56 protein-coding genes and 1 other RNA gene (2 of these 57 cut by a window edge) are annotated in these 56,032 nt (G+C 60.3%); 38 read left to right on the top strand and 19 right to left on the bottom strand.

Going from position 1 to position 56,032, the window contains the following annotated elements; all coding sequences use genetic code 11:
- Positions 1-248, bottom strand: the 5' end (the start) of a protein-coding gene (argH, locus tag LVW35_RS27745; protein WP_233892897.1) for an argininosuccinate lyase. It extends 1,147 nt beyond the left edge of the window; only the first 248 of its 1,395 coding nucleotides appear in the window; its start codon is at positions 246-248; the stop codon falls past the left edge of the window.
- 505 nt (positions 249-753) lie between these two features.
- Between argH and LVW35_RS27740 the strand changes: the two genes are divergently transcribed.
- The 7 genes from LVW35_RS27740 to rsd all read left to right on the top strand — a co-directional run bounded on the left by LVW35_RS27740 (position 754) and on the right by rsd (position 7,150).
- Positions 754-1,500, top strand: coding sequence for a LytR/AlgR family response regulator transcription factor (locus LVW35_RS27740; RefSeq protein WP_233892896.1), 747 nt, complete (start codon positions 754-756; stop codon positions 1,498-1,500).
- A 138-nt stretch (positions 1,501-1,638) separates the two neighbouring features.
- Positions 1,639-2,580, top strand: a complete 942-nt coding sequence (hemC, locus tag LVW35_RS27735; RefSeq protein WP_233892895.1) for a hydroxymethylbilane synthase — start codon at positions 1,639-1,641, stop codon at positions 2,578-2,580.
- Entirely contained in the window at positions 2,577-3,335 is a 759-nt protein-coding gene (locus LVW35_RS27730) for a uroporphyrinogen-III synthase (protein WP_233892894.1), read from the top strand. Before hemC ends, LVW35_RS27730 begins: the two co-directional genes overlap by 4 nt.
- An 18-nt stretch (positions 3,336-3,353) precedes the next feature.
- Entirely contained in the window at positions 3,354-4,478 is a 1,125-nt protein-coding gene (locus LVW35_RS27725; RefSeq protein WP_233892893.1) for a uroporphyrinogen-III C-methyltransferase, read from the top strand.
- Positions 4,479-4,483: 5 nt separating this feature from the next.
- Positions 4,484-5,725, top strand: coding sequence for a heme biosynthesis protein HemY (locus tag LVW35_RS27720; protein WP_233892892.1), 1,242 nt, complete (start codon positions 4,484-4,486; stop codon positions 5,723-5,725).
- A 234-nt stretch (positions 5,726-5,959) separates the two neighbouring features.
- Positions 5,960-6,481, top strand: coding sequence for a disulfide bond formation protein B (locus LVW35_RS27715; protein WP_233892891.1), 522 nt, complete (start codon positions 5,960-5,962; stop codon positions 6,479-6,481).
- Positions 6,482-6,691: 210 nt separating this feature from the next.
- On the top strand, positions 6,692-7,150 hold the full coding sequence (rsd, locus tag LVW35_RS27710; RefSeq protein ID WP_233892889.1) for a sigma D regulator: 459 nt from the start codon (positions 6,692-6,694) through the stop codon (positions 7,148-7,150).
- Between the two features lie 53 nt (positions 7,151-7,203).
- On the opposite strand, the gene LVW35_RS27705 is transcribed toward rsd, so the two are convergent.
- On the bottom strand, positions 7,204-7,881 hold the full coding sequence (locus tag LVW35_RS27705) for an FKBP-type peptidyl-prolyl cis-trans isomerase (RefSeq protein WP_233892888.1): 678 nt from the start codon (positions 7,879-7,881) through the stop codon (positions 7,204-7,206).
- Positions 7,882-8,073: 192 nt separating this feature from the next.
- Here LVW35_RS27705 and LVW35_RS27700 point away from each other — a divergent pair, with 192 nt between their 5' ends.
- Entirely contained in the window at positions 8,074-9,261 is a 1,188-nt protein-coding gene (locus LVW35_RS27700; RefSeq protein ID WP_233892887.1) for an AlgP family protein, read from the top strand.
- Here the strand turns inward: LVW35_RS27700 and LVW35_RS27695 are convergent.
- Positions 9,258-9,725, bottom strand: a complete 468-nt coding sequence (locus LVW35_RS27695; protein ID WP_233892886.1) for a TIGR02444 family protein — start codon at positions 9,723-9,725, stop codon at positions 9,258-9,260. The genes LVW35_RS27700 and LVW35_RS27695 overlap by 4 nt on opposite strands.
- Positions 9,726-9,775: 50 nt before the next feature.
- Between LVW35_RS27695 and LVW35_RS27690 the strand changes: the two genes are divergently transcribed.
- The 5 genes from LVW35_RS27690 to LVW35_RS27670 all read left to right on the top strand — a co-directional run bounded on the left by LVW35_RS27690 (position 9,776) and on the right by LVW35_RS27670 (position 15,472).
- Positions 9,776-11,686, top strand: coding sequence for an ATP-binding cassette domain-containing protein (locus LVW35_RS27690; protein WP_233892885.1), 1,911 nt, complete (start codon positions 9,776-9,778; stop codon positions 11,684-11,686).
- A complete protein-coding gene (locus tag LVW35_RS27685) occupies positions 11,686-12,258 on the top strand; it encodes a mechanosensitive ion channel family protein (protein WP_028618427.1) in 573 nt (190 codons plus the stop codon). Before LVW35_RS27690 ends, LVW35_RS27685 begins: the two co-directional genes overlap by 1 nt.
- A gap of 87 nt (positions 12,259-12,345) precedes the next feature.
- A complete protein-coding gene (locus LVW35_RS27680) occupies positions 12,346-12,978 on the top strand; it encodes a LysE family transporter (protein WP_233892884.1) in 633 nt (210 codons plus the stop codon).
- Between the two features lie 141 nt (positions 12,979-13,119).
- Positions 13,120-15,015 (top strand): FTR1 family protein, encoded by a 1,896-nt coding sequence (locus LVW35_RS27675; protein ID WP_233892883.1) that lies wholly within the window; start codon positions 13,120-13,122, stop codon positions 15,013-15,015.
- Position 15,016: 1 nt separating this feature from the next.
- Positions 15,017-15,472 (top strand): YaiI/YqxD family protein, encoded by a 456-nt coding sequence (locus LVW35_RS27670; protein ID WP_233892882.1) that lies wholly within the window; start codon positions 15,017-15,019, stop codon positions 15,470-15,472.
- Here the strand turns inward: LVW35_RS27670 and elbB are convergent.
- Entirely contained in the window at positions 15,469-16,134 is a 666-nt protein-coding gene (gene elbB / locus LVW35_RS27665) for an isoprenoid biosynthesis glyoxalase ElbB (protein ID WP_233892880.1), read from the bottom strand. The genes LVW35_RS27670 and elbB overlap by 4 nt on opposite strands.
- 116 nt (positions 16,135-16,250) lie before the next feature.
- Here elbB and LVW35_RS27660 point away from each other — a divergent pair, with 116 nt between their 5' ends.
- Complete coding sequence (locus LVW35_RS27660) at positions 16,251-17,486, top strand: sterol desaturase family protein (RefSeq protein ID WP_233892879.1); 1,236 nt, start codon at positions 16,251-16,253, stop codon at positions 17,484-17,486.
- Here the strand turns inward: LVW35_RS27660 and LVW35_RS27655 are convergent.
- Positions 17,467-18,102 carry a DedA family protein gene (locus LVW35_RS27655; protein WP_233896559.1) on the bottom strand — a complete coding sequence of 212 codons (636 nt, stop codon included), beginning with the start codon at positions 18,100-18,102 and terminating at the stop codon, positions 17,467-17,469. The genes LVW35_RS27660 and LVW35_RS27655 overlap by 20 nt on opposite strands.
- A 208-nt stretch (positions 18,103-18,310) precedes the next feature.
- Between LVW35_RS27655 and hemB the strand changes: the two genes are divergently transcribed.
- Positions 18,311-19,324, top strand: a complete 1,014-nt coding sequence (gene hemB, locus LVW35_RS27650) for a porphobilinogen synthase (RefSeq protein WP_233892878.1) — start codon at positions 18,311-18,313, stop codon at positions 19,322-19,324.
- A gap of 18 nt (positions 19,325-19,342) precedes the next feature.
- Positions 19,343-21,565: a polyphosphate kinase 1 gene (ppk1, locus tag LVW35_RS27645; protein ID WP_233892877.1), complete on the top strand. Its 2,223-nt coding sequence runs from the start codon at positions 19,343-19,345 to the stop codon at positions 21,563-21,565.
- Between the two features lie 138 nt (positions 21,566-21,703).
- Here ppk1 and ppx read toward each other — a convergent pair whose 3' ends face one another.
- Entirely contained in the window at positions 21,704-23,206 is a 1,503-nt protein-coding gene (gene ppx, locus LVW35_RS27640; RefSeq protein ID WP_233892876.1) for an exopolyphosphatase, read from the bottom strand.
- Between the two features lie 482 nt (positions 23,207-23,688).
- Here ppx and LVW35_RS27635 point away from each other — a divergent pair, with 482 nt between their 5' ends.
- The 4 genes from LVW35_RS27635 (at position 23,689) to LVW35_RS27620 (ending at position 28,194) form a co-directional block, all read left to right on the top strand.
- Positions 23,689-24,351: a DUF1120 domain-containing protein gene (locus LVW35_RS27635; RefSeq protein ID WP_233892875.1), complete on the top strand. Its 663-nt coding sequence runs from the start codon at positions 23,689-23,691 to the stop codon at positions 24,349-24,351.
- A gap of 100 nt (positions 24,352-24,451) precedes the next feature.
- Entirely contained in the window at positions 24,452-25,165 is a 714-nt protein-coding gene (locus LVW35_RS27630; protein ID WP_442799569.1) for a fimbria/pilus chaperone family protein, read from the top strand.
- 7 nt (positions 25,166-25,172) lie between these two features.
- Positions 25,173-27,656 carry a fimbria/pilus outer membrane usher protein gene (locus tag LVW35_RS27625; RefSeq protein ID WP_233892874.1) on the top strand — a complete coding sequence of 828 codons (2,484 nt, stop codon included), beginning with the start codon at positions 25,173-25,175 and terminating at the stop codon, positions 27,654-27,656.
- On the top strand, positions 27,646-28,194 hold the full coding sequence (locus LVW35_RS27620) for a hypothetical protein (protein WP_233892873.1): 549 nt from the start codon (positions 27,646-27,648) through the stop codon (positions 28,192-28,194). Before LVW35_RS27625 ends, LVW35_RS27620 begins: the two co-directional genes overlap by 11 nt.
- Here LVW35_RS27620 and LVW35_RS27615 read toward each other — a convergent pair.
- From LVW35_RS27615 to LVW35_RS27600, 4 genes are read right to left on the bottom strand one after another with little or no spacing between them, the layout of a single operon-like run.
- On the bottom strand, positions 28,166-28,903 hold the full coding sequence (locus LVW35_RS27615) for an amino acid ABC transporter ATP-binding protein (RefSeq protein WP_233892872.1): 738 nt from the start codon (positions 28,901-28,903) through the stop codon (positions 28,166-28,168). The genes LVW35_RS27620 and LVW35_RS27615 overlap by 29 nt on opposite strands.
- On the bottom strand, positions 28,890-29,540 hold the full coding sequence (locus LVW35_RS27610; protein WP_198729532.1) for an amino acid ABC transporter permease: 651 nt from the start codon (positions 29,538-29,540) through the stop codon (positions 28,890-28,892). The genes LVW35_RS27615 and LVW35_RS27610 overlap by 14 nt, the downstream gene beginning before the upstream one ends.
- Entirely contained in the window at positions 29,537-30,205 is a 669-nt protein-coding gene (locus LVW35_RS27605) for an amino acid ABC transporter permease (RefSeq protein ID WP_233892871.1), read from the bottom strand. The genes LVW35_RS27610 and LVW35_RS27605 overlap by 4 nt, the downstream gene beginning before the upstream one ends.
- A gap of 17 nt (positions 30,206-30,222) precedes the next feature.
- A complete protein-coding gene (locus LVW35_RS27600) occupies positions 30,223-31,008 on the bottom strand; it encodes a transporter substrate-binding domain-containing protein (protein ID WP_233892870.1) in 786 nt (261 codons plus the stop codon).
- Between the two features lie 255 nt (positions 31,009-31,263).
- Here LVW35_RS27600 and LVW35_RS27595 point away from each other — a divergent pair, with 255 nt between their 5' ends.
- The 5 genes from LVW35_RS27595 (at position 31,264) to LVW35_RS27575 (ending at position 36,494) form a co-directional block, all read left to right on the top strand.
- Complete coding sequence (locus LVW35_RS27595; RefSeq protein ID WP_233892869.1) at positions 31,264-31,959, top strand: FadR/GntR family transcriptional regulator; 696 nt, start codon at positions 31,264-31,266, stop codon at positions 31,957-31,959.
- Positions 31,960-32,080: 121 nt separating this feature from the next.
- On the top strand, positions 32,081-32,410 hold the full coding sequence (trxA, locus tag LVW35_RS27590; RefSeq protein WP_003213989.1) for a thioredoxin TrxA: 330 nt from the start codon (positions 32,081-32,083) through the stop codon (positions 32,408-32,410).
- A 233-nt stretch (positions 32,411-32,643) separates the two neighbouring features.
- A complete protein-coding gene (gene rho, locus LVW35_RS27585; RefSeq protein WP_016973082.1) occupies positions 32,644-33,903 on the top strand; it encodes a transcription termination factor Rho in 1,260 nt (419 codons plus the stop codon).
- Between the two features lie 156 nt (positions 33,904-34,059).
- The gene (gene ubiD / locus LVW35_RS27580; RefSeq protein ID WP_003176824.1) at positions 34,060-35,526 is read left to right on the top strand and encodes a 4-hydroxy-3-polyprenylbenzoate decarboxylase; all 1,467 of its coding nucleotides are present in this window, start codon (positions 34,060-34,062) and stop codon (positions 35,524-35,526) included.
- Positions 35,526-36,494 (top strand): CDP-6-deoxy-delta-3,4-glucoseen reductase, encoded by a 969-nt coding sequence (locus LVW35_RS27575; protein ID WP_233892868.1) that lies wholly within the window; start codon positions 35,526-35,528, stop codon positions 36,492-36,494. The genes ubiD and LVW35_RS27575 overlap by 1 nt, the downstream gene beginning before the upstream one ends.
- Before the next feature lie 46 nt (positions 36,495-36,540).
- Here the strand turns inward: LVW35_RS27575 and LVW35_RS27570 are convergent, their stop codons facing one another.
- Complete coding sequence (locus tag LVW35_RS27570; RefSeq protein ID WP_233892867.1) at positions 36,541-37,023, bottom strand: sn-glycerol-3-phosphate transporter; 483 nt, start codon at positions 37,021-37,023, stop codon at positions 36,541-36,543.
- Positions 37,024-37,349: 326 nt separating this feature from the next.
- Between LVW35_RS27570 and LVW35_RS27565 the strand changes: the two genes are divergently transcribed.
- Both LVW35_RS27565 and LVW35_RS27560 read left to right on the top strand, forming a co-directional pair.
- A complete protein-coding gene (locus LVW35_RS27565) occupies positions 37,350-39,737 on the top strand; it encodes a TonB-dependent receptor plug domain-containing protein (protein WP_233892865.1) in 2,388 nt (795 codons plus the stop codon).
- Between the two features lie 26 nt (positions 39,738-39,763).
- Positions 39,764-40,417, top strand: coding sequence for a gamma-glutamylcyclotransferase (locus LVW35_RS27560; RefSeq protein WP_233892864.1), 654 nt, complete (start codon positions 39,764-39,766; stop codon positions 40,415-40,417).
- Here the strand turns inward: LVW35_RS27560 and glpT are convergent.
- Positions 40,414-41,751, bottom strand: coding sequence for a glycerol-3-phosphate transporter (gene glpT, locus LVW35_RS27555; RefSeq protein ID WP_233892863.1), 1,338 nt, complete (start codon positions 41,749-41,751; stop codon positions 40,414-40,416). The genes LVW35_RS27560 and glpT overlap by 4 nt on opposite strands.
- A 208-nt stretch (positions 41,752-41,959) precedes the next feature.
- A complete protein-coding gene (locus LVW35_RS27550; RefSeq protein ID WP_233892862.1) occupies positions 41,960-42,937 on the bottom strand; it encodes an NADPH:quinone oxidoreductase family protein in 978 nt (325 codons plus the stop codon).
- A 150-nt stretch (positions 42,938-43,087) separates the two neighbouring features.
- On the opposite strand from LVW35_RS27550, the gene LVW35_RS27545 reads away from it, so the two are divergent.
- A complete protein-coding gene (locus tag LVW35_RS27545) occupies positions 43,088-43,495 on the top strand; it encodes a flagellar basal body-associated protein FliL (RefSeq protein WP_093120488.1) in 408 nt (135 codons plus the stop codon).
- A 4-nt stretch (positions 43,496-43,499) separates the two neighbouring features.
- Here the strand turns inward: LVW35_RS27545 and LVW35_RS27540 are convergent, their stop codons facing one another.
- Positions 43,500-43,949 carry an EVE domain-containing protein gene (locus LVW35_RS27540; protein WP_233892861.1) on the bottom strand — a complete coding sequence of 150 codons (450 nt, stop codon included), beginning with the start codon at positions 43,947-43,949 and terminating at the stop codon, positions 43,500-43,502.
- Positions 43,950-44,144: 195 nt separating this feature from the next.
- Here LVW35_RS27540 and LVW35_RS27535 point away from each other — a divergent pair, with 195 nt between their 5' ends.
- On the top strand, positions 44,145-44,294 hold the full coding sequence (locus LVW35_RS27535) for a hypothetical protein (RefSeq protein ID WP_010207387.1): 150 nt from the start codon (positions 44,145-44,147) through the stop codon (positions 44,292-44,294).
- Between the two features lie 7 nt (positions 44,295-44,301).
- Here the strand turns inward: LVW35_RS27535 and LVW35_RS27530 are convergent, their stop codons facing one another.
- The 4 genes from LVW35_RS27530 to LVW35_RS27515 form a co-directional block, all read right to left on the bottom strand.
- Positions 44,302-44,931 carry a 5-formyltetrahydrofolate cyclo-ligase gene (locus LVW35_RS27530; RefSeq protein ID WP_233892860.1) on the bottom strand — a complete coding sequence of 210 codons (630 nt, stop codon included), beginning with the start codon at positions 44,929-44,931 and terminating at the stop codon, positions 44,302-44,304.
- Between the two features lie 56 nt (positions 44,932-44,987).
- A non-coding RNA gene (gene ssrS / locus LVW35_RS27525) (6S RNA) lies at positions 44,988-45,166 on the bottom strand.
- A 30-nt stretch (positions 45,167-45,196) separates the two neighbouring features.
- Positions 45,197-45,514 (bottom strand): cell division protein ZapA, encoded by a 318-nt coding sequence (locus tag LVW35_RS27520; RefSeq protein ID WP_003176812.1) that lies wholly within the window; start codon positions 45,512-45,514, stop codon positions 45,197-45,199.
- Entirely contained in the window at positions 45,511-45,720 is a 210-nt protein-coding gene (locus LVW35_RS27515; protein ID WP_007982902.1) for a TIGR02449 family protein, read from the bottom strand. The genes LVW35_RS27520 and LVW35_RS27515 overlap by 4 nt, the downstream gene beginning before the upstream one ends.
- 138 nt (positions 45,721-45,858) lie before the next feature.
- Here LVW35_RS27515 and LVW35_RS27510 point away from each other — a divergent pair, with 138 nt between their 5' ends.
- From LVW35_RS27510 to gcvH, 9 genes are all read left to right on the top strand, one after another.
- Positions 45,859-46,416 (top strand): YecA/YgfB family protein, encoded by a 558-nt coding sequence (locus LVW35_RS27510; protein ID WP_233892859.1) that lies wholly within the window; start codon positions 45,859-45,861, stop codon positions 46,414-46,416.
- 20 nt (positions 46,417-46,436) lie between these two features.
- Positions 46,437-47,759: a Xaa-Pro aminopeptidase gene (gene pepP / locus LVW35_RS27505; protein WP_233892858.1), complete on the top strand. Its 1,323-nt coding sequence runs from the start codon at positions 46,437-46,439 to the stop codon at positions 47,757-47,759.
- Positions 47,756-48,943 (top strand): 2-octaprenyl-6-methoxyphenyl hydroxylase, encoded by a 1,188-nt coding sequence (ubiH, locus tag LVW35_RS27500; protein ID WP_233892857.1) that lies wholly within the window; start codon positions 47,756-47,758, stop codon positions 48,941-48,943. Before pepP ends, ubiH begins: the two co-directional genes overlap by 4 nt.
- A complete protein-coding gene (locus tag LVW35_RS27495) occupies positions 48,936-49,421 on the top strand; it encodes a DUF4442 domain-containing protein (protein WP_233892856.1) in 486 nt (161 codons plus the stop codon). The genes ubiH and LVW35_RS27495 overlap by 8 nt, the downstream gene beginning before the upstream one ends.
- A gap of 9 nt (positions 49,422-49,430) precedes the next feature.
- Positions 49,431-50,648: a 2-octaprenyl-3-methyl-6-methoxy-1,4-benzoquinol hydroxylase gene (locus LVW35_RS27490; RefSeq protein WP_233896557.1), complete on the top strand. Its 1,218-nt coding sequence runs from the start codon at positions 49,431-49,433 to the stop codon at positions 50,646-50,648.
- Between the two features lie 95 nt (positions 50,649-50,743).
- Positions 50,744-51,748, top strand: coding sequence for an extracellular solute-binding protein (locus LVW35_RS27485; RefSeq protein ID WP_233892855.1), 1,005 nt, complete (start codon positions 50,744-50,746; stop codon positions 51,746-51,748).
- A gap of 159 nt (positions 51,749-51,907) precedes the next feature.
- The gene (locus LVW35_RS27480) at positions 51,908-53,524 is read left to right on the top strand and encodes an ABC transporter permease (protein WP_233892854.1); all 1,617 of its coding nucleotides are present in this window, start codon (positions 51,908-51,910) and stop codon (positions 53,522-53,524) included.
- Between the two features lie 156 nt (positions 53,525-53,680).
- A complete protein-coding gene (gene gcvT / locus LVW35_RS27475) occupies positions 53,681-54,763 on the top strand; it encodes a glycine cleavage system aminomethyltransferase GcvT (RefSeq protein WP_233892853.1) in 1,083 nt (360 codons plus the stop codon).
- A gap of 53 nt (positions 54,764-54,816) precedes the next feature.
- Complete coding sequence (gene gcvH, locus LVW35_RS27470; RefSeq protein ID WP_233892852.1) at positions 54,817-55,200, top strand: glycine cleavage system protein GcvH; 384 nt, start codon at positions 54,817-54,819, stop codon at positions 55,198-55,200.
- A gap of 58 nt (positions 55,201-55,258) precedes the next feature.
- Here the strand turns inward: gcvH and LVW35_RS27465 are convergent, their stop codons facing one another.
- Positions 55,259-56,032 carry the 3' portion of a DegT/DnrJ/EryC1/StrS family aminotransferase gene (locus tag LVW35_RS27465; protein ID WP_233892850.1) on the bottom strand. It continues 366 nt past the right edge of the window, so only the last 774 of its 1,140 coding nucleotides appear in the window; its start codon lies off the right edge, out of view; it ends in the stop codon at positions 55,259-55,261.

Raw genomic sequence — 56,032 nt, 5'->3', positions numbered from 1 at the left:
CGCCAGTCGAACGTGCCGGCTTCGATCTCGCCACGGATGGTGGTCAGGCCGTCGATGATGCTGTCGCGCTCGGCGTCGGTCAGCACACCGACCTTGGCCAGCATCGTCGCGTGGGCGATGGAGCCCATGATGTCGTGGCGGTACAGGCGCTGGTCGAAGGTGACGGAGGCGGTGAAGCGGGCGACGAAGGCGTCGACGGGTTCACTGAAGCGGCCGCCCCAGGACTGGTTGGTCTTGTCGGTGCTCATGGATTCGCTCGTGATCTGCTTAATAAAGAGGCATGGGAGTATGCCGGCGATAATAACAGGGTTGCCCGTGGGCGCGGTGCTGCGGGTCGTCGGCATTTTTATTTGCGCCAAGGATGGCTAAGTGCCTTGCCGCCGAACGCGTCCAGGACGAGACTGGGGGCAGATGCTTATTGAAACGATATTTGACGATTGAGCAATGTCCTCTCAGTGAGCGTCTACAGTTGGACTGATAGTGTATGAATGCACCAAAGTCGGGTGATGCGGTCAGAGCCCAGACTATCCATTTTAAAAGGGGGGTATCCGGATTGTGTATCAGCAAACCCTACGACGATGCCCGAAGGCAGCAGGTCTTGGGCGCTATTGAACAAGTCCGGGTAAATATGGGTGCCACTCTCAGGGCACTTTTTGCCGCTCGCGCTAGTCTTAGCGTGGATCGCTGTGACGCAAGTCACCGCACCTGTCTACGCTATCCTTGTGCGAGACTCACGCAGGAATCCAGCGCAATATGAATGTCCTGATCGTTGATGACGAACCCCAAGCCCGCGAGCGACTGAGCCGTTTGATCAGTGAACTCGAGGGTTATGCAGTACTAGAGCCGAGCGCCACCACGGGCGAAGAGGCGTTGACGCTGATCGACAGCCTCAAGCCGGATGTGGTGTTGCTTGATATTCGTATGCCGGGCCTCGATGGCCTGCAAGTTGCCGCCCGACTGAGTGAGCGAGAGTCGCCACCCGCCGTGGTGTTTTGCGCGGCAGGTGAAGAGTTTTCCGCCGAGACGCGGGAAGCCAGCGGTGTCAGCTTCCTCACCAAGCCAGTGGCTGGCGAGGCACTGCTCAAGGCCCTGAAAAAGGCCGAGCGCCCAACCCGCGTCCAGCTCGCAGCCCTGACTCAGCCTGCCGCCCAGAGTGGTAACGGGCCGCGAAGCCATATCAGCGCCCGCACCCGCAAAGGCATCGAACTGATCCCTCTGGGCGAGGTGGTCTATTTTATTGCCGATCACAAATATGTGACCCTGCGCCACCAAGGTGGCGAGGTGTTGCTTGATGAGCCGCTCAAGGCACTTGAGGATGAATTCGGCGACCGCTTCGTGCGCATCCACCGCAACGCGCTGGTGGCTCGCGAGCGAATTGAACGCCTGCAACGCACGCCTCTTGGGCACTTTCAGTTATTCCTGAAAGGTCTTAACGGCGATGCGTTGATCGTTAGCCGAAGGCATGTCGCCGGTGTGCGCAAGATGATGCAGCAGCTTTAGTCCAAGCGCCGCGTCGCGGCTTGTACTCCTTATCCCGGTGCGTCGCGGCCAGGGAGGCCCCGCACTTGCTGATTCAAATCAAAGCGTATTTGCCTGAGCTGTTATTATCTGCCGTATCTATTCAGTACGGATTGATCCATGTCCCCTCGCGAAATCCGCATCGCCACCCGTAAAAGCGCCCTGGCCTTGTGGCAGGCCGAATACGTCAAAGCTCGTCTTGAGCAAGCCCATCCTGGTCTCAAAGTGTCCCTGGTGCCCATGGTCAGTCGCGGCGACAAGCTGCTTGACTCGCCACTGTCGAAGATCGGTGGCAAGGGTTTGTTCGTAAAGGAACTTGAAACCGCGCTGCTGGAGAACGAAGCCGACATTGCCGTGCACTCCATGAAAGACGTGCCCATGGACTTCCCCGAAGGCCTGGGCCTGTTTTGCATCTGCGAGCGCGAAGATCCGCGTGATGCTTTTGTTTCCAACACCTACACCTCTTTGGACACGTTGCCTTTGGGCAGCGTCGTCGGTACTTCCAGCCTGCGTCGTCAGGCGCAGCTGCTGACTCGGCGGCCGGACCTGCAGATCCGCTTTCTGCGCGGCAACGTCAACACTCGGCTGGCCAAGCTGGACGCCGGTGAATATGACGCGATCATCCTTGCAGCGGCTGGCCTGATTCGCCTGGGCTTCGAAGACCGCATCACCTCGGCCATCAGCGTAGAAGACAGCTTGCCAGCCGGCGGCCAGGGCGCGGTCGGCATTGAGTGCCGCACTGCCGACAGTGAAATCCACGCCCTGCTCAAACCCCTTGATCACCACGACACCGAAGTGCGCGTCACAGCGGAGCGTGCCCTGAACAAGCACCTCAACGGTGGTTGCCAGGTACCGATCGCCTGTTACGCGGTGCTCGAAGGTGAAAACCTGTGGCTACGTGGCTTGGTAGGCGACCCGGATGGCGGCACGCTGCTGACTGCCGAGGTGCGCGGCCCGCAACATGAAGCTACGGCCTTGGGGATTCGGGTGGCCGAGGAACTGCTGGGCAAGGGCGCTGGTGCGATCCTGCAAAAAGTCTACGGCGAGGCCGGTCCGCAGTGACCGAATGGCGCGTGCTGCTGACGCGGCCTGCCGAGGATTCGATGGCCCTGGCGGCCACGTTGTCCGAAGCAGGCATTTTCAGCAGCAGCCTGCCTTTGCTGGATATTGAGCCGCTCCCCGTAACACCTGAACAGCAAGCCGTCTTCCATGACCTGGGGCGCTACTGCGCGGTGATCGTCGTCAGCAAGCCTGCGGCGCGCCTTGCCGTGGCGCAGCTTGAGCGCGCGTGGCCGCAGTTGGCATGGTTCAGTGTCGGCGCTGCCACCGCGCAGGTGCTGGCCGAGCAGGGTCTGAATGTTCAGTATCCGCCTACTGGCGACGACAGCGAGGCCTTGCTTCAATTGCCTGCGTTGCGCGAGGCTATCGCACGCCCCGATGCCCATGTGTTGATCCTGCGCGGCGAGGGCGGTCGCGAACTGCTGGCGGAGCGTTTACGCGAGCAAGGTGCTAGTGTCGACTATCTGGAGTTGTATCGCCGTTTTCTGCCGGCCTACGACGCTGGGGCGCTGATGCACCGCATCCAGTTGGAACGCTTGAACGGCCTGGTGGTCAGCAGTGGGCAGGGTTTTTTACACCTGCAAGCCCTGGCCGGAGCCGATTGGCCACAGGTGGCACAGCTGCCGTTGTTCGTGCCAAGCCCGCGAGTCCAGGAAATGGCGCGGGCCGCTGGCGCAGAAAAAGTTGTGGATTGTCGCGGTGCGAGTGCCGCGGCTTTGTTAGTGGCGATACGGAGCTATACCGTTCCCACTCTCTGAAACGCAAAGGACGGATACGTGAGCGAAACAGCCTTGCCTAAAGATGAAACCCAACCCGCACTTGATGCGCCGGTTGAGTCACCGGTCACCGCGCCGCGCCGTGGCAATGGCCTGGCAATCGCCGCCCTGCTGCTCGGCGCTGCCGGTGTTGCCGCCGGCGGTTGGGGAATCTGGCAGGTCCGCGCCCTGCAAGCCAGCAGCCAGCAGCAGTTGGGCCAGGTGCAGAGCCTTGATGACCAATCCCAGTCTCTCAAGCAAAGCCAGCAACAACTGGCGGCGCGACTGGCGCAGTTGCCGGGTGCGGAGGAGCTCGAGGAGCGTCGGCGTTTGGTGGCCCAGTTGCAGGGTGATCAGCAGCGTCTGAGCCAGCGCCTGGAAACCGTGCTGGGGTCCAGCCGCAAGGACTGGCGCCTGGCCGAGGCGGAGCACTTGATTCGCCTGGCCAGCCTGCGCCTCTCTGCCCTGCAAGATATCAACAGCGCCCAGGCATTGGTCCAGGGTGCCGACGAAATTCTTCGCGAGCAAAGCGATCCAGGCTCCTATGCTGCCCGCGAGCAATTGGCCAAGAGCCTTGCCGCGCTGCGCAGCACTGAGCAGCCGGACCGCACCGGTTTATACCTGCAATTGGCGGCCTTGCGTGACCAGGTCGTGCAACTGGCGGCCATTGCCCCTGAGTATCAACTGACCGAACCTGCTTCCGGCGGGCGTCCGACTTCTGATACGGAAAGCCGCTGGAGTCAGTGGTGGGAGCAGATTTCCCGTTACTTCCGCATCGACTTCAACCCCGACGACAACATCCGTCCGCTGCTGGCCGGCCAAGGTCTGAACCAGGTGCGCCTGGCCCTGAGCCTGGCCCTGGAGCAAGCACAATGGGCGGCGCTCAATGGCGAGGCGGCGGTCTACAGCCGTTCCCTGGGCGAGGCACGCAGCGTGTTGCAAGACAACTTCAACCAGGACAACCCGCAGAGTAAAGCGATGCTGGCGCGTATCGCCGAGCTTGAGCCCAAGGCGGTGTCGGTGGTGACGCCGGACCTGGCCGCGAGCCTGGCTGCAGTGCAGGCATACCTTGAGCGACGTCATCTATCTGCCGACGAAGCCAAGGCGGCGGCGACGCCGGCGGCCACGTCGACGAAGCAGGAGTAGAGCCGATGAAGCGTTTCTATGTGATCCTGGTGCTGGCGATTGCAATCGCGCTGGCGCTGGCTGTGGGCATTTCGAAACACACCGGCTACGTGCTGATTACCTACCCTCATGTGCTGCATTACGAGTCGAGCCTATGGGCGACCGTGGTTGCGGTGTTTGCCATCGGCCTGGCGATCTACCTGATTCGTGTGCTGTTGAGCCTGCTCACCACCTCTGGTGGCGTGGTCAACCCGTGGTCGCGGCGCAATCGTAGCCGTCGCGTGCAGATCGCCATCGAGCAAGGTCAGATGGACCTTGCCGAAGGCCGCTGGGCCAGCGCTGAGCGCCACCTGCACCGTGCCGCCGAAGCCGAACGCCAGCCACTGTTGTACTACCTCGGCGCGGCCCGTGCCGCGAATGAGCAGGGGCGTTACGAAGAGTCCGATGGCTTGCTGGAGCGCGCCCTGGAGCGCCAGCCCCAGGCCGAGCTGGCGGTTGCCTTGAGCCATGCGCAACTGCAACTGGATCGTGGCGACACCGACGGCGCACTGATTACCTTGCAGGCGATGCACGAGCGTCATCCCCATAACGCGCAGGTATTACGTCAATTGCAGCGCCTGCATCAACAGCGGGGTGATTGGTCGTCGGTGATTCGCCTGCTGCCGCAATTGCGCAAGGATAAAGTGCTGCCTGCCAGCGAACTGGCCGAGCTTGAGCGTCGTGCCTGGGGTGAGAACCTGAGTTTTGCGGCCCAGCGCGAAGAGCAGGGCGAAGCAGGCTTGCAGGCTCTTGAGCGGGCTTGGCAACAATTGACGTCGGCCCAACGCCAGGAACCGCAATTGGTGTTGGCCTACGCCGAACAACTGCGCCAACTGGGCGCCGATGCCAAAGCCGAGGAAGCGTTGCGTGGCGCTATCAAGCGCGGCTACGACAGTCACTTGATCCGGCTGTACGGGTTGCTGCGAGGCAGTGATACAGCCCGCCAATTGAAGTTCGCCGAAGGTTGGCTCAAGGATCACCCCGGCGATGCAAGCCTGCTGCTGACGTTGGGCCGTCTGTGCCTGCAAAACAGCCTGTGGGGCAAGGCGCGGGATTATCTGGAAAGCAGCCTGCAGGTGCAGCGCAACCCTGAGGCCTGTGCCGAGCTCGCGCGCTTATTGGCCCGGCTGGGCGACACCGAGCGCAGTAACCAGCTGTTCCAGGAAGGCCTGGGATTGTTGGATAACCGTCTATTGGCGTCACCGTTGCCTGTTCCTGCGCGCGTTTGATGTAGGACATTGGCGAGGGTTGGCTCAGACATATCTGCGGCCGACCCTTGATGGTGTCGAAAGACTTGGATCAGACGGTTTGTGGGCAAGGTCCGACGCTTCTTTGCCCAACGTCTTCCATGTTCTGGCGGGAAGTCCTTACGCTCTCGCGGAATCGTCTGCTCTGGCACGTATTGAAAGGGGTCAGGCCTTTCCTCTACCGTAGCGACCTATCTTTCGCGATGCGGATAAAGCATGTCTTTGGCCCCTTCACGCCCCTTGTTTTTCCTTGCGTTCCTGGCGGGTGCGCTGACATTGGGCGCGTCATTTTACCTCGAGTTTGGTGTCTCGTTGCGTCCATGTTTCCTATGCCAGATGCAACGGGTGTTTCTGGCTGCCCTCACGTTGATCAATTTGGTCGCCTGCCTCCACAACCCCAAGCGCTCCGCTACCTGCCTGTATGGGCTGGCAAGTATGGGCCTTGCGCTGCTCGGTGCCATGACCGCCGTGCGCCAGGTATTGCTCCAAAATGCCCCGCCGGACCAAGCGGCCGATTGCTGGCCCAGTCTGCATTACATGATCGAAAACCTGTCGTTATGGCAGGCCCTGCAATCGACCGTCAAAGGCACTGTCGACTGCGTGGAAATCAACTGGACGCTATTTGAATTAAGTCTCGCCGAGTGGAGCCTGTTGTTCTTTGTTGGAATGTTGATACTGGGCGTCATGCAATTCTCACGGCTGTTTTTGAGCCAAGGTTTGCGCCCGGCGAGGCATTGAAGGGCAGTCGCGGTTTGTAGGACGGGATTAAACACTTGTATGAACTTTCTCTCCTGCGTACCTTGAAGCCATAGTCATGCGGGCATAATCTGGCCCGCACGTGTTATTGAAACCTTACGTCAGATGCGGCCTTGTCCGGCTGCTGCTTTATCCTTGAAGTGTTGCGCGGGCACCAGGCGGCAGCGCCCCTATTAGGGAAGAGAGATCATCATGCTGGAAAGTTGTCAGAATGCTCAGGAACGCTGGGGTGGGGTGCACAAGCTGATCGACAGCTGGTTGAAGGCACGTCACGAACTTGTTCGGGCCTTTGATGCTCTAGGCGCCAAGCCTGAGGCATTGGCTGAAAACCGCGAACCGCTGCAGGATTTCTGCGGTGTATTGGTGGACTACGTGTCTGCCGGCCACTTCGGTGTCTATGAGCAACTGACCAAGGAGGCAGAAGCCTTCGATGATCAGCGTGGTCTCGATTTGGCTGAAACCATTTATCCGCGCATCGATGTCATCACTGAAAAGCTGCTCGAGTTCACCGATCTGTGTGATGCCGGTAACTGCGTGGCAGATAAATTCAAACTGTTGGGCGCGCTGCTTCACGAGCGATTCGAACTCGAAGACTGCCTGATCGAAGTGCTGCATAACGCGCACAAGGAAGAGCCTGTAACCCAGGCCTGATCTTCGGTCGCGGAATAAAAAACGGTGCGCATTGCGCACCGTTTTTTATTGGGTCAGTGTCGGGTGCCGAGCAGTTCGATCTCGAACACCAGCGGTGTATAGGGCGGGATCAGCTCACCGGCACCGTCGGCGCCGTAAGCTTGCGCAGATGGAATCACCAGGCGCCATTTCGCACCCACCGGCATCTGTTGCAGTGCACTGCGCCAGCCGCTGATCACGCTGTCCAGACGAAACCATTGGGGCTGTGTGCTCTTATCGAAAACTGTCCCATCGGGTAAACGGCCCACGTATTTCACCTGAACCTGGTCACTGGCCTTCGGCATGTTACCCGTGCCTGGAGTGAGTTCGGTGAGCAGGATTCCGTCTGCCAGTTCGCGCACACCGTTTGCGGTTTTCTCCTTGGACAGAAATTGTTGTTCAGCCGCGAGCGCTTTTTCGCTTTTAGGTGCCTGCACATCGGCTTCGGTCTGCGCTTCGTGCTCGGCAAGAATCTGCTCGATGCGCGTGTTGTCCAGCGCCAGAGGTTTGCCTTGATAGGCTTGCTTGAGGCCATCGATCAGCGCCTGGAGCTGCAGGTCGGGGACCTCCTGGCGTAAGCGTTCGCCGAGGCTGGCGCCCAGGCTGTAGGCGAGATCGTGCTGAGCCTGGTCAGGTGTTTTGGACGGCGATTGCTCGCTCGCATGCACCCCTGAAATCGCCAAGCCAAGCACAAGAAAAAAGTAACGCGACATAGGCATCCTCCCGCCGAAAGTGCGACGGATTATGCCAGTGTGAAGACGTAAAAAGTGCCGCGTATTTCCGTTATATCGATAAGAATTTTCACACCGTGCAACGCAAGGCAAACGATACTGTCAACATGCCCTAGCGGCGGTAAGAGCAGAGGGCTAGTATGAGCCGCACCCACGTCAGCCAGGAGGTAAACCATGTCGGCCAAACAGAAGCCTGTTAATACCCCGTTGCATTTACTCCAACAACTTTCGGGCAGCTTGCTCGAACATCTGGAAAGCGCTTGTTCCCAAGCCTTGGCCGATGCAGAAAAACTGCTCGCCAAGCTGGAAAAACAACGCGGTAAAGCGCAAGAAAAGCTGCACAAATCCCGCACCAAACTGCAAGACGCCGCGACTGCCGGCAAGGCCAAGGCTCAAGCCAAAGCCAAAGACGCTGTCAAAGAACTTGAGGACTTGCTCGACGCCCTCAAGGATCGCCAGGCTGAAACCCGCGCCTACATTTCCCAACTCAAAAAAGATGCTCAGGAAAGCCTGAAATTGGCCCAGGGCGTTGGTCGTGTGAAGGAGGCTGTAGCTAAGGTTTTGGGCGCTCGTACGCCTGCAAAGGCTGTTGCAGCAAGTGCGGCGAAGAAACCTGCAAGCAAAGCTGTTGCAGCCAAGGCACCTGCTAAAGCGGCAGCAAAACCAGCTGCCAAAAAACCAGCTGCCAAGCCTGCCGCCAAGACCGCCGCTGCGAAACCGGCCGCCAAGCCAGCTGCCAAAACTGCTGCTGCGAAGCCGACCGTCAAGCCAACTGCTAAACCTGCTGCTGCAAAACCAGCTGCCAAGCCTGTCGCTAAAACCGCCGCTGCGAAACCGGCCGCCAAGCCAACTGCTAAAACCGTTGCTGCAAAACCAGCTGCCAAGCCTGTCGCTAAAACCGCCGCTGCGAAACCGGCCGCCAAGCCAGCTGCTAAAACCGCCGCTGCGAAGCCAGCCGCCAAGCCAGTTGCGAAAACCACTGCTGCAAAACCAGCCGCCAAGCCAGCTGCTAAAACCGCTGCTGCAAGATCAGCCGCCAAGCCAGCTGCTAAAACCGCTGCTGCGAAACCGGCCGCCAAGCCAGCGGCTAAAACCACTGCTGCAAAACCAGCCGCCAAGCCAGCCGCTAAACCTGCTGCTGCGAAACCGGCCGTCAAGCCAGCTGCTAAACCTGCGGCTGCAAAACCGGTCGCCAAGCCAGCTGTTAAACCGGCAGCTGCAAAGCCAGCTGTTGCGAAACCAGCACCGGCCAAGCCAGCAACGCCTGCCGCCGCCCCGGTAGCAACCACCGCTCCGACTGCACCGGCCAGCAGCACCCCTGCTCCGGTAGCGCCAAGCACCACCCCAACCAGCGCTTCCTAAGTGCTGGTGGCCACGACGCGCAGCTGCTGCAGCGCGTCGTGGTCAAGGTTGGCGGCATCCTCAGGCGTCAGTCCTTCCAGCCACAGTCGCTGGTCTATCGCATCGCCAGCCGGCCACGTTTGTGCCAGTGCCTCCAGTCGCGTCAGCAACTGTCGTTCGGCGTCCAGCTCCAGAGCCTTGACCCGCTCGCGTAATCCCGCCAGATCTTCATCCTGTTGCGCCATGCCGCGCCATTGTGTGCGTACCCGCCGTAACGGTTCGATCACCTGTGTCTGCCAGGGCCTGGCAAGCTGTTTAAGCGCTTGCAGGCGCTCGTTGGTTACTGCCACGGCACGCTGCTCCAACCACGCGCCACACAGCAACAGGCACACATCTGCCCCGTGCTTCTGCAAACGCAGGCAAGCGGCTTCGCACCCTGGGCGGGCGTAAGTCGAGAGGGCAAAGCTCCACAGGTCAGCGCACATATTCACACCCAAGCCAGCGGCCAACGAAGCTGATAGACTCCGCCGCCATTATGATCCGACTTCAAAGCCTAACATTACAGCGTGGCCCGCAACGTCTTCTCGAAGACGCCGAGCTGACCCTGCACGCCGGTCACAAAGCCGGCCTGATCGGCGCCAACGGCGCCGGTAAATCCACATTGTTCGCCCTGTTGCTGGGTGAGCTGACCCCGGATTCCGGGGACTGCTTGCTGCCCGCCGACTGGCGCATCGCCCATATGCGCCAGGAAATCGACACCCTGGACCGCATCGCGATCGACTACGTGCTCGATGGCGACTTGCGTCTGCGCCAGGTGCAGCACGACCTCGCCGAGGCCGAGAAAGCCCAGGACGGTGCCGCCCAGGCACGCCTGCACTCGGAACTCGACAGCGCCGACGGCTACACCGCGGACGCCCGTGCCCGCAAGATGCTCGCCGGCCTTGGCTTCACCAACGAACAGATGGACCGCCCGGTCGTCGACTTCTCCGGTGGCTGGCGCATGCGTCTTAACCTGGCCCAGGCGCTGATGTGCCCCTCGGATCTGTTGCTGCTCGACGAGCCGACCAACCACTTGGACCTCGATGCGATCCTGTGGCTGGAAGACTTCCTCAAGAGCTACCAGGGCACCTTGCTGCTGATTTCCCACGACCGGGATTTCCTTGACGCCGTGGTCGACAACATCGCCCACGTCGAACAGAAGAAAATCACCCTCTACCGTGGCGGCTACACCGCGTTTGAACGTGCCCGTGCCGAACGCCTGGCCCAGCAGCAGCAAGCGTTCGAGAAGCAACAGGCGCAGCGTGCGCATATGGAAAGCTACATCGCCCGCTTCAAGGCCCAGGCCACCAAGGCCCGCCAGGCCCAGAGCCGGATCAAGGCCTTGGAGCGCATGGAAGAACTGTCGGCGGCCCACGTCGATTCGCCGTTCGACTTCGTGTTCCGCGAGTCGGTGAAGATCTCCAGCCCGTTGCTGGATCTTTCCGATGCACGCCTGGGTTATGGCGACAAAACCATCCTGGAAAAAGTGAAGTTGCAACTCACGCCGGGCGCACGCATTGGTTTGCTCGGCCCTAATGGTGCGGGCAAGTCGACGTTGATCAAGAACCTGTCCGGGGAGCTTTCGCCCCTGTCCGGCCACCTGACCCGTGGCGAGAATACGGTGGTGGGTTACTTCGCCCAGCACCAGTTGGACTCCCTCGACTCCAAGGCCAGCCCATTGCTGCACTTGCAGCGCCTGGCGCCGACCGAGCGCGAGCAGACGCTGCGTGATTTTCTTGGCGGTTTCGACTTCCGTGGCGCGCGCATCGATGAGCCGGTGCTGAATTTCTCCGGCGGCGAAAAAGCCCGCCTGGCCCTGGCGTTGATCGCCTGGGACCGTCCGAACCTGCTGCTGCTCGATGAACCGACCAACCACCTGGACCTGGAAATGCGCCTGGCGCTGACCATGGCCCTGCAGGAGTTCAGCGGTGCGGTATTGGTGGTGTCTCACGATCGCCATTTGCTCAAGAGCACCACCGATAACTTCCTGCTGGTAGCGGATGGCAAAGTCGAGGATTTCGACGGCGACCTGGACGACTACGCGCGCTGGCTGACGGATTACCGTCTGCGCAATGCACCTGTCAGTAACACCCCGGTCAACCCGGACAAGACTGACAAGAAAGCCCAGCGCCAGGCCGCCGCCGCATTGCGTCAGCAACTGGCACCGCACAAGCGTGAGGCTGACAAGTTGGAAGCCGAGTTGGGCAAGGTGCATGAGCGCCTGGCCAAGATCGAAAGCAGCCTGGGCGACAGCGCCGTTTACGAGGCTGCCCGTAAGGACGAGTTACGCGACCTGCTGGCTGAGCAGGCCAAGCTCAAGGTGCGCGAAGGGCAATTGGAGGAAACCTGGATGGAGGCCCTCGAACTGCTCGAGACCCTGCAAGCGGAGCTGGAGGCGCTGTCCTGATGGAAGCGTTGCAACTGCCGATACCGACGCAGTGGGTCGAGCCTGTCTGGGTCGGCGTGCAAATCCTGCTGATCCTGCTGGCCGGTTACCTGGCCCAGCGTTTTGTCGCCAAAGGCCTGACCCGCCTGGGTGAGCGCTATCCGTTTCCGCCGCAGTTGCTGATGCCGCTGCGCGGTGGTTTGCGCTGGCTGATCATGGGCAGTGCGCTGATTTTTGTACTGGGGCGCCTGGGTGTGTCCGCCACCGTGTTGTGGACGGCGTTGTCAGGGTTTGTCGCGGTCGCTGCCGTGGCGTTCTTCGCCATGTGGTCGGTGCTGTCCAACCTGCTGTGCGCGATTCTGATTTTTACCGTTGGACCGTTTCGCCTGGGTGATATCGTCGAGCTGGTGGATACCGTTGACAAGCCCGGGGTGAAGGGCCGGGTCGTGGCGATCAATCTGCTCTACACCACGTTGGTCGAAGTGGCCGAAGCCGGTACCGACAGCGCAATGGTGCAAGTACCCAATAGCTTGTTCTTCCAGCGCTCGGTGCGGCGTTGGCCTGGCACCCATGTGTTTCCTGGCGATCGCTAGCATTCACATCTTGTAAAAATTTATAGCCATCCTTTGGTCGGCGGAGTTAGCTTAAGGTACAACGCAAACTCCCTCCTGAGGTGTGTAATGGCACTCGATACGTGGCTGGCCTTTTTCCTGGCCAGTTGGATCATCTCCCTTTCCCCTGGCGCCGGCGCCATCGCCTCGATGTCCAGCGGCCTGCAATACGGTTTCCTACGAGGTTACTGGAACGCCATTGGCCTGCAGCTGGGCCTTGCGATGCAGATTGCTGTCGTCGCTTGCGGCCTGGGTGCAATCCTGGCGACATCGTCCACCGCGTTCTATGCGATCAAATGGTTTGGCGTGGCGTACCTGGTCTACTTGGCCATCAAGCAATGGCGCGCATTGCCCATGGACATGACCGATGAAGCGGCCGTGCGCCCGATCGGCAAGCCGATGGCGATGATGTTCCGCGGCTTTCTGGTCAATGCCAGCAACCCCAAAGCCTTGGTGTTCATGCTGGCGGTGCTGCCGCAGTTCGTGAACCCGCAGGCGCCGCTGCTGATCCAGTACCTGATCCTCGGTGCGACGATGATCTGCGTCGATATGGTCGTGATGGCGGGGTATACGGGGCTTGCCTCGAAGGTGTTGCGCCTGTTGCGTACGCCACAACAGCAAAAACGCGTAAACCGCACTTTTGCAGGCTTATTTGTTGGTGCCGCAGGTTTCCTGGCCAGCCTGCATCGCGCTACGGCGTAAGTGAAGAAACCGGATCAGGGTGTGGGAGGGCGGTGCGACGACTCCCACATGGGTTCTATGACGATATTGAATAACACCTTGAGTCCTAGCCTTTTAAGCTGAACAATAGTGTTACTTCGTATTTCCATCTGAGATTCATTCATGACCGCCCCTTACCGCTTTCTCGCCTGGCTGATACTGCCGGCGTTGATGTCGTGCAGCTTCAATCTGTTGGCCGCGACGGCCGAGGGCGCCCCACAAGCCCTGCATTTGCTGGATTATATTGGCGCCGACTACCCTCCGACGGTGGAGGCGGGCAAGGTCATCGATGAATCTGAATACCGCGAACAGCTGGAATTTCTCGGTGTACTGCAGGGCCTGGTGGCAGAACTGCCGCAGCGCCCGGAGCGTGCGACGTTAGTCAAAGGTGTCGATGAACTGCTCGCGGCGGTAACCGCCCATCAGGACGGCGCGACAGTCGCGCGTCAAGCCCGGCAGTTAGGTGCCCAGCTGGCAGTGGCCTATGAGGTCAGCCAAGCTCCGGCGATCACCCCTGATCCCACGCGTGGCGCGCCGCTCTATGCCCAGCATTGCTCGGTGTGCCACGGCACCACAGGCGCGGGGGATGGCCCGGCCAGCGTAGGCATGACACCACCACCGGCCAATCTGCGTGACGCGGTGCGTTTGGACCGTCTGAGCCTCTATGCGATCTACAACACGCTCGGCCTGGGTGTCGAAGGCACCGACATGCCTTCTTTCGCCGATCAACTGGATGATCGTCAGCGCTGGGACCTGGCCACTTACATCGCCAGTTTCACCGTCGACCCTGCTGCTGCAAAAAGCGAGCAACCGTTCAACCTTGCAGACCTGGCCCGCCAGACCCCCAATGAGGTGTTCGCCGCCAATGGCCCGGCGGCGGCCGCAACCTTCCGTGCCCAGCGTGCGCAGCCGCCGCAGGTCAAGCGTGGGCCGGCGCAGTTGCTCGACTACACCGCCACCACCCTGGACAAGAGCCTGGCCGCGTTCCGCAACGGCGATCACGAACAGGCCTACGACCTTTCGGTAGCCGCGTACCTGGAGGGCTTTGAGTTGGTGGAAAGCTCGCTGGATAACGTCGACGCCAATGTGCGCAAGGACACCGAGAAGGCGTTGATGGCCTACCGGCAGTCGTTGCAGGACGGCTTGCCGGTCGAGCAAGTGCAGCAGCGCCTGGACGTTGCCAAAGGCAAGCTCACCGAGTCCGCCGGCTTGCTGGGCGGTGATGGCCTGAGTTGGTCGCTGAGCTACATCTCTGGCCTGCTGATCCTGCTGCGCGAAGGCCTGGAAGCCATCTTGGTACTGGCCGCCATCCTTGCGTTCCTGCGCAACACCGGCCAGCAGTCGGCGGTGCGTAGCGTCAACGTGGGTTGGGGCCTGGCGCTGTTGGCGGGTTTGGCCACCTGGGCGCTGGCCGCGTATGTGATTGACGTGAGCGGCGCCCAGCGCGAGTTACTTGAAGGTTGCACGGCGCTGTTCGCCAGCGTGATGGTGCTGTGGCTCGGCGTGTGGATGCATGATCGCCGCCACGCCGCCGCCTGGCAGGACTACATCAAAAGCAGCCTGGTGGGCGGGGGCGGGCGTTTTGGCTTTGCGATGCTGGCGTTCTTCTCGGTGTACCGCGAGCTGTTCGAAGTGATCCTGTTCTACGAAACCCTGTGGCTGCAAGCCGGCCCGGCCGGGCACAACGCCGTGCTGGCGGGTGGTGCGACGGCGATGGTGCTGTTAGTGGGCTTGGCGTGGGTGATCCTGCGTGGCTCGGCGAAGTTGCCGCTGGCGCTGTTTTTCGGGATCAACGCAGCGTTGTTGTGTGCGCTGTCGGTGGTGTTCGCCGGGCATGGCGTAAAGGCGTTGCAGGAAGCCGGCATCTTCGGTACGCGGCCGGTGGCGTTCTTTGACTTCGACTGGCTGGGCATCCACGCTGATGCCTACTCGCTGAGTGCGCAGGCCGTGGCGATCCTGGCGATTGTTGTGCTCTATGGCCGCAGCCGCCTGGCTGAGAAGCACCGAGTGGCGGCCTGACATGCGAGTGTGGATCGATGCCGATGCCTGCCCTCGGGCAGCCAAGGATCAGGTGGTGAAGTTCGCCCTCAAGCGTCAGTTTGAGGTCGTGCTGGTGGCCGGACAGAGCCAGCTCAAACCGAGCTTTTCCTGTGTGAAGCTGATCGTGGTGCCCAGCGGTCCGGATGCCGCGGATGACTACCTCGTAGAGCATGCGGTGCCTGGCGAGTTGGTGATCTGCAGCGACGTGCCGTTAGCCGATCGCCTGGTGAAAAAGGGCGTCACGGCCCTCGACCCACGGGGCAAGGAATTCAGCCCGGCGAACATGAGCGAACGCCTGGCGGTGCGTAACCTGTTCACTGATCTGCGTGAGCAAGGCCAGATGGGCGGTGGTCCACCGCCTCATGGCGAGAAGGACAAGCAGGCGTTTGCCAATGCCCTGGACCGCATCCTCACGCGGTTGATGCGAGCCGGTTAATCGTTTTCGTGGGTCAACTCCAGCACCCGGTCCACCAGCTTGTTGATCCCCGAAGCGACCTCGCTGATGTTCTTGCCCAGCATATAGGCCGGTGTGGTCACCAGCTTGCGCGCCTTGTCTTCAACGATATCCTCCACCGAGCACTCCTGGTGCGTGGCGCCCATCTTGTCCAATGCGGCGGCAGTGTCGGCACAGTTGCCGATGGTGCAGGTCACGCCCGGGCCGTAAATCTTCGCCGCCAAGGCCGGCGAGATGCAGATCAACCCCACAGGCTTGCCCGCTTCAGCAAAGGCCTCGGCCAATTCCAGCACCTGTGGGTGGACGCTGCAGCCGGCGCCTTCCACGGCAAAGTTCGACAGGTTTTTCGCCGCGCCAAACCCGCCGGGCACGATCAGCGCGTCGAAGTCTTCGGCGTTGGCTTCGCGGATGTCTTTGACATCACCGCGGGCAATGCGGGCCGATTCCACCAGCACATTGCGCGACTCGGGCATCTCTTCGCCGGTGAGGTGGTTGATCACATGCAGCTGCGCGATGTTCGGGGCAAAACATTGGACCTGAGCGCCGCGCTGGTCCAGGCGCAGCAAGGTGATCACGCTTTCGTGGATCTCCGCGCCGTCGTACATGCCGCAGCCGGAAAGGATCACTGCAATCTTTTTGCTCATGGGCATTTCTCCTGGGGTCTTGGCGTTAAATGTCTACTAATTTGTCATCTGTTGCCAATGGGATCTCGCGCTGCTGCACCTAATCTTGATGTAACAAAAATAGACCGGACCAGACCATGGATTTCGTGCCTTACGCGGTACCGTTTTTCATTGCCTTGATCGTGGTGGAGCTGATTGCCGACCGCTGGCGCGGCGTGCGTAACTACCGGGTGGCGGACGCCATCAACAGCCTCAGCACCGGTGTGTTGTCCACCACCACGGGGCTGCTCACCAAAGGCGTGGGGCTGTTGACCTACGCGTTCGCCCTTAAACATCTTGCATTGATTGAACTGCCCGCGCAGAGCGTCTGGACCTGGGTGTTCGCCTTTGTGTTCTACGACTTCTGCTACTACTGGCTGCACCGCATGGGCCACGAACGCAACATCTTGTGGGCCGCGCATTCGGTGCACCACCAGAGCGAGGACTACAACCTCAGCACCGCTCTGCGCCAGACCAGCACCGGTTTTCTGTTGAGCTGGATTTTCTACCTGCCCTTGGCCGTACTTGGCGTGCCATTGGTGGTGTTTATCAGCGTTGCATCGCTTAACCTGCTCTATCAATTCTGGGTGCATACCCGGCACGTGCCGAAGCTCGGCTGGTATGAATGGTTTTTCGTCACGCCATCCAATCATCGGGCCCACCATGCACAGAACGCTCTCTACATGGATCGCAATTACGGCGGGGTGTTCATTATTTGGGACCGGCTGTTCGGCACCTTCCAAGAGGAAGACGACAACGAACCGGTGATTTTCGGCGTGACTACACCCTTGGCCAGCTGGAATCCGCTGTGGGCCAACCTGCAGTTTTATGCGCAGTTGTGGCGTGATGCGCGGCGAACCGAGCGCTGGTGGGACAAGCTGCGCATCTGGTTCATGCGCACCGGTTGGCGCCCCGCAGACGTAAAGGCCAAGTACCCGTTGGCCAAGCATGACCTGACCCAGTTCCGTAAACTCGAAGTGCCGCTGGATGTACGCCAACAGGTCTATATCGCCCTTCAATTTGCGGCGTATGTGGGTTTTGGCAGCTATTTGATGAATGTCGGCGAAGGATTGGCCGTGGCGGCGCTGATCCTGGGCGGGAGTGCCATGGCGCTGGGGTTGTTTACCTTGGGTGTGGCTTTGGAGAATCGCCAGTGGGCGTTGAAGGTCGAACTTTTGCGGCTGGTGTTGAATATACCGCTGGTCTGGCTGGCGCCGCTGGTCGGGCTATGGCCCGCCAGCAGTCTGGGCTGGCTGGGCCTGCTGAGCTACAGCCTGCTCAGCGTGATCGGGCTCTACTGCTGCAGAAGCCGCTTTAGTCGACTGGTGTCTTAGGCGCTTCGACCGGGACCTGCTCGGCTGCGAGCCGGGCCTTGGCCTCGGCACAGGCCTCGCGGGCGATGCGCGCATTCTTGAAGCGGCGGCGCAGCCACAGGCCGAAGCCCAGTATCAGCAACGCGCCCAATACCCACAACTCGTATTTCTTGATGCTACCCAACATGCCCTCCAGCACTGCGCCGAAGTGATAGGCCGCAGCGCCCAACGCCAAAGCCCAGATCGCGGCACCAATACCGTTGAGGATCAGGTAGCGCAATGGCGGGTAGCCGGACAAACCTATCGCCACCGGCATGACCGTGCGCAATCCGTAGACGAAGCGGAAGCTCAACACCCAGATATCCGGGTGCTTGCGGATATGCTCCAGGGCCTTGTCACCCATCAATTGCCAGCGCGGCTTGCGGGCCAGCAGCTTGCGGCCGTGCTTGCGGCCCATGTAATACCAAAGCTGATCGCCGGCGTAGCTGCCGAAAAAGGCAACGACCACCACCAGGTTGATATCCATGTAGCCACGGAACGCCAGGAAGCCTGCGAGAACCAGAATGGTCTCGCCTTCAAAGAAGGTGCCCAGGAAGAGCGCAAAGTAGCCGAAGTCATGCAGAAATTGTTGAAGCATGGTCTGGGGTGCTGGCGAAATGAACGCGCAGCCTACGCCTTCACGAAGATTCATGAAAGTATCGAGATGTGTCACGAAGTGAACAATTCCTACATAAATGACGAATGCGGCTACAGGTCGCATCCTTAAGCACAACTGTCATACCTTCGTCATAATGGCCGCTTATAACTGCAACGCTCGCCCGTGAACCCGGGCTCAGGAGTCTGTCGTGAGCTTTATCCCTGCCAATCGCTTGTTCCCCGCCACCCGTCTGCGTCGCAATCGTCGTGATGATTTCTCTCGCCGCCTGGTGCGTGAAAACGTCTTAACGACCAACGATCTGATCCTGCCGGTCTTTGTCCTGGACGGGGAAAATCGTCGGGAAGCGGTGGCTTCGATGCCCGGTGTGGAGCGTTTGACCATTGATCTGCTGCTTGAAGAAGCCGCGGCATGGGTCGAGCTGGGAATACCGGCCTTGGCGCTGTTTCCGGTTACGCCGTCTGAACTCAAGTCCCTGGATGCTGCCGAAGCCTGGAACCCGCAAGGGATCGCCCAGCGCGCCACCCGCGCCCTGCGCGAGCGTTTCCCGGAGCTGGGGGTGATCACCGACGTGGCGCTGGACCCGTTCACCACCCACGGTCAGGATGGCATCCTGGACGAAGACGGCTATGTTCAGAACGACATCACCGTCGACGCACTGGTCAAGCAAGCTTTGTCCCACGCCGCCGCCGGCGCCCAGGTGGTTGCACCGTCGGACATGATGGACGGCCGCATCCAGGCGATCCGCGAAGCCCTGGAGCTGGCGGGCCACGTCAATGTGCGGATCATGGCCTATTCGGCCAAGTACGCCAGTGCCTATTACGGCCCGTTCCGCGATGCGGTGGGCTCGGCGCTCAACCTGGGCAAGGCCAACAAGGCTTCGTACCAGATGGACCCGGCCAACAGCCATGAAGCCCTGCATGAAGTGGCGGCCGACCTGGCCGAGGGCGCTGACATGGTGATGGTCAAGCCTGGGATGCCGTACCTGGACATCCTTTACCGGGTCAAAGAAGAATTCAAAGTGCCGACGTTTGTCTATCAGGTCAGCGGCGAGTACGCGATGCACATGGCTGCAATACAGAATGGATGGCTGAGTGAAGGGGTGATCCTAGAATCCCTCACAGCCTTTAAACGCGCCGGGGCTGATGGCATCCTGACCTACTTCGCCGCCCGCGCCGCCCAATTGCTTAGAGAGCAACAATAGCCCTCACAGGAACATTCGATGAATACCGAAGGACTCACAGAAGTTGCCGTAAAAGACGCTCACCCGGTGGTTGAACAAGTCGCCGAGACTCCGCCGGAGCACGAACCCGCCGCACCTGCCTTGGTGGTCGAATCGCCCGTGCAGGCCCCGGTGGCCGCCGTGACCAACCTGGATGACAGCAGCTTGTACATCCACCGCGAGCTGTCACAACTGCAATTCAACATCCGCGTGCTGGAGCAGGCGCTGGATGAGTCCTACCCGCTGTTGGAACGGCTCAAATTCCTGCTGATCTTCTCCAGCAACCTGGACGAGTTCTTCGAGATCCGCGTCGCCGGCCTCAAGAAACAAATCACCTTCGCCCGCGAACAAGCCGGCGCCGACGGCCTGCAGCCGCACCAGGCCCTGGCACGCATCAGCGAGCTGGTGCACGGCCATGTGGACCGCCAATACGCGATCCTCAACGACATCTTGCTGCCGGAACTGGAGAAACATCAGGTCCGCTTCATCCGTCGCCGTCACTGGACCACCAAGATCAAGACCTGGGTGCGCCGTTACTTCCGCGATGAGATTTCGCCGATCATCACTCCTATCGGCCTCGACCCGACGCACCCGTTCCCGTTGCTGGTGAACAAGAGCCTCAACTTTATCGTCGAGCTGGAAGGTATCGACGCCTTCGGTCGCGATTCCGGCCTGGCGATCATCCCCGCTCCGCGCCTGTTGCCACGAATCATCAAAGTACCGGAAGAGGTGGGGGGCGCTGGCGATAACTATGTATTCCTGTCGTCGATGATCCACGCACACGCCGATGACCTGTTCCAGGGCATGAAGGTTAAAGGTTGCTACCAATTCCGCCTGACCCGTAACGCCGACCTGGCGCTGGATTCCGAAGACGTCGAAGACTTGGCCCGTGCCCTGCGTGGCGAGTTGTTCTCGCGGCGCTACGGCGATGCGGTGCGGCTTGAAGTAGCGGACACCTGCCCGAAACACCTGTCGGACTACCTGCTCAAGCAGTTCAACCTGGCCGAATCCGAGCTGTACCAGGTCAACGGCCCGGTCAACCTGACGCGCCTGTTCAGCATTACCGGCCTGGACAGCCATCCGGAGTTGCAATACACGCCGTTCACCCCGCAGATCCCGAAACTGCTGCAAAACAGCGAAAACATTTTCAGCGTGGTGAGCAAGCAGGACATCCTGCTGTTGCACCCCTTCGAGTCCTTCACCCCGGTGGTCGACCTGCTGCGCCAGGCCGCCAAGGACCCGCATGTGTTGGCGGTGCGCCAGACGCTGTACCGTTCCGGCGCCAACTCGGAAATCGTCGATGCCCTGGTCGACGCCGCACGTAACGGCAAGGAAGTCACCGCAGTGATCGAACTGCGTGCGCGCTTCGACGAGGAATCCAACCTGCAACTGGCCAGTCGTCTGCAAGCGGCGGGTGCGGTGGTGATCTACGGTGTGGTCGGCTTCAAGACCCACGCCAAGATGATGCTGATCCTGCGCCGCGAAGCCGGTGAGATCGTGCGTTACGCCCACTTGGGCACCGGTAACTACCACGCCGGCAACGCCAAGCTCTACACCGACTACAGCCTGCTGACCTCCGACGATGCCCTGTGTGAAGATGTCGGAAAACTGTTCAGCCAGTTGATCGGCATGGGCAAGACCTTGCGCATGAAGAAACTGCTGCACGCGCCGTTCACCCTCAAGAAGGGCATGCTTGACATGATTGCCCGCGAGACCCAGTTCGCCCTCGATGGCAAACCGGCGCACATCATCGCCAAGTTCAATTCGCTGACCGATCCGAAGATCATCCGCGCGCTGTACAAGGCCAGCCAGTCCGGCGTGCGTATCGACCTGGTGGTGCGCGGCATGTGCTGCCTGCGTCCAGGCATTGTCGGGGTGTCGCACAACATTCATGTGCGTTCGATCATCGGGCGCTTCCTGGAGCACACGCGGGTCTTCTACTTCCTCAATGGCGGTGAAGAGCAGATGTTCCTCTCCAGTGCCGACTGGATGGAGCGCAACCTCGATAAGCGTGTCGAGACGTGCTTCCCGGTGGAAGGCAAGAAGCTGATCATGCGGGTCAAGAAGGAGCTGGAAAGCTACCTCACCGACAACACTCACAGCTGGAGCCTGCAGTCGGATGGCCGCTACGTACGCAACACGCCGACCGGCAACCAGAACCCGCGCAGTGCGCAGGCGACATTGTTGGAGAAGCTGGGTAGCCCGATCCTTACGGTGAATTAATCCAGGTTTACGCGGACCCATGTGGGAGCGGGCTTGCCCGCGAATGCGAAGCATCAGTCACCGGATGCATTGACTGATCCACCGCATTCGCGAGCACGCCCGCCCCCACATTTGTTTTTGCAGTGTTTTTGGATTGCGTCAGCGCAAGTTCAGGCTGAACCCCACCCGCGTCAGCCACTCGGCTTCCTGGGCAAAATCCGCCTGGGTCAGTTGGTTTTCATCCAGCCAGCCTTTCGGGAACATCACATCCAGGCTGTCGCCATTGGCGCGCAGGGTCACCTGGGGCATTTCCTGGGTGCCGCGAATGTGGTGGAACAGGATCGCAAAACGCAGCAGCACACACAGGCGGATCAGCTTGATGCCTTCGTCACCGAATTCGGCAAATTTGTCCTTGGGGATGTTACGGCGATGGCCGCGGACCAGCAGGGCGAGCATTTGCTGGTCTTCGCGGGAGAAGCCGGCCAGGTCCGAGTGCTCGATCAGGTAGGCGCCGTGCTTGTGGTAATGGTAGTGGGCGATGTCCAGGCCCACTTCATGCACCTTGGCGGCCCAGCCCAGCAGCTCGCGCCATACGCCGTTCTCCAGGTCCCAGTCGTCGGCTACCTGGTCGAAGGCGTGCAGGGCTTTGCGCTCCACGCGGGCAGCTTGTTCCAGGTCGACGTGATAACGCTCCATCAACGAAGTGAGCGTGCGCTCACGCACGTCTTCGTGATGGTGGCGACCCAGCAGGTCATAAAGCACGCCTTCGCGCAGGGCGCCGTCACAGTGGTCCATGCGTTGCAGTTCGAGGGCATCGAAGATCGCTTCGAGAATCGCCAGGCCGGCCGGGAAGATGGCGCGGCGGTCTGGCTTGATGCCATCGAAGTCGATCTTTTCTGCGTCGCCCAGCTTGAACAGCTTGCGCTTGAGCCACGCCAGGCCTTCGGCGTTGACCTCGCCGGTGCCGTGGCCACCGGCTTTGAGCGCCAGGCCGATAGCGCGGATGGTGCCGGACGAGCCGATGGCTTCATCCCACGTCAGGCGGTGCAAGGCGTGTTCAATGCTCATGATCTCCAGTCGTGCCGCTGTGTAGGCCTGTGCATAACGTGCCGGAGTGATCTTGCCATCTTTGAAATAACGTTGAGTGAAACTCACGCAACCCATCTGCAGGCTTTCGCGCAGTAACGGTTCGAAGCGTTGGCCGATGATGAATTCGGTACTGCCGCCGCCGATGTCCGCCACCAGGCGTTTGCCGGGGGTGTCGGCCAGGGTGTGGGATACGCCGAGATAGATCAGCCGGGCTTCTTCACGGCCAGAGATGACTTCTACCGGGTGCCCCAGGATCTCTTCGGCGCGGCGGATGAATTCGCCACGGTTGCGGGCTTCGCGCAGGGCGTTGGTGCCGACAATTCGCACGGCTCCCAGAGGCATGCCATTGATCAACTGGGCAAACCGCTTAAGGCAGTCAAGCCCGCGCTGCATGGATTCTTCATTGAGCTTGCGCTCGTCGTCGATCCCGGCAGCCAGTTGTACTTTCTCACCGAGCCGCTCAAGGATGCGGATCTCACCGTTCTGGGCCTTGGCCACGACCATGTGAAAGCTGTTGGAGCCCAGGTCGATGGCGGCGATCAAGGACAGATTCTTGGCTTGGGATTGCGGCATGGTTAGAGGGTCTCGGTCGATAACCTTGCCATCGTGCCACGATCGACCGCTGGAGCCAACGCGTTGTGCTTGGGTAATTGACCTTTGGCCGTCTGTGAGGCGTTGTTGTGAGAGGTGTAGGGGGTAGCTGCAAAGTTCTCGCTGAATAAGTTCTTAGTCGTGTAGGGCTATTTGACGAAATATTTTAGTTGGGCTGTTTATGGATTTTCCCTACGTACCGGCTGTCATTGTTCTATGGTTTTTTTTGTTCGGGACTACTTCATGGGTTGGTTATAGTGACTCTTTATTTTTACGGCTCCCACAATAACTGGCGTGTTATCTGATTCTTTTGCAAGGGGCAAAGCGACAGACTGTCATTCGGCAATTTTGCCTTGGTGTTATTTATTTATAGTTATGTATTTCAAGGATTAGCACCTACCGGCTGACGGAGCAGTCGAGCTTAAAATAACGAACACCTGATAACTTTCAGTGACAGGTCGAATATGAAAAAAATTGTTGGATTGACTCTTGGTATTGCTGGCTTGGCCGCAGCTTTCAGCGCTCATGCAACCACCGTTGCCGAGCTGACCGTCAGGGGGACGATCAAACCTGCCGCCTGTAGCCTTTCCATGAGTGGGGCGGGGGTTGTGAACTATGGCGATATTGCTTCGGGCACGTTGCTCCCGGGAGCGTTTACACCTCTTCAAGAGAGAACGCTTCCTCTGTCCGTCAATTGCAGCAGCGGTGCGGCCAAGTTCGGGCTGACCTTTAAAGATCTGCAGGCCTCCAGCAAGGTGCCGGGAATCCTCAATGCGCTTGGCGCAGGCTATACCGAAGCGCATAACTATGGTTTGGGTTCGGTGTCGGGCCGAAAGACCGGCGGTTTTACGGTTACTCTCAGGGATCTCAAGTCGTCGGGCGTAACGCTGTCCCCGATCATGCGTGCCAGCGCCAGCACATCCTCCTGGCAGAGCAGTGATGGCAAAGCCGCTCAATTTCCTACCCAACACTCATGGCGCAGTGGCACTGGGCTCACTCCGGCCGCAGTCTCTCAGTTGAGTGGCACTATCGCAGTGAGGGCAGTTATCAATAAAGCGCATGATTTGGACCTGAGCCGTGATATCACCCTGGATGGGCGCGCATCGCTTGAATTGAATTACATCTAAGCGTTTTAAATACAGTCGATTAAGAACTGCCAATTCTTTGTCGGCTGTTTTTATATACGTTTGGTTGCCATTGGCTTACTTCAATTCGTGGGAGTGCTGAGTGCGTAGCTTTTCAGTTATAAGTAATTTGTTGTTGGGTGCAGGTTGGAGTCTGTGTTTTGCCAATCTTGCAGTCGCGGATGGCATGCTGCCGGAAACTTCAGTGATCGTGCTTTATGAAGAACAGGGTGAGGCCACGATCAACATAAAGAATACCGATGCGACCCCGGCGCTGCTTCATTCGGTCGTCGAGAACGTCCCCGAGGACGTGGAACCGCTCTTGATTGTTACGCCGCCCATTACACGGGTGGAGGCGGGAGAAACCCAATTGGTGCGGTTCATTGCCACCTTAAAAACGCCATTGCAAACCCAGCGCTTGAAACGCGTGACGTTCGAAGGTATTCCCCAGGCGCGCGCCGCAGGGGGGGCGACGATCGGTATCACTCTTCGGCAGAATTTGCCGCTGATCCTGCACCCCCAGGGCCTGCCTCGACACGATGCGCCTTGGGAATTGTTGGTCTGGAGACGATCAGGCGAGCGCCTGACCGTTCATAACGACAGTGCCTATGTGGTGCGTCTGGCGGCAGATGTCCAGTTGCTGCCTCAAGGGGCCATGGCGACATTGCCGCGCACCTACATATTGCCAGGGGAGGTACTGACGGCAAAGGTTGAGGGGGCTTTGGTTGGCTTGACTGAAGTCGAGATCCAACCAGCGACGGTTTATGGGTTTTCGGTGGACAGCTACCGAACCTTGATCAGCGCCGACGGGGGTTGATCGGATCATGACCAACCTGTCGAGTAACAGACTTCCGGTTCCAACACTGCTCATGGGGTTTGCGACCCTGTGGGGGCTACCGGGCCTCGTCTCCGCGCTTGAGTTGGGGGAAGGTTTCGACCTGGCAGCACTCACTACGTATGGCATTGACCCTAAGGTGTCGGACTACTTTCGCAGTGCGTCGCGTTTTCGCGAAGGTACCCATGTGGTGGGGCTGCGAGTGAATGGGAACCCGCTCGGGCTGGTGGATGCGCAGTTCGATGCGCAGGGGCAATTGTGTTTCACCCAAGGATTATTGGAAAAAGCCGGGTTGGTACAGCCTCGGGGAAACATCCGTGAAGGTGCTAATGCGGACCAGGCCTGCCATGACTTCCTCGGGGCATTCCCAACGACGATGGTGCGGCTGCGACCCGGTATTGATGAAGTGGCGCTGGTGGTGCCAACTCAATCGTTTCGCGAACCGCAATGGGCGACGGGGCATTTTTCCCAGGGAGGGACGGCGGCCGTGTTCAACTATGACGTGCTGGGTTTTAACAGCCGTTCACACAGCGGGCCCAGTCGGTTCATGTCGGCTTATACCGAGGCGGGTTTCAACCTGGGTGACTGGATTGTGCGCAGCCGCCAGTTCTATGTCTCCGACAATGGCGACACCCGCACAGAGCACCTGTATGCCTACGCACAGCGCGATATCGCTGCGTTGCAGTCGACGCTCCAAGTGGGCCAGCTCTCCAGCAACAATCCGTTGTTTGGTGGCGTACCACTGTCGGGCGTGCAGTTTTCGCCCGATGGTCAATCGCGCGTGCCGGCAGGCAGCAACAATGCCGTGGTGGAAGGCCTCGCCCAGAGCCAGTCGCGGATTGAGGTGCGCCAGTCCGGAGTGCTGATCCACAGCACACTGGTGCCGGAAGGCCCCTTTCGGTTGACGGGCTTGCCCTTGCTGAATGGCACCAGTGACCTGGACGTCAGCGTGATCGATGTGCGAGGTGCCAAGCGCAGTTTCGTGGTGCCCGCCGCTTCGTTCGCGGGGGGCGCTCCGGCAGCGCCGGGTTTTTACTTCTCCCTCGGCAAGGTGCGGGAAAACGCCGTTGAGAATGGGCCGACGCCTGTGGTTGCCATGGGCAGCGGCACCTGGGGTCTCGGACGCAACTCGTCTGCAGGTTTCGGTTTGTTGAGCACCGATGAGTATTGGTCGGCAGGCGGCACCTTGGGGAGCGTGTTTTTCCAGCGGGTTTCCGTGGGCGCACGCCACAATTTGTCGCGCGATAGCCGTAACTCAGTGTCTGGGGCGCGCAGCAGTGTGTCCGTGAGCAGCCCGGTGGTTGCCAACATCGACGTCAATCTCAGTGCAACGACCCAGACTCAGGGTTATCGCGAGGTACTTGAGGCTGGCCGTTCGGCCAAGGTCGATGAGCTGGGTTCGCGCTTCAAGAACCAATACACGGTGGGTGTGAGCTGGGTCGACCCCGCACTGGGCGGCTTCTCCATGGGCTATACCCGTGGCGCCCAATTCGACGGGCAAATGACCGAACACGTATTTGCCTCATGGAACAAGTCGTTCCGCTACGCTGATGTCGCCCTGATTGCCGATTCGCAGGTAGGCGGTCATCGGATTCGCCGTGACACGCCGCTTGCCGGTAGTCGACGCGATTCAGCCCTGGACGACGACCTGTCTTTGCGGTTGCAAGTCAGCGTTCCCTTGGGCGGCGATCGTCGTGTGAGCAGCTATATCAGTCGCCGGGGGGACCGATCCCGCGCCGGTGCAGCACTCAGTGAACGGGTCAATGAGTATGTGAATTATGACGTCGGCATTGAACGTGACCTCAGCGCCCAAGAGCAATCGATACGTGGCCAGGTGGACCTGATGCCCCGTTATACGCGAGTGGGCCTTGGCGTCAGCCGCGACTCGTTGGGCAATACGTACACTGGGCAGTTGCAAGGCGGCGTGGTGGCTCACGAAGGAGGGCTTACGTTCTCGCCTTACGCTGTGGGGGATACGTTCGGCATCGTTTCGGTCGGCGATATTGGCGCTGCAAAAGTCGAGACCCCGCAAGGGCCGGTATGGACCGATTTTACAGGCCAGGCCGTGATTGCAAACTTGCCCGCCTACACCAACAGCCACGTCGAAGTGCAGACCCAATCCTTGCCCAAACGCGTTGACTTGAAGAACGGCACCCAAGTGCTTGCTGCTGGCCGAGGGTCTTTCAATACCGTGGCGTTCGATGTGGTGAAGGTTCGCCGTGTCTTGCTCACAGCCAGCGATCAACAAGGCCGGCCGCTGCCTCAGGGCGCCTCGGTGTTTGGTAAGGGGGATCGCTTCCTGACCAGCGTGGTGGGCGAGGGCATGATTTTCTTGAACGACGTCAATGAGTCGCAAGACCTGCGGGTTTCACTGCCGGACTCTTCCACCTGCCTCCTAAGGCTCGACCCCCGGACTCAACCTGACAATGACAAGTTCTATGAGACTACTTCGGCGGTATGCCATGGTCGGTAAACTGAAAGGCGCGGCCTTGCTGCTGTTCTGCTCGATGTGGCTAACCCAAGGCGTGCAGGCGCAAAACTGCCGGTTATCCGTCAGCCAGTCGCGTATCGACTATGGCGTTATTCGCCGGGAGGCTTTTGTCGAAAGCCCCTCTGTGGCGCTCGGCACTCGTACGATGCAGTTGAGCGTAACGTGCGCAGAGCCTTCGGTAATGGCGTTACGATTCATTGCAGCAGCGGATGGGCAGGGTTTTCGGTTTGGTCGTCAGGGGCGTTTCAAGCTCAGGCTCAAACATGCCCTGGTGGATGGTCGCGCCGTTGCGTGGGAGGTGGCCCAACGTCCTGGAGAAGCGGCCAGCGGGCAGTTCTTGCCGGGCCAGATCCTGGTGGCTCACGCCACTGGAATGCCGGTGCCCGGCCATCGATTGACGGCCCAGGTTGAGGTCGAAACGGACCTGCCCTCTGATGCCTTGCAGGTGCGCAATGAAACGCGACTGGAGGGGCAGGGTACTTTCGAGCTGGTCAGCCCGATTGCTCCACCGACCCGATGAAATTGGCGAGTTCGGACGTTCTGGGGTTGGCGAACAGTGCCTGGGGTGGCCCTACCTCATGCACCTTGCCCTGGTGCATGAATACCAGCTTGTCGCCGACTTCCCGGGCAAAGCGCATTTCGTGGGTCACCATGATCAGGGTCATACCGTCCTTGGCCAGTTGGCGCACCACGCTGAGCACTTCATTGACCAACTCCGGGTCGAGGGCCGAGGTTATTTCGTCGCACAGCAGCACCTTGGGCGACATGGCCAGAGCGCGGGCAATCGCCACGCGTTGTTGCTGGCCGCCGGACAGGCGATCGGGGAAGGCGTCGAACTTTTCGCCCAGCCCGACGCGCTCCAGCATTTGCCTGGCCAATTGCGCCGCCTTGGCCTTCGGTACTTTCTGCACCACCTGCGGCGCAAGCATGACGTTTTCGCCGACGGTCAGGTGCGGGAACAGGTTGAACTGCTGGAACACCATACCGACTTTCTGCCGCAGGCTGCGCAGGTCGGCGCGGGCGGCGTCGAGGTATTCGCCATCGACTTCGATCACGCCGTCGTTGATCGACTCCAGGCCATTGAGGGTTCGTAGCAAAGTAGATTTGCCCGAGCCACTGCGGCCGATAATCGCCACCACCTGGCCTTCTTCAACGGTCAGGTCGATACCCTTGAGTACATGGTGATCGCCATAATACTTATGCAGGGCGGAAATTCTAAGCAGAGGCATGCAGTCTCCTTTCCAGGTAGCGGGCACTGAGGGACAAGGGGTAGCAGAGCAAAAAGTAACCAAGGGCCACCAGGCCGTAGACCATGAAGGGTTCGAAGGTGGCGTTGGCGAGCATGCCGCCGGTCTTGGTCAGTTCGGTGAAGCCGATGATTGAGGTCACGGCGGTGCCTTTGACCACCTGAACCGAGAAGCCGACGGTTGGTGCGACAGCAATTCGCAGGGCTTGGGGCAGGATCACGTAGCGCAGTTGCTCAAGCGGGTTAAGCGCCAGGCTGGCCGAGGCTTCCCATTGCCCGTGTGCGATGGAGTCGACGCAGCCGCGCCAGATTTCGGCGAGGTACGCACTGGTGAATAACGTCAGGGCAATCGCTGCCGCCAGCCAGGGCGATATATCCACACCCAGCAGGGCAATGCCGAAAAACACCAGGAACAGCTGCATCAACAGCGGCGTGCCCTGGAACAGTTCGATATAGGTGCGCGCTAGGTTGCGCGGGAAGGCCTTGCGGCTGATGCGCATCGCCATCACCAGCAAACCGATCACACCGCCGCCGACAAAGGCCACCAAAGACAGCAGCAAGGTCCATTGCAGACCCGTCGCCAGGTTGCGCACGATGTCCCAGAACGAGAAATCACTCATCGGCTGTTCCTCATCACGAAGCGGCGGCCGATCCAGTTGAGTAATTGGCGAATCATCAGCGCCATGCACAGGTACACCAGGGTGGTCAGGGCATAGGTTTCGAACGCACGGAAATTGCGCGACTGAATAAAGTTAGCGGCAAAGCTCAGCTCTTCAGTGGCGATTTGCGAACACACTGCCGAGCCGAGCATCACGATGATGATCTGGCTGCTCAGGGCCGGCCACACCTTGCCCAGCGCCGGCAGCAACACCACGTAGCGAAAGGCTTCAACGCGCGTCATCGCCAGCGCCGCTGCGGCCTCCAACTGCCCGCGTGGGATGGCCTGGATACCGGCGCGGATGATTTCCGTGGAGTACGCCCCCAGGTTGATCACCATTGCCAGCACGGCGGCTTGCCATTCGGTGATTTTCAGCCCAAGGGACGGCAGGCCGAAGAAGATGAAGAACAGTTGCACCAGGAACGGCGTGTTGCGGATCAACTCGACATACACACCGAAGATCCACGCAAACGGCTGGATCTTCCACGCCCGTACCACGGCGCCGACGGTGCCCAGCGCCACGCCCAGAATGGCGCCAATGGCCGTCAGCTCAAGGGTGAACAGCGCGCCGCGCAACAGCAGGTCGGTATTGGCCAGCACCGGCACGAAGTCAAATTGATACGCCATGAGTCAGCTCCGTCGCTTCAGAGATCGGCGGGCAGTGGCTCTTTCAGCCATTGCATAGCGTTCTTTTCCAGGCTGCCATCGGCCTTGGCCGCGACCAGGATCTGGTTGACCCTCTCCAGCAGCGCCGGCTCGTTCTTGTTCACGCCCACGTACACCGGCGAGTCCTTGAGTTTCACTTTCAGCGCGGGCACGCGTTTCGGGTTGCGTTCACTGATCGCCACCATCACCACGTTGCCGCTGGCGATCAGGTCGACTTGGCCGGCGAGGTAGGCGGCGATGGTGGAGTTGTTGTCTTCGAAGCGCTTGATGGTGGCCTCCTTGGGCGCCACGGCGGTCAGCTCGATGTCTTCAATGGCGCCACGGGTCACGCTGATGGTCTTGCCCTTGAGGTCGTCGGTGCTGTTGATGGCGGCTTCAGGCGGACCGAACACGGCCAGGTAGAACGGTGCATAGGCTTTGGAGAAGTCGATGACCTTTTCGCGCTCAGGGTTCTTGCCCAGGCTGGAGATCACCAGGTCGACCTTACCGGTGGTGAGGAATGGAATGCGGTTAGTGCTGTTGACCGGGGTGAGTTCCAGCTTGACCTTGAGCTGGTCGGCCAGCAGCTTGGCGGTGTCGATGTCCAGGCCGCGTGGCTTCATGTCAGGACCCACCGAGCCGAACGGCGGGAAGTCCTGGGGCACGGCGACCTTGAGGATGCCACGGGCGACGATGTCGTCCAGACCATTGGCCTGGGCGGGTGCCTGGCTCAGCATCAGGCTGGCAAACAGGGCAGTAAGCAGGGCGCTGTAGCGCTTGGTCATGGCAACTCTCCGAAAAGGGCGAAGGAATTTTCTGGATTTGCTCAGTGCACAGCCCATGCCATCACCTTGAAGAATGCCTGCAAGCCAGGGATTTGTTGCGTTGTGGTGGTCTTACTGGTCTGAACAGTTGCAGCATTTTTCGCACCCTTTTCGAGCGTCGATAAAACCTCGCGAGCCCCTTTGGGGCGTGGCTTGCCGACTGCCGCGAATAGCTTTACAACTAGCCGCTCAGTTGACTGGAACCTTGAGTTTTCTATGAATTCCATCGCCCAAGCCGTACCGGAAGCGGCCCTGCAGGCCATCCGCAAACTGATCAAGGAACAAGGCTTCGAGGCGGGCGATGCGTTGCCGTCCCAACGTGACCTGGCGGCGCAGTTAAGGGTGAGCCGGGCGTCGCTGCGCGAGGCGTTGTCATCCCTCAGCGCCTTGGGTGTGGTCAGTGTGCAGCCAGGCAAGGGCGTGTTCGTGCAGGCGGTCGAGGACTCGCCGAGCTTCGCCTGGCCCTTCGCGGCACAGGCTACGCCGCTGGATATCTTCCAATTGCGCTATGCCCTGGAAGGTTTTGCGGCTGGGTTGGCGGCGGTGACGCTGACCATCGATGAGTTGGACAGCGTGGAAGACAATGTCGAGGCCATGCGCAAGGTACTCAAGGCCGGCGACTTCGAAGCTGCCGCCCGGCTGGACTTCGAATTCCACCAGCGCATCCTGTTGGCCAGCGGTAACCAAGCGATGGTGAGCATTCTGAGCACGAGTGCCGAGGTCTTTCTGGAGAGCCAGAAGCTACCGTTCATCCGACCGGAACGGGCCATGGAAACCTGGCAGGAGCACCGCCGGATAGTGCGCGCCCTGGCCCGGCGCGCCAGTGCAGCGGCGCAGAAAACCATGCAGGAACACGTGCGCAATGCGGCGTTGCGCACGGGCATTGCCTTCGTGACTCCCGTAGCGCCTTGAATTGGGCGATACCCAAACTCATGGGCCATCATAGGAAGACTCAATCAGAGGCGGCTTCCTGAACGGGGGAAGGGCGGCTATGATGGGCCACGTTTTTTTTGCTTACAATCCGGAGACATCCATGAGCAACGATCTTATCAAGCACGTCACCGACGCGACCTTTGAGGCCGAAGTACTCAAGGCTCAAGGCCCGGTGCTGGTTGACTACTGGGCTGAATGGTGTGGCCCTTGCAAAATGATCGCTCCAGTCCTGGACGACATTGCGACCACCTACGAAGGCAAGCTGACCATTGCCAAGCTGAACATCGACGACAACCAGGAAACCCCGGCCAAGCACGGCGTGCGTGGTATCCCGACCCTGATGCTGTTCAAGAACGGCAACGTCGAAGCCACTAAAGTAGGCGCACTGTCGAAGTCTCAGTTGCAAGCTTTCCTCGACGCGAACATCTAAGCGTCGTCAAAAAGCCCCGCAAATAGCGGGGCTTTTTCGTGAAAGAGGGCTAGACGCTCCTAAACTCAGGTGGTACATTCGGCCCCGCACTGGTTTCTCCACTGCCCCCTGCATGCCGTCGCCGACGCACTCCTTTTCGATTAGTACGCGATCCTGTCGCTTTCTCTGCGGCGCGGCTTCATTAAGCCAAAAGCTTAATTTCCCCCCTCCATAAATGATTACGTCATTCCTATATGAATCTGACTGAACTCAAGCAAAAGCCGATTACCGACCTGCTCCAGCTGGCCGAAGAAATGGGCATAGAAAATATGGCCCGTTCGCGCAAGCAGGACGTGATTTTCTCCCTGCTGAAAAAGCACGCGAAAAGCGGCGAGGAAATCTCCGGTGATGGCGTGCTGGAGATTCTCCAGGACGGCTTCGGCTTCCTCCGCTCTGCTGACGCCTCCTATCTTGCCGGCCCAGACGATATCTACGTCTCGCCGAGCCAGATCCGTCGCTTCAACTTGCGCACCGGTGACACCATCGTTGGCAAGATCCGCCCTCCGAAGGAAGGCGAGCGTTACTTCGCCCTGCTCAAGGTTGACACGATCAACTTCGATCGTCCCGAGAACGCGAAAAACAAGATTCTCTTTGAGAACCTGACCCCGCTGTTCCCGACCGTGCGCATGAAGATGGAAGCCGGTAACGGTTCCACCGAAGACCTGACCGGTCGTGTGATCGACCTGTGCGCCCCAATCGGCAAGGGCCAGCGCGGCCTGATCGTCGCACCGCCGAAAGCCGGTAAGACCATCATGCTGCAGAACATTGCAGCGAACATCGCGCGTAACAATCCTGAAGTTCACCTGATCGTGCTGTTGATCGATGAGCGTCCGGAGGAAGTGACCGAAATGCAGCGCACCGTGCGCGGCGAAGTAGTTGCCTCCACGTTTGATGAGCCGCCAACCCGCCACGTGCAGGTTGCCGAAATGGTGATCGAGAAGGCCAAGCGCCTGGTCGAGCACAAGAAGGACGTAGTGATCCTGCTCGACTCCATCACCCGTCTGGCCCGTGCCTACAACACCGTGATCCCGAGCTCCGGCAAGGTATTGACCGGTGGTGTCGATGCCCACGCCCTGGAGAAACCGAAGCGTTTCTTCGGCGCTGCGCGGAATATCGAAGAAGGCGGCTCGCTGACCATTATCGCCACCGCACTGGTTGAAACCGGTTCGAAAATGGACGAAGTGATCTACGAAGAGTTCAAGGGTACCGGCAACATGGAATTGCCCCTGGACCGTCGCATCGCGGAAAAACGCGTATTCCCGGCCATCAACATCAACCGTTCGGGCACCCGCCGCGAAGAGTTGCTGACCGCCGACGACGAACTGCAGCGCATGTGGATCCTGCGCAAGCTGCTGCACCCGATGGATGAAGTCGCTGCCATCGAGTTCCTGGTCGACAAGCTGAAAACCACCAAGACCAACGACGAGTTCTTCCTGTCGATGAAGCGTAAGTAATACGACGTTTCAGGTCCGAAAGAATGGCGCCCTCAGGGGTGCCATTTTTTTTCGCCTGCTTTTTAAGCGCCGTTGGCACCCAAATGCACTGCGATAAGCTGCCAGCCGCCGTCATAGCAGGTAGGATGTACGCCTATTTTACGGGTGGCATGGTTAATGAAATTCAAGGATCTTCGGGATTTCGTGCAGCAACTTGAGCAGCGCGGAGAGTTGAAACGTATCCAGATGCCGATTTCCCCGGTGCTGGAAATGACTGAGATTTGCGACCGTACCCTGCGCAACAAGGGCCCGGCGCTGCTGTTCGAGAACCCGACCGGCTTTGATATCCCGGTGCTCGGCAACCTGTTCGGTACCCCCGAGCGCGTCGCCTTCGGCATGGGCGCCGAATCGGTCAGCGAACTGCGTGAAATCGGCAAGTTGCTGGCCTTCCTCAAGGAACCCGAGCCGCCCAAGGGCCTCAAGGATGCCTGGTCGAAGTTGCCGATCTTCCGCAAGATCATTGCCATGGCCCCCAAGGTGGTCAAGGACGCGGTGTGCCAGGAGGTGGTCATTGAAGGTGATGACGTCGACCTGGCCATGCTCCCAGTACAGACCTGCTGGCCCGGCGACGTCGGCCCGCTGATCACCTGGGGCCTGACCGTCACCAAGGGCCCGAACAAGGATCGCCAGAACCTCGGTATCTACCGTCAGCAAGTGATCGGCCGCAACAAGGTGATCATGCGCTGGCTGAGCCACCGTGGCGGCGCGCTGGATTTCCGTGAGTGGTGCGAAAAGCACCCCGGCAAACCGTTCCCGGTCTCCGTGGCCCTGGGCGCCGACCCGGCCACCATCCTCGGCGCCGTGACCCCCGTGCCCGACAGCCTGTCCGAGTACGCCTTTGCCGGCCTGCTGCGCGGTAACCGCACCGAGCTGGTGAAATGCCGTGGCAACGACCTGCAAGTGCCAGCCACTGCCGAAATCATCCTGGAAGGTGTGATTCATCCGGGCGAAATGGCCGATGAAGGCCCTTATGGCGACCACACCGGTTACTACAACGAAGTCGACAGCTTCCCGGTATTCACCGTCGAGCGCATTACCCACCGCATCAAGCCGATTTATCACAGCACCTACACCGGCCGGCCGCCGGATGAACCGGCCATCCTGGGCGTTGCACTCAACGAAGTGTTTGTGCCGATCCTGCAGAAGCAATTCCCGGAGATCACCGACTTCTACCTGCCGCCGGAAGGCTGCTCGTACCGCATGGCCATTGTGACCATGAAGAAGTCGTACCCAGGCCATGCCAAGCGGGTAATGCTCGGTGTGTGGTCGTTTTTGCGACAGTTCATGTATACCAAGTTCGTTATTGTCACCGACGACGACATCAATGCCCGCGACTGGAACGACGTGATCTGGGCCATCACCACGCGCATGGACCCCAAGCGCGACACGGTGATGATCGACAACACGCCGATCGACTACCTCGACTTCGCCTCGCCGGTGTCGGGCCTGGGTTCGAAGATGGGCCTGGACGCCACCCACAAATGGCCGGGTGAGACTACCCGGGAGTGGGGTCGGGTGATCGTCAAGGATGAAGCCGTCACCGCCCGTGTCGATGCGATCTGGAAAGAATTGGGAATAGATTGATGCGTGTAACCCTGCAACCTTCCGGTGCCGTGCTGGAGTTGGTCCCCGGCGAACGAATCCTCGAAGGCGCTCGTCGACTCGGCTACGAGTGCCCCCAGGCCTGCCGCAACGGCGTGTGCCATGTGTGTGCCGCGCTGCTGGTGGAAGGCCGGGTGCAGCAGGCCGGCGAGGTGCGTGATCATGGCGAGTTCTACACCTGTATCGCCGAGCCGCTGGAAGATTGCATTGTGTTGTGGGATGGCGTGCTGGCGCCGGGAGAGTTGCCGTTGCGCAAGTTGTCGTGCCAATTGAGTGAGTGTGTAGAGGTCGGTGGCGATGTATGGCGCGTGCGCCTGCGTGCGCCGGCCGGCAAGGCGGTGCGTTACCACGCCGGGCAATACTTGATGATCGAACGTGAGAACGGCGAGAAGTCGGCGTTTTCTCTGGCCTCGGCGCCTCATGCCGGGCGCGAGCTGGAACTGCATGTGCTGGCCCGCGAGGACAGCGCCCGCACCTTGCTTGCGCAGCTGCAACGCAACCAGATGGCCCGTGTCGAGCTGCCCTTTGGGGACACCCACCTGGCTGAGCTGCCGGACGGGCCGTTGGTGTTGATCGCGGCCGGCACCGGCATGGCGCAGATGCACAGCCTGATCGAGCATTGCCGTGCCTCGGGCTTCAAGCACCCGGTGCACCTATACTGGGGGGTGCGCCGCCCGGAAGACTTCTACGACATTGAGCATTGGGACCAATGGCTGCAGTTGCCCAACCTGTTCCTGCACAAGGTCGTCAGTGATCTGTGTGGTTGGGAAGGGCGCTGCGGGTTGCTGCATGAAGCGGTGTGCGAAGACATCACCGACCTCAAGTCGGTGCACGTCTACGCCAGCGGTTCACCGGCAATGATCTACGGCACCCTGGATGCGCTGGTGGATGCGGGTATGGATGCGCACCAGATGCGTGCCGATGTGTTTGCCTACGCCCCGCGCCCATAAATTACTGACGTACGCCGCTCCCACATTGGTTTGTGTCGTGTCAGGGTCAGAAGCGCACGCCAGTGGTCACCATCGCGGCATTGAACCCCAGCAACACCAATTCCGTCGCCACCGGCCCATAATGCGCGCCCACCGACGGAATGATCACCGGCGCCACGCCGAAACGGTTCAACGGGATTTTGTCGCGGTACTTGCCGCGATAGCCCTGGATCGCCCCGCCCGTCAGTTTCAAATACACCGGATAGGCGTCCATGTCGTAGCGCTTGCCCGCGTACGCATAGTACGAGCGCTGCCGGAACGAGTTGCGAAACGTCGCCCCGCCGTACACAAAACCTGACGCCTCGTTACGTTCAAGACCGATGAGGTCCTGGTTGTTGTTGTGCTCGGGGTCGGGCGCGAAATGCCGGGTGTAGACGCTGGTCTGCGCGTACCAGAAGCCCTTGTCGTCTTCGGTGGCCGGCACTTCGCCCGCCAGTGCAGTGGTGGCCTGGGCCAGGAACAGCAGGCCAGGCAATCGGAATTTTTTCATGGGGGCGACCTCGGTAGGCGGTTTGATGGGCGGCTAGGTGGGTCGTGATGTGTGCGCCATTTTGACGGCTTGGCGCGTTATCAGGCTGAACCAGGGCTGAAAGTAGCGGGATTGGCCCATGCAATCCTGACGGATGGGGCATTTTGCTTATGCATTCACTTATGCTTTAAAGGTATTTAATTTGTTGCATAAATATCCTTAAGCTATATCGCAACGGACTACCGACTCACTCACAACACCAATCACTGACCGCTACCGCCCGCCAGCCGGATCGATCGTACGAACTCAGAGCACGACACTCTGGTTTTTGATTCAAGGGGAGCGGAATGGGGAGCTACAAGCAGCACGCGTTGTATACAGCGATTTTGTCGGCCAATTTGCTGACCGCTGTCGGTTTCAATCCAGTCTTCGCGGCCGAAACGCCCGCCACCGATGCACCCAGGCTTGACACCGTGATCGTCACCGGCACCCGCGTCCAAGAGCGTACGGCGAGTGCATCGCTGTCACCGATCGATGTGATTTCCGGCGATACCCTGCGCAGCACCGGCTCGGATGAGCTGGGCGCGGTGTTGGCGCGGCTGATTCCGTCGATCAACTTCCCGCGTCCGAGCCTGGTGGACGGCGCTGAGCTGGTGCGTCCTGCGCAATTGCGCGGTCTGTCTCCGGATCAGGTGCTGGTGCTGGTCAATGGCAAGCGTCGCCACACCAGTGCATTCGTCAACCTGGGTGGTGCGGTGGGGCGCGGCTCGGCGCCGGCGGATTTGAACGCGATCCCGGTGTCGGCGGTGGACCATATCGAGGTGCTGCGTGATGGCGCCTCTGCGCGTTATGGCTCCGATGCCATTGCCGGTGTAATCAACGTGATCCTCAAGCGCGCCGACCACGGTGGTTCGATCTCGTCGAAGTTTGGCGAGTACAAGAAGGGCGACGGTATCCAGCGCAATCTCAGTGGCAACACGGGTTTGGCATTGGGTGAAAACGGCTTTATCAACCTCTCCGCCGAAGGCGCCGACAACGATTACACCAACCGCGCCGGTAAGGATTTCCGCCTTGGCAGCGTAGGTTCCACGACCTACGGCCAACAAGTGTTTCGCCAGGGTGAGCCGGCCACCCAGGAAGGCAAGTTCCAGTTCAACTCGGAATATTCCTTCAACGATGCGGCCGAGTTCTACACCTTCGGCGGCTACAGCAAGCGGCGCGGCGAGACGGCGGCGTTTTACCGGGCGAGCAACGCGTCCAACAACATCCCGGCGCTCAACCCCAATGGCTACCTGCCGCTGATCAAGGGCAACCTGGAAGACACTTCGCTGGTGGTGGGCCTGCGCGGTCTGCTGGCCTATGACTGGCATTACGACTTGTCGGCCAACTACGGCAAGAACCAGTACGAGCTGAGCACCGAAACCATCAATACCTCCCTGGGCCTGGCCACGCCGCGCAAGTTTGATAACGGCACCCTGAGCAACGACCAGAAGCAAGTCAGCCTGGACCTGTCCCGCGAGTTCGATGTGGGCTTCTTGCCGTACCCGGTGTCCGTGGCCTTTGGCGGCGAATATCTGCACCAGGGTTATGAAATTGAGGCGGGTGAGACGGCGTCCTACTATCAGACCGGCAGTTCGGGCCTGGGCGGCTTCCGTGATGCCGACGCCGGCAGCCGTTCGCGCCACAACTGGGCCCAGTACCTGGACCTGGAAACCAACTTCACCGAAAAACTCAGCGCGTCGGCTGCCGTACGACATGAGGATTACAGTGACTTCGGCTCCAATGTCAGTGGCTCGCTGTCGGCTCGTTATGACTTCACCCCGCAGGTGGCCTTGCGCGGCAGTATTTCCAACGGTTTCCGCGCGCCGTCGCTGGCTCAGCAGAACTTTGCGTTCACTTCATCGCAGTTGATCGGCAGCGATATCCGCGAGGCCGGTACTTTCCCGGCTTCGAGCCAGGTGGCCCGCCTGCTGGGCGCGGAAGACCTCAAGGCCGAGAAGTCGCGCAACTACAGCCTCGGCCTGGTACTGGAGCCTGCCGACGACCTGACGGTGACGGTGGACGTGTACCGCATCGACATTCGCGACCGTATCAGCCTGTCGTCCAACCTCAATCTGGACCCGGCGACCCAGGCCTATCTGCGTGCCAACGGCGTCGGCAACATCAACTACACCACCGCCCGCTACTTCACCAACGCTACGGACACCAGCACCGACGGCGTCGATCTGGTGGCCAACTACCGCTACCAGTTCGATAACGGCATCCGCTGGAACAGCACCGTGGGCTACAACTACAACCATACCAAGGTCACGGATGTGAAGCCCAACCCGGCCATCCTCGACAGCCTGGGCGCCAATCTGGTGCGCGTGGACCGTCGCGAGAAGAGCGGTTTGCTGGGCGATACCACGCCTGAACACAAGCTGAGCCTGGGTAACGACTTCACCTTCGGCAAATGGGCGCTGCACAGCAACCTGGTGCGCTATGGTGAATTCACCAGCTACCAGGCCGACAAGGCCAACGACCAGACCTTCAAGGCGGCCTGGGTGTTGGATTTGTCGGCGGACTACAAGTTGAAGAACTGGACCTTCACCCTGGGTGGCGACAACGTCACGGATAAATACCCGGAAAAGGTCAATGCGTTCGCCAGCAGTGGTGGCAATTTGGCCTATAGCACTTTTTCGCCGTACGGTTACAGCGGCGCGTTCTATTACGGTAAAGTTGCCTATAACTGGTAATACACAGGAGACCTAAGCGATTTGCCATGACCGTCATTGAATCCGATCTTTTGCAATTGGCTTACCCTCCGCGGCTCGATCTTGGGCCGCAACTCACTCACGAACAGTTGATGAGCTCAATGCAGGCCACCATGGCCCAGCACAAGGGTGGGCCGGTCTGGCTTTTCGCTTATGGTTCGCTGATCTGGCGCCCTGAATGCTCGTCGACCGAGCGGGTGCGGGCACGCGTCCACGGTTATCACCGGGGCCTGTACCTGTGGTCCCATGAGCATCGGGGTACACCGGAGCTGCCGGGGTTGGTGTTCGGGTTGGATCGCGGCGGCTCGTGCAGCGGGTTTGCCTACCGCCTGCCGGAAGACCAACTGGAGGCCTCGCTCTATGCCTTGTGGCAGCGCGAGATGCCTTACCCATCTTACCGGCCACACTGGCTCACCTGCCGTCTGGAAGATGGCACTACGGTACAGGCGCTGGGGTTTGTATTGGAACGGCACCTGCCCAGCTATGCCGGCAACTTGCCCGATATCGTGCTGAACCATGTGTTGCAAAGCGCTTGCGGGCGTTACGGCACGACTCGCGATTATGTCGAGCAGACCGTCAACGCCCTGCGTAGCCACGCCATGCCAGATAAGAACCTGGAGGCGCGGCTCAAGCGTTGTGCGAAGGACTGTTCAGGCGGTTAACGCGACGAACTCACGCTGTTGGTGTGCCACAGCGTCGGGACCAGGAAGGCGATGGCCAAGATGCACGCGCCAATCAGCAGCACGAAACCACCGTCCCAACCGAAATGGTCCACGGTGTAGCCCATGGCCGCACTCGCCGCCACTGACCCCCCCAGGTAACCGAACAGACCGGTGAAACCCGCAGCAGTGCCCGCGGCCTTCTTCGGTGCCAGTTCCAGCGCCTGCAGGCCGATCAGCATCACTGGACCGTAGATCAGGAAGCCGATGGAGAACAGCGCGATCATGTCGACCATTGGGTTGCCCGGTGGGTTGAGCCAGTAAACAAGGGTCGCTACGGTCACCAGTGCCATGAACACAATGCCCGTCAGGCCACGGTTGCCACGGAAGATCTTGTCCGACATCCAGCCGCACAGCAGCGTGCCCGGAATGCCGGCCCACTCATAGAAGAAGTACGCCCACGATGATTTATCGACCGTGAAGTGCTTGGCTTCTTTCAAGTAGGTCGGCGCCCAGTCCAGAACGCCGTAGCGCAATAGGTAGACGAACACGTTGGCGAAGGCGATGTACCACAACATTTTGTTGCGCAGCACGTACTTGACGAAGATTTCCTTGGCGCTGAATTCGTCTTCGTGGCTGGCGTCGTAGCCTTCCGGGTAGTCATTCTTGTACTTCTCGATCGGCGGCAGGCCGACCGATTGCGGAGTGTCGCGCATGGTGATGAAGGCAAATGCCGCCACCAGCAAAGCCACGGTGGCCGGTACGTAGAAGGCTGCGTGCCAGTCGTTGAACCAAGCCATGCCCAGGAGGAACAGTGGGCCGATCAGGCCACCGCCGACGTTATGCGCCACGTTCCACACGGACACCACGCCGCCGCGTTCTTTCTGCGACCACCAGTGCACCATGGTGCGTCCGCTCGGCGGCCAGCCCATGCCTTGGGCCCAGCCGTTGATGAACAGCAAAATGAACATCATGGTCACGCTGGACGTCGCCCAAGGTGCGAAACCGAAAATGAACATCACCCCGGCGGAAACCAGCAGGCCGAAGGGCAGGAAGTAGCGTGGGTTGGAGCGGTCGGACACCAGGCCCATGAGGAACTTGGACAGGCCGTAGGCAATCGCGATGGCCGACATCGCCAGGCCCAGTTCGCCACGGGTGTAACCTTCGTCGATCAAGTAGGGCATGGCCAGGGAGAAGTTTTTGCGCAGCAGGTAGTAGCCGGCGTAACCGAAGAAAATACCCGCGAAGATCTGCCAGCGCAGGCGTCGGTAGGTGCTGTCTATTTTTTCTTCAGGCAGGGGCGCCTGATGTGCGGCAGGACGAAAGAAAGCAAACATTCAAGAGCTCCAGATTTCTTGTTTTGACTGCGGATGCGAATGTTACAGTTTCGTTACCGAAAATAGCATCGCCTCTTATCTGCAAACACAGGAAATGAGAGCAATTGTATGTTCTCTTATGAACATGTCGCCAATGGATAAATGATGGTCGTTATTGGATTCTGTAAGTGCTGAAGTCCGCTCCCACATTGACCGCATTTCACATCGGTTAGCGAGTCTGGACGACCACCTTGCCCACCGCCTTGCGCTGGCCCAGGTCATTGATCGCCTGTGCGGCTTGCTCGAGCGGATACACCTGGGACACCAAAGGCTTGAGCTTTCCTTCGCCATACCAACTGAACAACTGCTGAAAATTCGCCGCGTTGTCCTGCGGCTGGTGCTGGGCAAACGAACCCCAGAACACCCCAACCACCGCCGCACCCTTGAGCAGCGCCAGATTCACCGGCAGCTCGGGAATGCGCCCGCTGGCGAACCCCACCACCAGCAGGCGGCCGTTCCAGGCGATGGCACGGATGGCCTGGTCAAACAGATCGCCACCCACCGGGTCGTAGATCACGTCGGCGCCGTTGCCGTCGGTAAGGCGCTTGACCTCGTCTTTCAGGCTGGTTTCGCTGTAGTTGATCAGCTCATCGGCGCCGGCGGTCTTGGCCACCGCAAGTTTGTCGGCGCTGCTGGCGGCGGCAATCACCCGCGCGCCCATGGCCTTGCCGATTTCCACGGCGGCCAGGCCCACGCCACCGGAGGCGCCGAGTACCAGCAGGGTTTCGCCAGGTTGCAGGTTTGCGCGTTGTTTCAGCGCGTGCATGGACGTGCCGTAGGTCATGCTGAAAGCGGCGGCGGTGTTGAAGTCCATGCTCGGCGGGATGGGTAGCACGTTGTAGCCGGGCACCGCGACCTGCTCGGCAAAGCTGCCCCAGCCGGTCAGCGCCATGACCCGGTCACCGACTTTCAGGTGACTGACCTTTTCCCCCACTTCACTGATCACGCCCGCCGCCTCGCCACCCGGCGAAAACGGAAAGGGCGGCTTGAACTGGTACTTGCCCTCGATGATCAAGGTGTCCGGAAAATTGACTCCGGCGGCGTGCACGTCCAGCAGGATTTCGTTCTTCTTGATCGCCGGGCTGGCGACATCTTCCAGCACCAGGGTTTCGGCAGGGCCGAAGGCTTTGCACAGCACAGCTTTCATCGGACTATTCCTTTTGGCGTCGTGGCCGATAAGTGTAGGAGCGCAGGCGCGTGGGTCAACGAGCATGCCCGCGCCTGATAAGCCGCCATAAGCTTGTGCTCTGCCTTGCTAGCGTTATGCTACCCGGCAACCGAATGTGAGGAGTGAATTGTGAAAGCGTGGATCCTGTTGATGCTGGCCCTGACCTTGCCAATGGCAGCCCAGGCGGAAGAAGCCAAAGAAGGCGAGGCGCCCAAGGTCAGCTATATCAGCCTGAGCCCGCCGTTCGTGGGGAACTACGGCTTGGATGGCACGGCGAAACTCAAGGTATTCAAGGCCGACATCGCCCTGCGCGTGACCGGCACCGAAGCCGCTGCTGCCGTCAAAGCCAACGACGCATTGATCCGTAATCAGTTGGTGGCGCTGTTCACCCAGCAGACCAACGAGGCCATGAGCACCGTCGAGGGTAAGGAAAAGTTGCGCCAGGAAGCCTTGAAGCAAACCCAGCAAGTGATGAGCGACGAGACCGGCAAGCCGGTGGTGGAAGATCTGTTGTTCAACAACCTGATCATCCAGTAACGCCTCAACGCAAACTGATCACCGCAGCCCATTGCTCGTCGGTCACTGGCATCACCGAAAGACGGCTGCCTTTCTGCACCAGAGGGAGTTCGGCGAGGGCGGTTTGCTGTTTCAGGTAGCCCAGGCCGAGCACTTTGGAGAAGGTGTCGACGTGCGCCACATTGATCGCGCTCCACGGATTTTTTTCCGGGGTGGCCTTTGCGTCGAAATAGTGGCTTTCGGGCTCCAGCGCGGTGGGGTCCGGGTAGGCCGCCTCGACGATTTTACCGATGCCGGCAATGCCTGGCTCCGGGCAACTGGAGTGGTAGAAGAAAAATTGGTCACCCACCGCCATGGCACGCAGGAAGTTGCGCGCCTGGTAGTTGCGCACGCCGTCCCAGCGGGCTTCGCCGAGCTTTTCCAGGCCTTTGATGGAGAGTTCGTCGGGCTCGGATTTCATCAGCCAGTAGGCCATTTTTGGGCTCCTGAAAAAAGCAGTGGGCAAGTTGTCAGGCAATTTGATGACAAACCGACAGTCGGTTGGCGCCAAGGTTTGCGTGTTGGTTCACGTTACCGCAGAATGCCGGCTTTTAAAGCTTGACGCAGCTGCAACGGACTACTTTGGAACGTTGTTGTCATCGTGTACGAGGTGCCTGCAGGGGGGCAATCGATGCAACGTAAACCGGATTTACTATGGATTTTGGTGATTTTGTTTGGTCTGGGCGTCGTGACCACCGGGTATGCCCAAAGCTTATGGTCGAACAAGACCGATGCGCCCGTTGAACTGGCTCAGCAGCAGCCGCAACCGTTCAAACGCTGACCCTTCTTCAAGACGCCGCTGATTCCAGTGGCGTCTTCGCAATATACCAATGCTTATCGGTGACGGTGCCCGCCAATGGCACATCCCAGCTTGCCTGTGCCAATCGATCGACCTTCTGACATTCATGGGCCAGTCCAAGCAGCGTCGGCTTGCGCCAGCTCTGGCGGCGCGCCAGGTAAGCCAGGCTGCGATCGTAGAACCCGCCGCCCATGCCCAGCCGCCCTCCGGCATCATCGAACCCCACCAGCGGCAGCAGCACCAGGTCCAACGCCCAGACCTTGCGTTGGCGGCCGATATTCATCCGTGGTTCCAGGATGCGAAAGCGGTTAGGCAGCAGCTTTTCCCCAGGCCTCACGCGCTGGAACACCATCTTGGTTCGCGGCCAGGCGCTGAGCACCGGCAGGTAGGTGGCTTTGCCCCGGCGTTGCGCAGCGCGCAGCAGCAGGCGCGGATCGATTTCGCCGTCCGTCGGTAGGTATAAAGAAATATGTTTGGCTCGGCGAAACAGGGGGTGCTGTGCCAATTGCCGATACAAGCCATGGGCGGCCTGGCGCTGCTCGCTCGGCGTGAGGGCGCGTCGGGCTTTGCGCAACATGCGTCGAAGTTGCGGACGGGAAAGTGGCGCAGGTTCGGTCATGGTTTCGGCTCATAAAACAATGCCAGTCCGAGGACTGGCATTGAGTTTGGGAATTCAGGCTCCCCGACAGAGCCGCTGTCGACTTAGCCCTTGAACCCGAAAGTTCAAGGTGGAAGATGCAGTAGGCTTTAAGGCTTTCCGTCTAGCGGACATGCACACCAGCCCAACGTGCAACTTCCAGGGTAGTGCGAATCGGCTCAGGGACATCGCCGACTGGCAAACACGCCAGGGAGTGGGGCGAGTATACCTTAAACAGTCACGGCAATCAGCCCTTGGGTGCGTCTGAATCGCTGGACAGCACCAGATCGACACGCTCCAGCAGGTCACGCACCTGCTCACGCGTCGAGCCGCTGGCCTGCACGTCAGGGCGCTCCTGCTTATGCAGCAAATCGTGGGTAATATTCAGTGCGGCCATCACGGCGATGCGGTCGGCGCCGATCACTTTGCCGCTGCTGCGGATCTCACGCATCTTGCCATCCAGGTAGCGGGCGGCGCTCACCAGGTTGTTGCGCTCTTCCTGGGGGCAGATGATCGAATATTCTTTGTCGAGGATCTGCACGGTGACGCTATTGCTTGAACTCATGAGTCTTGCTCCAGGGCCTTCAGGCGCGAAATCATCGATTCGACCTTACGCCGGGCGATTTCGTTTTTTTCAATGAGGTGAGCGCGTTCCTCGCGCCAGGTCTTTTCCTGAGCTAATAGGAGTCCATTTTGACTCTTAAGTTGCTCGACACGAGTAATTAGCAATTCGAGTCTGGCCATCAGCGCTTGCAGGTCGGTGTCTTCCATTGGGTTCCACTGGATTTGTCTGATGAATGGCAACTGCAGGATAAACGATCTGACGCCCTTGATAGTCTTGGTACGTCTGCCGGTGCTAGGATACAGCGCTCCATTCTAGACATTGCGCCGTCTGGCGCCTAGCTCACCATGCCTATTCAGAACTCTCCGTACGACGCTTTTTCCAAACTGCTGAGCACCAGCGGCCACCCATGCTCGCCTGCCGAACTGCACGGCGTATTGTTGGGCCGCAGCTGCACCGGCGTTGGCTTCGATGCCGACAACTGGCTGGCTGACGTGGCCGAGCTGCTGGAAACCGAACCGACCGACAACGTGCGCAACGCGCTGATCGGCCTGCAAGAGATGGTCAAGGGCGAACTGACCGGTGATGACGTCACCGTGGTCCTGCTGCTGCCGACCGACGACGCACCGCTCACCGAACGCGCCGCCGCCCTGGGACAATGGTGCCAAGGCTTCCTCCACGGTTTCGGCGTCAACGCCGGTGGCCTGGAGCTGAGCCCCGACGCCAAGGAAGTATTGCAGGATTTGGCCGCCATCTCCCAGGTGCAAGACGCCCTGGAAGAGTCCGAAGATGGTGAAGGCGACTACATGGAAGTGATGGAATACCTGCGCGTCGCGCCGCTGCTGCTGTTCACCGAGACCAAGAAGTCCGCTGAGCCTGCCGCGCCCAAGCCTTCGCTGCATTAAGAAAGGAAGCCCATCTGTCCATGATCCATATCCCCCGAGCGGAATACACCCGACGCCGCAAGGCGCTGATGGCGCAGATGGAACCCAACAGCATCGCGATCCTGCCGGCCGCCGCCGTGGCGATCCGCAACCGTGATGTCGAGCATGTGTACCGTCAGGACAGTGACTTCCAGTACCTGAGTGGCTTCCCCGAGCCGGAAGCGGTGATCGTGCTGATGCCTGGTCGCCAGCACGGCGAGTACGTTTTGTTCTGTCGCGAGCGCAACGCCGAGCGCGAACTGTGGGACGGCCTGCGCGCCGGCACCGAAGGCGCGATCCGCGACTTTGGCGCGGATGACGCGTTTCCCATCACCGATATCGACGACATCCTGCCCGGCCTCATCGAAGGCCGTGACCGGGTGTACTCGGCCATGGGCAGCAATGCCGAGTTCGATCGGCACTTGATGGAATGGATCAACGTGATCCGCTCCAAAGCCCATTTGGGCGCCCAGCCGCCGAACGAATTCGTTGCCCTGGATCATCTGCTCCACGACATGCGCCTGTATAAATCGGCAGCAGAAGTAAAGGTGATGCGTGAGGCCGCGCGAATCTCCTGCGCCGCCCATGTGAAGGCGATGCAGGCCAGCCGGGCCGGTCTCTATGAGTTCAGCCTGGAAGCCGAGCTGGATTATGAGTTCCGTAAAGGTGGGGCGAAAATGCCGGCCTACGGTTCCATCGTCGCCGCCGGGCGCAACAGCTGCATCCTGCATTACCAGCAGAATGACGCGGTGCTCAAGGACGGCGACCTGGTGCTGATCGATGCCGGTTGCGAGATCGACTGCTACGCCAGCGACATCACCCGCACCTGGCCGGTGAATGGCAGGTTTTCGGCGGAACAGAAGGCGATTTATGAAATCGTGCTGGCCTCCCAGGAGGCCGCGTTTGCCGAGATCGCCCCGGACAAGCATTGGAACCAGGCCCACGAGGCGACGGTGCAGGTCATCACCGCCGGATTGGTAAAGCTGGGGTTGTTGCAGGGTGACGTCGACGAGTTGATCGCCAGCGAAGCTTATAAAACCTTCTACATGCACCGCGCCGGCCACTGGCTGGGCATGGATGTGCATGATGTGGGCGAGTACAAAGTGGGCGGTGAGTGGCGGGTGCTGGAAGTCGGCATGGCGTTGACCGTGGAGCCAGGCATCTATATTTCGCCGGACAACCAGAACGTGGCAAAGAAATGGCGTGGCATTGGCGTACGCATCGAGGACGACGTGGTAGTGACCAAGCAAGGCTGTGAAATCCTGACCGGCGGCGTGCCCAAGACCGTTGCCGACATCGAAGCGCTGATGGCGGCTGCCCGATGAGCCGGGTCAACCTGGCAATCATCGGCGGCGGCCTGGTCGGCGCCAGCCTGGCGCTGGCGTTACAGGCCGGGGCCAAGGCGCGGGGCTGGAAGATCGTGCTGATCGAACCCTTCGCACCGGGCGACAGCTACCAGCCGAGCTACGATGCGCGGTCTTCGGCGTTGTCCTTTGGCGCGCGGCAGATCTATCAGCGTCTGGGCTTGTGGCAGGACATCTCCCGTCGTGCCGAGCCGATCAAACAGATCCATGTGTCCGACCGTGGACGTTTCTCCACCGCGCGCTTGTCCGCCATGGAGGAGGGCGTGCCCGCCCTCGGCTATGTGGTGGAAAACGCCTGGCTGGGCCAATGTTTGTGGCAAGGCCTGGATAAAGACGTGGTCGGCTGGCGTTGCCCGGCCGAAGTCACGCGTATGGAGCCGCTGCCTGATGGCTACCGCCTGACTCTCAACGATGAAACCGTACTGGAATGCGACCTTGCGGTGCTGGCGGATGGTGGCCGTTCCGGTCTACGCGAGCAACTGGGCATCGGCGTGAAAACCCGCCCGTACAACCAGAGCGCGCTGATTGCCAACATCACCCCCAGCGAATCCCATAATGGCGAGGCCTTCGAGCGTTTCACCGATGAAGGCCCGATGGCCCTGCTGCCGCTGCCGGACAACCGCTGCGCACTGGTGTGGACGCGCATTGGCATGGACGCGCAACGCCTGGCCAGTCTCGACGAACGCAGCTTCCTGAGTGAATTGCAGGGCGTGTTCGGCTACCGCCTGGGCACGCTGAAGCAAGTCGGCGCCCGTCATCTGTATCCGCTGACCTTGGTTGAGGCCGAAGAGCAAGTGCGCTCGCACCTGGCGATCCTCGGCAACGCCGCCCACAGCCTGCATCCGATTGCCGGACAGGGCTTCAACCTGTCCCTACGTGATGCAAATGCCCTGGCTGAGGCCTTGCTGGCCGGGCCACAAGTGCCGGGCGACCTGGCCACTTTGCAGGGCTATCGCGAGCGTCAGCGCCTGGACCAGAAGCTTACAGTGGGCTTCTCTGACCAGGTCACGCGCCTGTTTGGCAGCGCCCAGCCATTGGTCGCCCTGGGCCGCAACATGGGCCTGCTGGGCCTGGACCTGTTGCCGCCGGCAAAACGCTGGTTCGCCCGTCAGGCCATGGGCCTGGGCACCCGTCCCGATGCGTAAGTGGTTGATCGAGCGCCTGGGCAAGGCGCGGTTGTTGCGTTGGATCATGACCTTGTATCCGCCTTACTTGGGTGCGGGCGTGAGCGTGCGGCACATGAGCGCCGATTTTCGTCACGTCAAAGTGCGTATGGGCCTGGGCTGGTACAACCGCAACTATGTCGGCACGCAGTTCGGCGGTAGCCTGTATTCGATGGTTGATCCGTTCTACATGCTGATGCTGATGGAGAACCTGGGCCGCGATTACATCGTGTGGGACAAGGCCGCGAGCATCGACTTCATCTCGCCCGGCAAAGGCCCGGTGTACGCGGAGTTCTCCATCGACGACGCCTTGCTCGATGAGATCCGCCGGCAGACCGAAGGCGGCGAGAAGTATTTGCCACACCTCAAGGTTGATATTCATGACGGCTCCGGCACCCTGGTGGCGCGGGTCGACAAAACTCTTTACGTGCGGCGCAAGCCGCCAGCGAGACAGGCTTAAAGCATGGACATGCGCGCAGATGTGCTGATTGTCGGGGCCGGAATGGTCGGAAGCGCCCTGGCGCTGGCGTTGCAGGGCAGCGGCCTGCAGGTGCTGCTGCTCGACGGCAGCCCGCTGAGCGTCAAGCCGTTCGACCGCGAGGCCGCATTCGAACCCCGCGTGAGCGCATTGTCGGCCGCGAGCCAGCGCATCCTCGAGCGCCTGGGCGTGTGGGAGGGCATCGTGTCGCGCCGTGCCAGCCCTTACGGCGAGATGCAGGTATGGGATGGCAGCGGCACCGGGCAGATCCACTTTTCGGCCGCCAGTGTGCATGCCGAAGTGCTCGGACATATCGTCGAGAATCGCGTGGTGCAGGATGCACTGCTCGATCGTCTGCACGACTGCGACCTGGGCCTGCTGGCCAACGCACGCCTGGAACAGATGCGCCGCTCCTGCGATGACTGGCTACTGACCCTGGCCGACGGCCGCACGTTGCGTGCGCCGCTGGTAGTGGCTGCCGATGGCGCCAATTCTGCCGTACGCCGCCTGACCGGCACCGCGACCCGCGAATGGGATTACCTGCATAACGCCATCGTCACCAGTGTACGCAGCAGTCAGCCGCACCAGCGTACGGCGTGGCAACGCTTTACCGACACCGGCCCGCTGGCGTTCTTGCCGCTGGTGCGCGAGGGTCAGGAGGATTGGTGTTCGATCGTCTGGTCGACCACGCCGGCAGAATCCGAGCGCTTGATGGCACTGGATGATGAGACCTTCTGCCGTGAACTGGAGCGCGCCTTCGAGGGGCGGCTCGGTACGGTGGTGAGCGCCGACCCGCGTGTGTGTGTGCCGTTGCGACAGCGTCACGCCAAACGCTATGTGGCCGAAGGCTTGGCGTTGATTGGTGACGCTGCTCACGTGATCCATCCCTTGGCGGGGCAGGGCGTGAACCTGGGCTTCCTTGATGCGGCGACATTGGCTGAAGTCTTGTTGTCTGCGACCGAGCGCGGCGAGCGCCTGGCCGATGTGAAGGTGTTGAGCCGGTACGAGCGTCGACGCATGCCGCACAACCTGGCGTTGATGGCGGCGATGGAAGGTTTTGAGCGACTGTTCCAGGCCGACCAACTGCCGCTGCGCTGGTTGCGCAATGCCGGTTTGAAGCTGGTTGACCAGATGCCCGAAGCCAAGGCCGTATTTGTGCGCCAGGCGCTGGGCCTGAGCGGGGATCTTCCGGAGTTGGCCCAACCCTGAAGCGGTTGTGCAACATCTGGTAACGCCTCTGCCGAGCGCCACCAAATGTGAGTCCTTATCATTTGCCCACTTTTTGCAAATGAGAGACCGCACCCATGTTGGCACCCACGCGCCTCCTGACTGCCCTGGCACTTACCCTGATCGGCAGCACCACCGTGCAGGCCGCCGACGAAGTGGTGGTCTACTCCTCGCGCATTGATGAACTGATCAAGCCGGTGTTCGATGCCTACACCAAGAAAACCGGCGTGCAGGTGAAGTTCATCACCGACAAGGAAGCCCCGCTGATGCAGCGCATCAAGGCCGAGGGCGAAAACGCCACCGCCGACCTGCTGCTCACCGTCGACGCCGGAAACCTCTGGCAGGCCGAGCAGATGGGCATCCTGCAACCGTTCACTTCAGCGGTGATCGACAAGAACATCCCCTTGCAATACCGCTCTTCAAAACACACGTGGACCGGCTTAAGTCTGCGCGCGCGGACCATCGCCTATTCCACCGACCGGGTAAAACCGGGTGATCTCACCACTTATGAAGCCCTGGCCGACAAACAGTGGGAAGGCCGCCTGTGCCTGCGCACGGCGAAAAAGGTCTACAACCAGTCGCTGACCGCCACCCTGATCGAAACCCACGGCGCGGCCAAAACCGAAGAAATCGTCAAAGGCTGGGTGAACAACCTGTCCACTGACGTGTTCTCCGATGACATCGCCGTGCTTGAAGCCATCAACGCCGGGCAGTGCGACGTAGGCATCGTCAACACCTACTACTACGGCCGCTTGCACAAGCAGAAGCCGGATCTGGCGGTGAAGCTGTTCTGGCCGAATCAGGGTGATCGTGGCGTGCACGTGAACCTGTCGGGTATCGGCCTGACCCAGCACGCGCCGCACCCGGAAGCCGCAAAAGCGCTGGTGGAGTGGATGACCACGCCGGAGGCGCAGAAGATCTTTGCCGACGTGAACCAGGAATTCCCGGCCAACCCGACCGTGCCGCCGTCAGCGGAAGTGGCGAGCTGGGGCAAGTTCGTGGCGGATACCTTGCCGGTGGAAGTGGCGGGCAAGCGCCAGGCTGAGGCGATCCGGTTGATGGATCGCGCTGGCTGGAACTGAATTTGTAAAACGCCGCAGATCGAAATGTGGGGGCGGGCTTGCTCGCGAAAGCGTCGTGTCAGTCGATACATGTGTGACTGATACACTGCATTCGCGAGCAAGCCCGCTCCCACATAGATTCGCGGTGACTTCGAAAAATTCATCCACTGAGAATCACTTTTGGCTCACCCCGCCCAACACCGCTGGCACCTGCCGGTCTTCACCGTCGCCGCCCTGGTGCTGCTGCCGCTGAGCGTGCTGTTGCTGTCCTGGCAAAGCATCGACGCACAAATCTGGTCCCATCTCTGGGACACCCAGATGCCGCGTCTGCTGGGCAACACCCTGACCCTGGTGTTGGGTGTCGGCGTCGGTGTAACCCTGCTGGGCGTGAGCCTGGCCTGGCTGACCAGCCTCTGCGAATTCCCCGGTCGGCGCTGGCTCGACTGGGCGTTGATGTTGCCGTTCGCCATTCCTGCGTACGTTCTGGCTTTTGTGTTTGTCGGTTTGCTGGATTTCTCCGGCCCGGTGCAAACCCTGCTGCGTGAATGGTTCGGCACCGGTCTAAGGCTGCCACGGGTACGCTCCACCAGCGGCGTGATCATCGTGTTGGTGCTGGTGTTCTATCCCTACGTTTATCTGTTGGCGCGCACCGCGTTCCTGGCCCAGGGCAAAGGCCTGATGGAGGCGGCGCGGGTGCTGGGGCAATCGCCGTGGCGAGCGTTCTGGCACGTGGCCCTGCCCATGGCGCGGCCGGCGATCGGGGCCGGGGTGGCTTTGGCATTGATGGAAACCCTCGCGGATTTCGGTGCGGTCTCGGTGTTCAACTTCGATACCTTCACCACGGCCATCTACAAGACCTGGTACGGCTTTTTCAGCCTGTCCAGCGCCGCACAGTTGGCCAGCCTGTTACTGCTGGTGGTGATGCTTGTGCTGTATGGCGGGCGGCGTGCACGGGGCGCCAGCCGGCCGAGCAACGAGCGGCCACGGGGCAAGGCGCTGTATCACCTGCGCGGGTTCAAGGCGGCGGCGGCCAGTGCTTGGTGTGGGTTGGTGTTCGCCTGCGCCTTTGTCATCCCGATGCTGCAACTGGTCGCCTGGTTTTGGCAGCGCGGGCGCTTGGATCTGGATGAGCGCTATTCGGGCCTGATCATCCACACCCTTTACCTGGGAGGGATCGCTGCCTTGATCACTGTCAGCGTGGCGCTGGTGCTGGCCTTCGCCAATCGGTTGGCGCCGACGCGGGCGATCCGCTCCGGCATCAGCCTGGCCAATGTCGGTTATGCCTTGCCGGGTTCGGTGCTGGCGGTGTCGATCATGTTGGCGTTCAGCTATCTGGACCGTGAGCTGGTGGTGCCGCTGTCCGGCTGGCTCGGCGGAGCGGGCAAGCCATTGCTGTTGGGCAGCCTGTCGGCGCTGGTGCTGGCGTATCTGGTGCGATTCCTGGCGGTGGCCTATGGGCCGTTGGAAAACAGCCTGGCGCGCATCCGGCCCTCGTTGCCGGAGGCAGCGCGCAGTCTTGGCGTCAGTGGCCCGCGACTGTTTTGCAAAGTGTATCTGCCGTTGCTGCTACCGGGGACCTTGAGCGCAGCGCTGCTGGTGTTCGTCGATGTGCTCAAGGAAATGCCCGCGACCCTGTTGATGCGCCCGTTCGGCTGGGACACCCTGGCGGTGCGGATCTTTGAAATGACCAGTGAAGGCGAATGGGCACGGGCTTCTTTGCCGGCGTTGACATTGGTGCTGGTTGGCCTGTTGCCCGTGATCGGGCTGATTCGACGTTCTGCCCGGCAAATCGGTTAGGTGCCAGTCCTACGGCTTGCGGCTACAATGCGCGGCATTCGGTGCGCTTCGTCTTTCGGAGCGGGTCGCTGGACGTGACTGCAGGCCTTGTAATTCAGGGTGTTCAGCGCGAACAGTAGCTCCGCGCACCTTCGCCACGCCCGGAAGGAGAAACCCATGGGACAGCGTACGCCTCTGTATGACCTGCATCTCGCCCTCGGCGCGAAAATGGTCGATTTTGGCGGTTGGGATATGCCTCTGCACTACGGCTCGCAAGTTGAAGAACACCATCAGGTGCGACGCGACTGCGGGGTGTTCGATGTATCTCATATGACCGTGATCGATGTCACCGGCCCCCAGGCCAAGGAATGGCTTCAGTACCTGCTGGCCAATGATGTCGGGCGTCTGCATGGCTGTGGCCGTGCATTGTACAGCGCCATGCTCAACGAACAGGGCGGCGTGGTGGACGACATGCTTGTCTACCGCACCGAGTCCGCTTATCGGCTGGTGGTCAATGCGGCCACCCGTGACCAGGACATGGCCTGGATGCATGCGCAACTGGGCAATTACCAGGTGCAGTTGCATGAACGGCCTGAGTTGGCCATGCTCGCCATCCAGGGCCCCCACGCCCGGCAGAAGATTGCCGAGCTGGTTACCCAGTCTCGCAGCACCCTGATTCACCAGCTCAAGCCCTTCGAAGGCCAGGCCGATGGCGATTGGTTTATCGCACGCACGGGTTATACCGGTGAAGATGGCCTGGAGATTGTCCTGCCGGCCGATCAGGCGCCGGGCTTTTTCAACGATCTGGTGGGTGCCGGTATTTCACCCATCGGCCTTGGCGCCCGCGATACCCTACGCCTGGAAGCGGGTATGAACCTCTACGGTCAGGACATCCACCAGAACGTTTCGCCCCTGGCGTCGAACATGGCCTGGAGCATTGCCTGGGCGCCAGCCAAGCGAAATTTCATTGGCCGCGCCGCGCTGGAAGCGGAAAAAGCGACGGGCGTCCAGTTCAAACTGGTCGGCCTGGTACTGGAAGAGCGCGGGGTTTTACGTGCTCATCAGGTGGTTCGTATCGCCAATATTGGCGAAGGGGAGATCACCAGTGGTAGTTTCTCTCCTACGCTGAGCAAATCCATTGCCCTGGCGCGTGTACCGACGGCCACTGCCGATCGGGCCGAAGTGGAAATCCGCGGCAAGTGGTACCCGGTTCGAGTGGTCAAACCGACCTTCGTGCGCCATGGCAAAACCTTGATCTAACCTATTTCCGGCAGGCCGAAGGCCGCTGACATTACTTCTTGAGGACACAGATTATGAGCGATATCCCTGCCGACCTGCGTTTTGCCGAAAGCCACGAATGGGCACGCCTGGAAGCTGACGGCACCGTGACCGTTGGTATTTCCGACCATGCCCAGGAAGCGTTGGGTGATGTGGTGTTTGTTGAGTTGACTGAAGTCGGCAACGTGTTTGCTGCAGCGGACCAGGCGGGTGTGGTTGAATCGGTGAAGGCCGCCTCGGATATCTACTCGCCGGTAGCTGGGGAAGTGATCTCGGTGAACGAGGCCTTGAGCGGCGAGCCAGAGCTGCTGAACTCCGACCCTTACGGCGCATGGATCTTCAAGCTCAAGCCAAGCAACCCGGCTGATCTGGAAAAACTGCTGGATGCTGCTGGTTACAAAGCCGCCATCGGCGAGTAACACCGCAATCTACTGTAGGAGCCGGCAAGGACTGGGCGTCCCCCCGGCTCCTACAGGGTCAGCGTTTCAATACCGCTTTTACGGCCGCTACCGACCGCTCCACATCCGCCTCCGTCATCGCCGTGAACATCGGCAGCGATACGATTAAACGACCTACTTTTTCCGCCACCGGGAACATGCCCTCCTTGAATCCCTGTGCCCGATAAAGACTCAGCAGGTGGATCGGCGGGTAGTGATAGCCAATGCCGACTCCATGGGCTTGCATCTGTTCCATGAAAGTAGCGCGGGCCGGTAGGCCGTCCTGACGCTCCGGCAGTACCAGTTGGAACAAGTGCCAGTTGCTGTTTTCGAAGTCGGCCGGCGGCAGTTGTGCGCCGTACTGCTCTTCAAAATCACTGCCAAAGCATTTGAAGTAGTGCCGCGCCAGGTGCTGGCGATGCGCGGTGATCTTCTCGATATGGGCAAATTGCCCCAGGCCAATGGCGGCGGCGATGTCGGTCATGTTGAACTTGCCGCCCAACACATCCACGTCCAATCCGTCGAAGCCAGTGCGGGTAACTCCCTGCAGGCGATACTTTTCCGCCAGCCGCGCTTCTTCGGCGTTGTTCAAGACCAGGCAACCGCCCTCGGAAGAGGTGATGTTCTTGTTGGCCTGGAAGCTGAACGACACGAAATCGCCGGTAGCGCCGATGCGTTCGCCGTCCCAACTCGAACCCAGTGCCTGGGCAGCGTCTTCGACGATACGCAGGTTGTACTTGTTGGCCAGTGCATACAGCATCGGCATATCCAGGGGCAGGCCGGCCAGGTAAACCGGAATGATCGCCTTGGTGCG

Origin of the sequence: Pseudomonas sp. HN11 (assembly GCF_021390155.1) — a bacterium.
Taxonomy (GTDB): Bacteria; Pseudomonadota; Gammaproteobacteria; order Pseudomonadales; family Pseudomonadaceae; genus Aquipseudomonas.
This window is presented reverse-complemented; position numbering and strand designations above follow the sequence as displayed.

Bases quoted from the DNA above. Each gene is read 5' to 3' on its own strand.
- trxA (WP_003213989.1), top strand. From the start codon at position 32,081: ATGAGCAACGATCTTATCAAGCACGTCACCGACGCGACCTTTGAGGCC.
- LVW35_RS27540 (WP_233892861.1), bottom strand. From the start codon at position 43,949: ATGGCCTACTGGCTGATGAAATCCGAGCCCGACGAACTCTCCATCAAA.
- LVW35_RS27740 (WP_233892896.1), top strand. From the start codon at position 754: ATGAATGTCCTGATCGTTGATGACGAACCCCAAGCCCGCGAGCGACTG.
- ppk1 (WP_233892877.1), top strand. From the start codon at position 19,343: ATGAATACCGAAGGACTCACAGAAGTTGCCGTAAAAGACGCTCACCCG.
- rsd (WP_233892889.1), top strand. From the start codon at position 6,692: ATGCTGGAAAGTTGTCAGAATGCTCAGGAACGCTGGGGTGGGGTGCAC.
- LVW35_RS27535 (WP_010207387.1), top strand. From the start codon at position 44,145: ATGCAACGTAAACCGGATTTACTATGGATTTTGGTGATTTTGTTTGGT.
- gcvT (WP_233892853.1), top strand. From the start codon at position 53,681: ATGGGACAGCGTACGCCTCTGTATGACCTGCATCTCGCCCTCGGCGCG.
- LVW35_RS27720 (WP_233892892.1), top strand. From the start codon at position 4,484: ATGAAGCGTTTCTATGTGATCCTGGTGCTGGCGATTGCAATCGCGCTG.
- LVW35_RS27510 (WP_233892859.1), top strand. From the start codon at position 45,859: ATGCCTATTCAGAACTCTCCGTACGACGCTTTTTCCAAACTGCTGAGC.
- hemC (WP_233892895.1), top strand. From the start codon at position 1,639: ATGTCCCCTCGCGAAATCCGCATCGCCACCCGTAAAAGCGCCCTGGCC.
- LVW35_RS27620 (WP_233892873.1), top strand. From the start codon at position 27,646: ATGGTCGGTAAACTGAAAGGCGCGGCCTTGCTGCTGTTCTGCTCGATG.
- rho (WP_016973082.1), top strand. From the start codon at position 32,644: ATGAATCTGACTGAACTCAAGCAAAAGCCGATTACCGACCTGCTCCAG.
- LVW35_RS27660 (WP_233892879.1), top strand. From the start codon at position 16,251: ATGGATTTCGTGCCTTACGCGGTACCGTTTTTCATTGCCTTGATCGTG.
- ppx (WP_233892876.1), bottom strand. From the start codon at position 23,206: ATGCCGCAATCCCAAGCCAAGAATCTGTCCTTGATCGCCGCCATCGAC.
- LVW35_RS27550 (WP_233892862.1), bottom strand. From the start codon at position 42,937: ATGAAAGCTGTGCTGTGCAAAGCCTTCGGCCCTGCCGAAACCCTGGTG.
- LVW35_RS27575 (WP_233892868.1), top strand. From the start codon at position 35,526: ATGCGTGTAACCCTGCAACCTTCCGGTGCCGTGCTGGAGTTGGTCCCC.
- LVW35_RS27485 (WP_233892855.1), top strand. From the start codon at position 50,744: ATGTTGGCACCCACGCGCCTCCTGACTGCCCTGGCACTTACCCTGATC.
- LVW35_RS27690 (WP_233892885.1), top strand. From the start codon at position 9,776: ATGATCCGACTTCAAAGCCTAACATTACAGCGTGGCCCGCAACGTCTT.
- LVW35_RS27595 (WP_233892869.1), top strand. From the start codon at position 31,264: ATGAATTCCATCGCCCAAGCCGTACCGGAAGCGGCCCTGCAGGCCATC.
- ubiH (WP_233892857.1), top strand. From the start codon at position 47,756: ATGAGCCGGGTCAACCTGGCAATCATCGGCGGCGGCCTGGTCGGCGCC.
- LVW35_RS27675 (WP_233892883.1), top strand. From the start codon at position 13,120: ATGACCGCCCCTTACCGCTTTCTCGCCTGGCTGATACTGCCGGCGTTG.
- LVW35_RS27680 (WP_233892884.1), top strand. From the start codon at position 12,346: ATGGCACTCGATACGTGGCTGGCCTTTTTCCTGGCCAGTTGGATCATC.
- glpT (WP_233892863.1), bottom strand. From the start codon at position 41,751: ATGTTTGCTTTCTTTCGTCCTGCCGCACATCAGGCGCCCCTGCCTGAA.
- LVW35_RS27490 (WP_233896557.1), top strand. From the start codon at position 49,431: ATGCGCGCAGATGTGCTGATTGTCGGGGCCGGAATGGTCGGAAGCGCC.
- LVW35_RS27615 (WP_233892872.1), bottom strand. From the start codon at position 28,903: ATGCCTCTGCTTAGAATTTCCGCCCTGCATAAGTATTATGGCGATCAC.
- LVW35_RS27695 (WP_233892886.1), bottom strand. From the start codon at position 9,725: ATGTGCGCTGACCTGTGGAGCTTTGCCCTCTCGACTTACGCCCGCCCA.
- elbB (WP_233892880.1), bottom strand. From the start codon at position 16,134: ATGAGCAAAAAGATTGCAGTGATCCTTTCCGGCTGCGGCATGTACGAC.
- gcvH (WP_233892852.1), top strand. From the start codon at position 54,817: ATGAGCGATATCCCTGCCGACCTGCGTTTTGCCGAAAGCCACGAATGG.
- LVW35_RS27705 (WP_233892888.1), bottom strand. From the start codon at position 7,881: ATGTCGCGTTACTTTTTTCTTGTGCTTGGCTTGGCGATTTCAGGGGTG.
- LVW35_RS27700 (WP_233892887.1), top strand. From the start codon at position 8,074: ATGTCGGCCAAACAGAAGCCTGTTAATACCCCGTTGCATTTACTCCAA.
- LVW35_RS27495 (WP_233892856.1), top strand. From the start codon at position 48,936: ATGCGTAAGTGGTTGATCGAGCGCCTGGGCAAGGCGCGGTTGTTGCGT.
- LVW35_RS27670 (WP_233892882.1), top strand. From the start codon at position 15,017: ATGCGAGTGTGGATCGATGCCGATGCCTGCCCTCGGGCAGCCAAGGAT.
- LVW35_RS27565 (WP_233892865.1), top strand. From the start codon at position 37,350: ATGGGGAGCTACAAGCAGCACGCGTTGTATACAGCGATTTTGTCGGCC.
- pepP (WP_233892858.1), top strand. From the start codon at position 46,437: ATGATCCATATCCCCCGAGCGGAATACACCCGACGCCGCAAGGCGCTG.
- LVW35_RS27520 (WP_003176812.1), bottom strand. From the start codon at position 45,514: ATGAGTTCAAGCAATAGCGTCACCGTGCAGATCCTCGACAAAGAATAT.
- LVW35_RS27605 (WP_233892871.1), bottom strand. From the start codon at position 30,205: ATGGCGTATCAATTTGACTTCGTGCCGGTGCTGGCCAATACCGACCTG.
- LVW35_RS27560 (WP_233892864.1), top strand. From the start codon at position 39,764: ATGACCGTCATTGAATCCGATCTTTTGCAATTGGCTTACCCTCCGCGG.
- LVW35_RS27610 (WP_198729532.1), bottom strand. From the start codon at position 29,540: ATGAGTGATTTCTCGTTCTGGGACATCGTGCGCAACCTGGCGACGGGT.
- ubiD (WP_003176824.1), top strand. From the start codon at position 34,060: ATGAAATTCAAGGATCTTCGGGATTTCGTGCAGCAACTTGAGCAGCGC.
- LVW35_RS27635 (WP_233892875.1), top strand. From the start codon at position 23,689: ATGAAAAAAATTGTTGGATTGACTCTTGGTATTGCTGGCTTGGCCGCA.
- LVW35_RS27685 (WP_028618427.1), top strand. From the start codon at position 11,686: ATGGAAGCGTTGCAACTGCCGATACCGACGCAGTGGGTCGAGCCTGTC.
- LVW35_RS27655 (WP_233896559.1), bottom strand. From the start codon at position 18,102: ATGCTTCAACAATTTCTGCATGACTTCGGCTACTTTGCGCTCTTCCTG.
- LVW35_RS27600 (WP_233892870.1), bottom strand. From the start codon at position 31,008: ATGACCAAGCGCTACAGCGCCCTGCTTACTGCCCTGTTTGCCAGCCTG.
- LVW35_RS27715 (WP_233892891.1), top strand. From the start codon at position 5,960: ATGTCTTTGGCCCCTTCACGCCCCTTGTTTTTCCTTGCGTTCCTGGCG.
- LVW35_RS27530 (WP_233892860.1), bottom strand. From the start codon at position 44,931: ATGACCGAACCTGCGCCACTTTCCCGTCCGCAACTTCGACGCATGTTG.
- LVW35_RS27515 (WP_007982902.1), bottom strand. From the start codon at position 45,720: ATGGAAGACACCGACCTGCAAGCGCTGATGGCCAGACTCGAATTGCTA.
- LVW35_RS27570 (WP_233892867.1), bottom strand. From the start codon at position 37,023: ATGAAAAAATTCCGATTGCCTGGCCTGCTGTTCCTGGCCCAGGCCACC.
- LVW35_RS27625 (WP_233892874.1), top strand. From the start codon at position 25,173: ATGACCAACCTGTCGAGTAACAGACTTCCGGTTCCAACACTGCTCATG.